We start from the raw sequence: 57,671 nt of genomic DNA on the forward strand, positions 1-57,671 counted from the left end.
GAACTGCGGCGTCGGGTCGGCTGATCAGCCGGTCCGTCGACGGCACCAGGGCTGGAGAACGACACCGAAGGCGCTGCAGGACGGGAAGACCTCGCTGGCGGCCATTGCGACGCCGCGATCTGGGCCCCGGTGACCGGCAGGGTGGGCGAGACCTGGTCGAGCAAGCGCTGCGCCAGGGTGGCGTCGATCTCGACGTCTGCGCTGATGCGAACATCGGCCGCGGTCGCCAGGTCCACGACGTCGTCGCTGGTGAACCCATCAGCTCCGAGAGTACTCAGCCGTCGCGCGAACTCCTGGACATTGATCATTTGCAGCCTCATCGTCGGATTGTTAATCATCCACCGTAACCCCCGCTTCGGTCGGCGGATCCGGCGCCCACCGTGCGGGCTACCGGGGCCGACAGTCGGCGCCGACAAACTGCGACCGCTGCGCGGAAGGTCCGCAACTCTTCAGTGAGCTGATCGCGCCTGCAGGGCCGTCACGCTCTGTGTTACCCATGCTGTCCCGCGACGCCCGGAAATGCCGCTTACCGCGTGCTGGGCAGCTTCATTCGAGCGGTTGGGCAGTGGTCAGGTGGTCGGCTTGTTGTGTTTGCGGATGAGGTCGGGTAGTTCGGTGAGTGAGTCGAGGTGGAACAGGCAGCGGTTGCTGATCGCTGTGTCGTTGAGGATGTGTCCCCAGGGTCCTCGGCGGATGAGTGCGGTGGGGATTCCTGCTTCCTGTGCTGGTCGGATGTCGTTGTCGAGGCGGTCTCCGACGTAGAGCACCTGGTCGGCTGGGCAGCCGGCTTCGGTGACTACGCGGTCGAAGAAGGCGGGGGAGGGTTTCTCGACGCCCCAGCCGTCCGAGGTGCCGATCACGTCCACCGGGAGGTTCAGGGCGCGCAGGATGGTTTCTGCGCGTGCTGTCTGGTTGCCGGCGAGGCCGACGTGGAGCCCTGCCGCGCGTAGCGCGGCCAGGCAGGGTCGGGCGTCGGGGTAGAGGTCGTCTTCGGTGAATGATTCGGGTTGTCCTGCTGCGGTGCGGCGTTGCCGTTCCTGGGTCAGGTCGAATCCTGGTCGGAAGATTTGGAAGGTTTCCCGGTAGTCGAGGCCGCGGGCGATGACTGCGCCGAAGGCGGCGGAGAAGGTGTGGCGTGGTACGCCGAGCCAGTCTGCCCAGGTGCCGTACTCGCGGGACTCGTCGACGATGGTCTCGCCCACATCGAAGAACACGCTGGTGATCACCTGGCGATTGTGCCGTGTGCCCTTCGGCGGATCAACGTGCGCCCCGAGCCGAGCCGAGCTGCTTGGCGCGGTGGGGGTGAAGTGTTACCCGTGGCGCTGGGTGAGCGTCTTCGACCTTGCTGGCCGGTGGGCATGAGGTGGCGGGATCGGCTCAATCGTGACCGCTCGATGTGGGACTGGGGCGGCGGCAGGCCGTGCGTGTGGTATGAGGCGGCCCTGAGATTGGTGGGGGTGGGGTGGGGGCGTAGGTCGGCCTGGTCTCTGAGGATCACACCGGCAAGTTGGGCACCAGGATCCGCGTCGGGCGGTGTGAGAGGCGGAGGTCGTCTGCGTCTCGGTCATGCGAACGGGCCCTCTCCGGGCTCGATTCCTGGCCCGTAAGTGTGCTTCGGGTCAGAAGATCGTCTCATGAAGTGAGACGTTTACGAGCGTTGGTCAAGATTTTTCTGCCTGTTTCGGGCGCGGATTTGTGCCGCTGGGGTCCAGTGCGGGTTGGTGGGTGTCGGTGCGTCCGGCTGGGTCCGAAGGCATCGTGATCGGCTGCTGGTGGCGCTGGTTGACAGGGCTCTGCCGGGGAGGCGTACTGGTACGGACGTGACCGCGTGGCGGTCTGTCTGCCGGGTCCAATCGTCCAGGCTGGCGACGTTCCATGGAGGAGCGTCGCGGGTCGTTCGAGGCTCGGGGTGGGCGGATCGTCGTTGGTTTTGAGTGGTAGGGGGTTCGCGATGAAGGGTCTTTCTCCGGCGGGTTGAGTCGACGCCCTACCGAGCCGTGACGTCGACGGCGTTCGGGGCATTTGTCTCCCGCTGCGATGCGCTGCCTGCCGGCGCGGCGGTATGCCGTCCTGCTTCCGTAGCTGCTGCCGCCGTTCTTGCTGCCGCGACCGCCCTTCTGGCGGTCGTGTCGGTCGGTGCTGTCCTCATCCGCCTTCGGGTCGGCCGGATGCCCGGTCGGGCTTTCGTTGTCAGCTCCACAGAGCGCTTCTCCATAGTCCACCGCCGCTCGCCATGGCTGCATATCCCTGCGGCGTCGTGAATGCCGTCCCCATCTTCGTTGTGCTCAATCAAGGAGTTGTTGTGTTCTTCGTCCATCTCGTCTCTGTGCGCTCCGGCTTGGTGTCGGTGGCGGTGACAGATCCCGTTTCGGTGCCCGTTGCGGGGTCCGGATTGGCGTCGGTGTTGAGGTCAGTCTTCAACCAGACGCCGGAACGGACCCCCTGTCGTGTCTCACACCGCTGGTCAGGTCGGCTGTCAGCCCTGCTGGCTTGTCCTACGACAGACCCTGCATGGTCCCGGGTCTCTCCCCCTGGGGCTGGCATTCCCTACAAGAGGGGAGGTGGTGGCTGGTGGATGATCCGGTCCTTCGGGTCCAGTCCCAGCTGACCGCCCGTGATCGTGTGTTGCTGGGCTGGCTCTACGACCACGGTGTGTTGACCTCGTTCCAGATCGCGCATGCCCTGTTCCCGTCTCTGGATTTCTGTCAGCGGCGGTTGCGGACGTTGTACCGGTTGCGGTTGGTGGCGCGGTTCCGTCCGCTGCGCGCTGACGGCGGCTCGTACCCGTACCACTACGTCATCGACCAGCTCGGTGCGGAGGTCGTCGCCGCTGGCCGTGACGAGCGTCCGCCCCGTCGTGATCACGCCCGGGTGGAGCGGCGCCGTTGGACGTCCAGCCGCACCCTGGAGCACCGCCTCGGGGTGAACGGCTTCTTCACCGACCTCGCCGGCTACGCCCGCACCCATGCTGATGTCCGGTTGGGGGAGTGGTTGTCGGAGGCGGCGTGCCGGCGGTCGGGGGTGTTCACCCGGCCGGAGGATCCGGCTCTGGTGCGCGCCTACCAGCCCCGGGTCCGTCCGGACGGCTACGGCCTGTGGGTTTCGGGTCGAACGTTGGTGCCGTTCTTCGTGGAGTACGACACCGGTGGTGAGCCGCTGTCGGTGTTGACCGGGAAGCTGGTCGGTTACCGGGAGTGGTTCGCGGCGATGGGGCGGGTGTGGCCGGTGTTGTTCTGGCTGCATTCCGCCGCCCGGGAGCGCAACCTGCGCCGGATGTGGGCCGAGACGCCGCCGTTGGTGCCGGTGGCTACCGGTGCCCGCGACCACGCCATCACGGCGGGCCTGTGTCCCGCTGAGGCGGTGTGGGCGGTGGCCGGCGGCGGCGGGCAACGGTCGACGCTGGCTGACCTGTCGGCCTGGGTCCTCGACGACCGTGACCCGACCGGGGAGGCGGCATGACCGACGACACCTCCCCGGAGTCCTTCATCGTGCGGCCGGCGGGTGCGACGGTGACGACCCCGGAGCCGTTCTGTCACCGGTCTTTCAGCGTCTCACCGGAGGCTGCTGACAGACCAGTGACAGCACCGGCCAGCCCTGACAGCGAGCGGACGGAGGTATCGTCCCGGCCTCCGCGTGGCCGGTCCGCGGACCGGCCCGAGACCGAGCCATTTACGGTCCTGGTCCGGCACGCCGGGACCGTTTACCCCCTGGTCCGGTCCGCAGACGCGGGCGGACCGGGCGTGCTGGTGGTCCGGTCCGGGGAGGTGGGCGGCTACGACCGCACTCGGTGACTCGGACGTCGGTCCGGGACGGAGCCCGGCAGAGGGAGCTGTCCAGGTCGTGATCATGTTGGCGATTGGTGGGGCGGCGGGTGCGGCCAGCTTCACCCACGTCCACAACGTCGCCGCTGCTCACGGTCAGCCGGGGTGGTTGGCGTGGGCGGACGCGATCGTGCTGGAGCTGATGTCCATCGCGTCCGGCCTGGAACTGCGCCGCCGGAAGCGGGCGCAGGTGTCGGTGGTGTTCCCGGCAGCGGTGTTGGCCTGCGCGGTGACGTTGTCGCTCGCGGCGCAGGTCGTGGAGGCCGAGCCGTCACCGATCGGCTGGACCGCCGCGGCCGTGCCCGCGCTCGGGTTCCTGGTCATGGTCAAGATCGCCCTCGGCTACACCAACACCCCACCCGAACCCACACCAGCCGGAACGCACCCGTCCACCGCCCGACCAGCGGACCAGCCCATCGCCAGCGCAAGCCAGCTTCCGGCGGACCGCACCGACGCCCAGCCCACCCTGCCGACGACGGATCGGCGTCTGCCCGCGCGGACCGTCCACGACACCAGCAACGACCACCCACACACCGGACCGGACCACCCCCGGACCGGCGGACCGGTCCGCCGGCACCGGCCGTCGCGGCGCGGACCGTCCACCCACCCCACCGACACCGAAGCCCTGCTCCTGGTCGCCAGACGCGCACAGGAGGACCTCGCCGCCGAAGGCCGGCCGCTGACCCGCGCTGCCCTGGCCACCGCACTCCGCGCCACCGGCCACACCGTGTCCAACACCCGCGCGTCACAACTACTGAAGATCCTCAAAGCCGACCAGGCCCCACCAGCCCCCACCGCCGCCCAGCAGACTCCCGAGCCTGCCGACCGCGGCACCCTGCCGACAGCGCCAGAACCCGCCGCGCGTACCTCTGCACCGCTTCCACCGCAGTCAGGAGACCCCAACCTGTGAACGCCCACACCACTCCCACCCGCGACACCCAACCGACCAGCCCACCCCCGTCTACCAACGTGCCGTGGACCGTCGAGCGGATCCGCGCTCTCGGTGCCGCCACCACCCTGCCCACCGCCGCGGCCGTCCTCGGGATCAGCCGGTCCCAGGCATACCGGCTCGCCGCCACCGACACCTTCCCCACACCACTGATCCGCGCAGGCACCCGCATCATCGTCCCCGTCACCGGGCTCCTCCGACTCCTCCACATCGATGACCCCACCCCGAACCCCCACGACGGCCGGCGACTTGATCCCGCCGTGGTGTCGAGCGTGGATGCAACGACCCCGCCACCAGCGGACTACACCCACCACCGCTGGCGGCACCACGTCGAGCACCCCGGAGACGACCAGTGAAAGGCTCCATCTTCAAACGCTGCGGCTGCCGCGACACCACCACCGGCCGTCGCCTGGGACGCTCCTGCCCTGACCTGCGCCGGCCCGGCGGCGGCTGGTCCCGCAACCACGGCCAATGGCACTGGCAGATCGACCTACCCGCCCGCGCCAACGGCACCCGCCGCACACTGCGCCACGGCCCCTACCCCACCCAAACCGACGCCGACACCATCCTCGACCGCATCCGCGCTGCCCTCGCCGTCCCCGACCCCACCGACCCCCACGCCATGGTCAAAACCGGCGACCTCATCGAGACCGCCGTCAAGACCGGCGCACCCGTCCCCACCCCCGACCAGGTCCGCCGCACCCTGCACCTGGACATCACCCCCACCGAACTCCCCACCATGGCCGATTACCTCACCGACTGGCTCGCCGGACGCAAGAACATCAAGAAGGGCACCCTGCGCTCCTACGAGGGACACATCCGCCTGTACCTGATCCCGCACCTCGGGCACCTACGCATCGATCGGCTTCGCCCCGGTCACATCGACGCGATGTACGAGGCCATCGCCGAACGCAACACCACCATCGCCACCCTGCGCGCCAGCCGCGACCCCGCCAAGCGCGACCAGGTCAAGAACCAGCGGGTCGTCGGCCCTCGCACGATGCACGTCATCCACGCCACCCTGCGCAAGGCCCTCAACGACGCGATGCGCCGACACCGCTACCTCGACATCAACCCCGCCCTCCTGATCGAGCTACCCCGCGCCCGCCCACCCAAGCCCACCGTGTGGACCGACCAACGCGTCAAGACGTGGCGCGACACCGGCAAGACCCCGAGCCCGGTCATGATCTGGACCCCCGAACACACCGGACGATTCCTCGACCACACCCACGACGCCGGCGACCGGCTCTACGCCCTCTACCATCTCATCACCTTCACCGGCCTCCGCCGAGGCGAAGCCTGCGGCCTGCACTGGGACGACCTCGACCTCGACGCCAAAACTCTCACCGTCCGCTGGCAACTCGTCCAACAAGGCTGGGCCACCGCCATCGACACCCCCAAGACCACCGACAGCGAAGCCACCGTCGCCCTCGACACCGAAACCGTCACCGTCCTCCGCACCCACCGGGCCCGCCACAACCGCGAACGCCTCGCCGCCGGCACCACCTGGACCCGGACTGGCCTCGTGTTCACCACCCCCACCGGCGGCAGACTCCACCCCGCCGACGTCACCGACCACTTCCACCACCTCGCCACCCAAGCCGGACTCCCACCCATCCGACTCCACGACCTCCGACACGGCGCCGCCACCATGGGCCTCGCCGCCGGCATCCAGATGAAAGTCATCTCCAACCGACTCCGCCACTCCAGCCCACACTTCACCGCCACCTTCTACGGCGCCGTCCTCCCCGAACTCTCACACGCCGCCGCCGAAGCAACCGCCGCCATCGTCCCCCGACGTGGTGGAACCGCAAGACCGGCGTAAGACACAGGGTCGCCCCCGTTGTCGCGTAGGTCAGCCAACGATGCTATCGGCGGCCCAGGACAACTCGCTGATCGAGCGAGCTGCCGTCGGAAGGATGAGCGCGTCGAGTGGCAGCGACAGGCACAGCAACTCCGCAGGGTCAGAGCGTGGAGATCCAGGCCGGTGCGTTAGTAGCGGCGGCCCGGATCCTCGCGTCGAGGGGAAACTCGTGCAGGAGCAACCGGGCCCGTGCCTCGTCTATCTCAGAGATGCGGAAAAGCTCGGTGAACCACGGCAGGCACACTGCGAACTCGACGCTGTCTTCTAGCCTTCCGAGTTCGAGCAAGCGGCGAAAGCCGTAGGAGGTGTGTCCGGGCTGAGCTAGGAGATGCCGGGTTGCCCCCACGGCATCGCCGTACCGCTCGACCATCTCGAGGAACTGAAACGGGTTGTAGCCCAACTTCCTGAGACGTGGGATGCCTTCGGCAACGTGCTCGTTGAATTTCACGCGAAGGGCTGCCAGCCATTCTGCGTCTCGCTCCGTGTCCATCGCCCATCCTTCAGTCGGTGTAAGCGGCCGGTTGTATTGCTTGGCCCGGTGGCGAAAGCCCCTGCACCCCTGTATGCCAGGGGAGCCCGCCTTCCTCGAAACTCTTGCCAGCGCACCGGTTGCTAAGTAAACAACGAGGACCCTAAGTGACATTCGCAGGTCGCAAGGGGTCCAGAGGTCGTCCAGGATGCGGCCCAAGTGCGAGCTGAGGGCCATGCCGGTAGACGGGCCTATTGATTGACCGTTATCGGTGTTATCCGGACGTGGTGCCCTACACTGACAGGTGGAAAGGCGGGATCAGGGATCCCAGGCCAGCGTCTGGCTGTGTCGCGATGAGGCGGCGGGCGGCAGCCTGGCGAGGAGCTACCCCGAGGCTGTTCATCCAGATGGTGCAACCAGTCAGTGATCGCGGCGATCGGTAGCGCCCCGCCCGTGGTAAGTCGCCCGCGCACCTGTCAGGTCACTTGCTCGTAGAGGACCCCGTGCTTGCTCCGCATGAGGGCTTCGATCGATGCGGCGAGGTTGGTGTCGTGCACCAGCAGCCCCAGTTCGATGTTGGTGTTCTCGGCGCTGTACGAGAAGTTCGCACTGGTCAGCAGTGTGATCGCGCGGTCGACGATGATGAACTTGGCGTGGCTGACCAGCGGACGGTGGCCTCTGCGCGGGGTCAGCGTCCGGAGTACGGTCGCCTTCGGCAGGTGGGTCGCGACGGCTGTCGGGGAGCCGGCGTGGGCGTCGAGGTACACCGTGACGCTCAGGCCGGGGCGCACTGCGGCGTTCTTGAGGGCGGTCCACATGCCCGAGTGCGGCGTGAAGTTGAAGCTGGAGCAGACGATCGACATGCGCGCGTCGTCGATGATGCGCTGAGCTTCACTGGTGAGACGGCCGGTCGTGGCTTGGACGCCGGGCATCGTCCAGACGGGGGAGATGGCGGTCCGGGCGGATCGTGCGCCGGCGATGGCCCGGAGTACGGCGACCGAGTCGTCCCGGTGCTCCGGGCCGAGTTCGGCGGCGAGGAGTAGGCATTTCGCCTCGCTGCGGCGGGCGGCGTGTACTTCTTTCAGGGCTTGGCTGGTGGTGCCGCCGGCTTGTAGGACGGTGGCGAGTCGTTGTGCCTCGTATGCGGTCAGGAAGGCGCCGAGCGCCGTGTAGGGATCAGTAGACATCGATGGTGCCGAAGAAGCCGGGGACCCGTTCGTCGTCGATGGTGGGCAGGGTGAGTAAGAACCTGCGGTCGAGGAATCGGTTGGCTCGTTCGCAGGAGGTTTCCGAGGCGAAGCTGCAGCAGTGGCAGGCCGCGCCGTGCAGGAAGTCCTCGCCGTGCCGTGGTGTGCGTTGCCCGCAGACGGGGTCGGAGGAGCAGCGGGCTGCTCGGCGCAGTGCGTCGAGCAGGAGCCCGTGCAGTCGTTCCGGCTGGCTGAGCGCGACGAGGCCGCCGAGGGTTCCCTCGCTGTCGGAGGCCGTGGTGCAGATGAGTAGTCCCGCGGCGGCGGGTCGGTCAGGGGTGGCTGGCCAGGCGTAGAGGCGTTCGCTGAGGCTGGCGGCTCCGTACCCGCAGGACATCGCCATCTCGCGGATGAGGATGTGGGCCAGGCTGTGGATCAACCAGTAGCGCGGGGCGGGGAAGCGGGTGTCGGGGTCGATCTGGGCGGCGGTGGCGGAGAAGCGTCGGGAGAAGTTGTGCCGATGGGCTTCGCGGTGTGCTCGCCACAGCGCGGTGGGCAGGATCTGCGCTTCCCAGGCGGCGATGGCGGGCTCATCGAGTTGCAGGAAGATGCCTTCGCCGCGGTCCTCGGTGGCCGGTACCCAGGTGGGTCTGCCGTCCCGGGTGAGCTTGACGAGCCGGCTGGCGAGGTCGTTGACCCGGTCCATCTCGTCGATGCGGGTGAAGCCGATCACCGCGTTGACCTTTTTCATTCGGTTCACGGCGATGACCCGGTGCACTTGCTTCGGGAGGTCGGCGGCCGTGGGCATCTCGGTGACCATCAGTCCGCTGGAGTCCTGCTGCTGCGCGAATAGGCTCGGCTTCTGCAGGTAGTCCCACTCCGGCACAAGCAGCTCGACCGGGTCCCAATCGCGTAGCCTCTCCCGGCGCTCCTCCTCCGATGGGGGTGGGGCGAGTGCCTCGGCCGCCGCCGCGGTCAGCTGTTCGTCGGTGACTCCGGTGATGTCGCACTTGTGTGCGATGAGAAGCGAACGGAGCACCTTCGGCAGGGCTGCGTAGTCGGCCAGTTCCTCCGGGGTCAGGTACGTGCGGAGCTTCGTAGCGAGCGCGGTTTGCTTCTGCTCCTCGCTGCGGGGCATCACGATGATCGACTGGGTCGAGGCGAACCACAGGTTGGACGCGCCCATCATCATCAGCGAGGTATCCAGCCCGCATCTGGGATCGAACGCGTTCAGGTGCGGATGCCGCCCCCGGCAGGTCGGCAGCTTCCGTTTGCCGGCCTCGCCCTGAGCCTCGCCCATGCCCCGCCGCTGTTGGCAGCGTTCGCAGGCGATGACCGCGCCGGCTCCCTGACCGATGTTGCTGTCGCGCAGTTTCAGGTCCGGGTGCGGGGCGGCGGGGCAGGTTCTGCCGTGGTGCACCCATAGCGCGTACGGGAACTCGTCGAGGTGGCCGTTGGCGCAGGCGAGCAGGTAACGGGCGGGCACCGCCGGACTGCGCCTGGCCTTTCCCTTCGCGGGAGCCTTGGCCCGTCCCTTCGCCGCCCCCGCGAACGTACGGCCAGGACAACTTGCGTGTTCGAAGGTCGCCAGGTCGGGCCGGAACGGGTGGGTGTTGGTGTAGCTGAACCGCGACAGCGGCCCGAGGTAGTCGCAGCCGGTGCACCGCAGCCACTGCGGAAACACCCGGGCCGGGATGCCGAGGTCGGAGCCCTCCTGTGACATCGCGCGGGCCTTGGGCTGCCACGGGAAGGGCCGCAGTTGCTGCACGCGGGACCCGAGGTGAAGCTGAACCACCTTGAGTAGCCGTGGCTCTTCGATCGTCGGCACGGTGGGCCGCCGCCGCCAGATCGGCTCCCAGTCGTCGAGGCCAGCCGGCATGATCGAGAACTGCGGCAGGTCCATGATCGAGCCGACACCATAGGTATAGAGCAGTGACGATGGGCGGGCCGAGCCCACCTTGGCCCGGTTCTTGACGTTTAACTGCTCGCTGTCAGCGAGCGGGTCCAACGGCTGCGCCGACTCGAAGATCATCTGCCCGTCGTTGTCCGTCACTCATCTTCTCCTTCGGGCAGCTCCCACGACGGCGCGTCGTCGGGTTCGACGACGAACAGCCGCTCGGCTATGGGGCTGACCAGCAGGTTGATCTCCGGCTGGACCTCGCGCATCGAGTGCGCGACGATGAACGGCGCGCGGTCCGGCTGACCCTGGTGTGCTCTTGCGTTCTCCGGGCTGATTAGCAACGGCAGGTAGCTGTCGTTGGCGCCGGTGCGCTCATACACCAGGGTCTTGCTGAGTTTCCCGGCGTACTTTCCCCGAGCGTTCCACTGGTCCAGCCGGTTGATCAGCCGCTGGTGCGCCTGCGCCATCAGGTCGTCCAGCTGGGCCGCCGGCCGGATTCGGGCGTAGAGCCGATCGACCAGGGCAGCGAGAGCGTCGTGTTCGGCACGGACCCGCCACGCAGCCCGCTCCGGGGACAGCCCGTCGTCGCGGTGCGCCTGAAGCACCCGAGCCGCGCTGACCAGCACCCCGTCGATGCCCCGGTCCAGAGCCGTCGGTGAGAACGGGGTGACCGACAGCGCCTCCACCTGTGCGTAGAACGTCTCGTGGTAGTGACGGAACTGTTCGTAGTGGGCCAGGTCGCGGGGCCGCGCCCAGTTCCCGAGCGCCACGACAAGCCCGGGGCGGCCGCAGTCCTCACCCGGGCGGCCGCCGTCGCGGCCCACCCGCGAGGACGCCTGGATGTACTCGGCGGTGTTCTTCGGCTGCCCCACCACCAGCATCAGACCGAGCCGCTGCACGTCGACCCCGACCTGCAGCATCGAGGTGGCCAGCACCACGTCGAACGGGTCAGCCTTCGGCCGCTCCACCCGCCCGCCGGCCTCCTGCCGTTCGAGCCGCTGCCGCATCGCCGCGGTCGTGGCGTAGTCGGGGTCGAACTCCAAGGCCAGGTTGTCCAGGGTGCGTCCGATGTCGACTGAAGCGATGCGGGAGGTCAGCTCGCCGGTGACCAGCCGCCCGTACGAGCCGAGCCGCCGTGGAAAGCCCGATCCGGGACGGGGCTGCCGGACCCGGTTCTGCACGTCGTCGGCCATGTAGCGGGCCATACCGGCCAGCTCACGGGTCGCGTTGAAGTAGCCCACCAACGTCATGTACGGATCGGCGGCAGACCCACTGCGGTCGAACAGCAACTGCCCGGCGAGCAGCAACACCTCGGCGACCCGGATCTCCGCGCTCGACAGCCGCACCCCCTGCGCGCTCACCCCGATGTAGCGCCGGCCCGGGGTAGTCGGCCCGATCGGCAGCTCCTGTGAGAAGTACGTGTCCGCCACATCCAGGACCTGCGGCGGGAAGATCTGGACGCCGCGCCCGTACAACCCTCGTACCTGCTCGTCGGCGCGGCGCACGGTGGCCGTCGACGCCACGATCATCGGCCGGACCGGCTTGCCGTCGGCGGTCTCCCACGACGCGAGGGTCTCGACGGCCACCTCGAACAGCCCCACGGCGGTGCCCAGCGCCCCGGTGATCAGGTGCAGCTCATCCTGAATGATCAGATCCGGCGGCCGGAGCCGTCCCACCGCGCGTACGGTCGCGGCGGGCAGGCCGGGCTCAGCCTGGTGACCGGTGGTCACATTGCAACTGGCGTAGTCCGGGTGCACGTAACCGTGCCTACCGCAGTAACGCCCGACGTAGCCGAACAGCGACGCCGCCTCACCCTCGCGCGCCAACCGAGCGAACTTGTCGACCGTCGCGATCACGAACGCCGGCGGCATCCGGTAGATCTCCTCGTCCACCGTCAGCATCGGCAGGCCCTCATCCACCTGACCACCCTTGGCGAACGGGCACTGCCCCATATCGTCGCCGCAGAAGACCAGCACCCGCCGAGTCGCCTTGACCGGCTTCACGTTCCCGGCGCCGATCGGACTGCCGCACCACGGGCATCGCTGCACCTGCAAAACCGTCAGCCGGTGCCCGCCATAGGCGTTGGCCTTGCGCAGCTGCTCGTCCGCCTCGTCCCACCGCTTTGGGCTCACGTCGGTGCCGACCCACAACCCGATTCGGAACGGCTTGCTACCCCAGGTTGCCTCGTCCCGGCGGCGGACCAGCTCCGCCGCACACACGAGCGTGGTGGCCCGCTGGAACTGCTGCGCGGTGAGCAGCCGCAACGTGTACCGCATCAACACGGCCACCCCGTCACGCCCGTCCAACGGCCCATCGGAGGACGCCACCATCTGCTGCCGGCGCCGGATCGCGAACGTGTACGCCGCCAGACCCAGGTACGCCTCGGTCTTGCCACCACCGGTCGGGAAGAACAGCAACTCCACCCGCGACAGCTCGCCGCTGCGCGCCGCAGCGGTTGGGTCGGTCAGCGCTGGCAGCTGCATGAGGATGAACGCCAGCTGGAATGGACGCCACGACGACGGCTTCTCCCGCTCGTCGGCCTCGACCTGATCGCGGGCGTCGTCGAACGACAGGCTCGGGTCGGAGCTACGCGACGCCCCGATCCGGGAGTGGACCCGCTGGTCCCGCATGACCTCATTCATGAACCGGAAGCACGCGAACGCCTCCGGATCAGCCACCACGTGCGCCAGACCGTCCGTCAGCCGCTGCTCTGCCGCGCGCGCCTCGTCCACGACCTCCTCGGCCAGGTCCCGCAGATGCTCGGGGAGCTGTGCCGCCTTCGCGGCCTCACCGTCTAGCCAGGTTCGGTACCCGTCCACCAGCGGGGCGAGCCCATCACGAACCTGTTCAGGGCTGGCCTTGGCCAGTGCGTCCATGGACAGCATTGCGCCCGTGACCGACCGTGCCTGCGTCTGCGGTGTCTCCGCGACCGGCAGCCACGTCGTCCACACCGCCGTCGCCCGCCGTGCTCCCGGCTCTGCCCGCCAGTCCACCGAGCAGGTCCGCCCGACCGCGAACTCCAGCCGATTGCGGTACTGCAAGTGCAGCCGGCGCATTTCGTCGTCGTGCTCCGGCCACTCCTGCTCCATGACGTCGCGCACCGGCAGGAACACCGCCGTACCGCCCGCGTCGACGTGCAGCTTCGTCTGGAACAGCCACTCGTGCACCGGGATCGTCGGCGGTGTCTCCCGGTCATTGACCAGCGCGATCTCGATCAACCGCCGGCCGAAACGCGCGTCGTCGTAGGCATCGATCCGCAAACAGATCTGCCCGGACAGCACCCGCGTGTACGTCCGCCCCGGCGTCAGCTCGGCCACCGCGATCTTCTCGACGATCCCGACCGGCGTGCGCCGATACCGTCGCACCGCCCGGCCCCGCTTGTCGACCTCACCGGTCTTCACACTCTCGTAGGTGCCCCACGACGCGGTGACCGTGAAATCCGCCAGATCGTTTGGCACCTGGAACCGCAACCCCATCGACGACGGAATCATCAGCCCCTGCCGCGGAGCCTTGTCGTCGGCGTCATCCTCCTCACCCTCGACGTCGGTGCCGTCGGCAGACTCGGCCGGAATCCCACGCTGGGCATGAGAACCCGCCGCATCAGATCGAATGCCCACCAGGCCATACCCGTCCTCAGAGCCGGCCGGATCAGCATCGGGCTCGGTCAGCTTCACCGGCGCGATATGCCCCACCAGGTACAGCTGACGCGGGCTTACCGCCAACAGCTCCTCCGGCCCACCCGATGGCCCGAGCAGCTCACGCTCCAGGATGTCGACCAGATTCTCTCGAACCGTGTACGAAGTGCCGTCCGGCTGTTGCGCGAGCTGGATTCCCGGCGCGGGGTCCGTCACAGCAGCGCCTCCTGGCCGTCGAGGACGGCTGACTTTCGTTTGCGGGCAGTCGCCTTCTTCGCAGCCTTCGGCTGTTGCGCCGCCGCGCGGCGCAGGTTCTCCGCGAGCAACCGGTCCAGGATCTCCACCCGCGCCGCCGGACTCACCGTCCACCGCGTCATCTGACGGTAAGTGTGGAAGCCATGCTCCAGCGGCACCTCCGACCACCCGTAAGCCGCCGTCACCGCCTCATCCACGTCGACGTGGATCCGCCGTAACCGGGCCACATCCGCGTCGTCATCGTCAAGGATTTGCGGATTGTTGATCAGGTTATACAGCTTCGTCAAACCCAGCTCTCGGCGTCGCATTATCTCTCGCCGTTCGACGTCCAGGGTTTTGCCTATTTTCAACAAGCGTGGATCGCTTTCGGGTCGAGGAAAAGTCTCGAAAACGTCAGAAGGGCTATAGCTTAGATCTGTCCGCAAGGTAGAGCTGTACCTTATTGCCCACATGCTATGCATTGAGGATGAAAGGATGGCTTGATCGCCGTACGAGTCGGACGCGAAGACGATCAGCTTGTTATTGAGAACTTGATCGGTGTTTACGCGAACAGGCATGATGGTCCTGCTGACGACGGCAATAACTAGCGCCTCTTGCAGGTGCGCTGTTGCGCTTCGCATGCCGGGCGCATTCTCGCCGTATTGCCACCATCGCTCTCTTCTGATCGTGCGGTTATTCTTCGCACGCTCGGGCATGACGAGAGTCTTTACCCGCTCGAAAGGTACAGTGTAAGTTGCGGCAGCTTCCATGCTGCGGTCATTAAAATCTATGACCCAGCGTGAAGCGGAGCAGTCGAACCGAGAATTAAGATCTTCACCGTTGAGATAAGGGAATAATACTTCCCGATTTTGGGGGTCCTTCGCGATCCACGACAACGCCTGAGCGGGATCCACAACGAACCCCTGTCCCTCCACCTTGCATCCGTTGAATGAGAGTCGAGCGTTCTCGGCGAGTCGGGTGGGCGTGCCATCCACCTTCCCGGCGGGTTCGAGGAGTGTCAGTATTCGCGGAGCTGGAATACCATCTACCGTCCTCACTGCAGTTGCCGAGACCGTATTTCGTGTAGCCCATACCGCCGCGTACTCTAGGTTGGCGCTGGCTGATGGCCATCGGGCACTTTGCACTGCACGGGTTATGGTAAGCCCGTTTGCGACGACCTGGTCGAGACCAACCTGGCGGGTGTCGCCTTGGGCGATGGTGTTAGTGGCGATTAATCCGAGCGTCCCGGAGGGCCGGAGCAACTCGACCGCTCGCAGCAGGAAGTAAGCGACCAAATCGGCGCTGCCCCGGGTGCCGCCGGCGATCTGGTGGACGAACCAGTCCCGGACGTTGGTTCCCATCGCTCCGGTAATCTTTGAGCCACCCAGGAAGGGCGGGTTGCCGATTACGGCATCGAACCCGCTGTGATCGATCAACACGTCCGGTAGTTCAAGCATCCAGTGCAGTGGCTGCCAGCGGTCGTAATCCGTCGCTACGGTTGGGGTCAGCCCCTCTTTTAGGATCCGATTAAGGGACTCAGGACTGGCGGCCGTGCCGTCGGCCGGCATCGCAGCGGCCACCGTCTCGGCCAGGCTCTCGTACGCTTCGTCCAGAGCCCTGCCGGGTTTGCCGCCGAGGCGGAGCCCGGCGGCGATCACCCCGTCGGCTGCGGCGCGTAGGTCGGCGGTGATCTTGCGAACCTGATTGAGCTGTCGGCGCTTGGCGGTGGCGCTGCGCATGGGGTCGTGTTCGCGTACCTCGCTGGCGAGGCCGCGGCGGATGTCGACGGCCCGCCGGATGGTGGCGTCCACGTCCTGGGCCGTCAGTCTGGCCTGTTGGTGGGTGGGTGCCTCGATGTGAAGGGTGCGTAGCTGGCGTAGGTCGGTGAGGCCGAGCAGGGAGTTGCCGTGCAGGATCTTGTCGTCGACGAAGGAGAACGGCAGGTCGCGGTCGAGGGAGACCAGCCAGAGCGAGAGCTTGCACATCTCGACGGCCATCGCGTTGATGTCGGCGCCGTACAGGCAGCGGGCGACGACTTCACGGATCGCGTGTTGGCCGAGGTCATGCTGCCCGGCGTTGGCGGGGTCCTCATCGATCCATGCCTCGACGAGGCGGGCGGCGAGGTAGCGGGCGGCGGCGACCAGGAATGCGCCGGAGCCGGCGGCGATGTCGGCCACCTTGAGGTTGAGGATTTCGTCCGAGCCGCGCAGTTTCCACGCGCCGCTGCTCTCGGGGACCTGGTGCGGGCCGGGGGAGTAGCAGAGCGGTTCGAGGGCGTGCTTGACGACTTCCTCGGCAAGGTCTTTCGGGGTGTAGTGGGCGCCGGCGTTGCGCCGTGATGGCGTCTCGGTGACCACCAGGCCGCCGTCCAGGATGACTGTGGGGCGGTCGCGCAGGTCGGGCCGGGTGATGGTGGCCCAGGGGAGCAGGCGTGCGCGCAGGTCGTCGTCATCGGTCACCGCGCGCAGCATGCGGTCGGCGTCGTCGCCGGGCGTGGTTGCGAGCCGCTTCGCCAAGGCGTTTGCGCTCGGCGGGGTGGCAGCGGGCTGGTTCTCCTTGAGCCAGGCGATGATCGCGGTGGCCAGTTTCGCCGGAGTCGTATTGGCGTCGGCGAGCTGCTCCAGCACGGTCAGCGGGATCTCCGGCTCGGCTCCGGTGGCACCGACGATGCCGACGTGGGTGTCGCCGGTGACCCGGGTGCAGGAGTAGCCGAGCAGCCCTTCGTAGATGTAGCCGATCTGTTCCACGTCGACGTCTCGGAACGAGATCCGGCGGGCGTCGCCGCCCTTGAGCTGGGCGACCTGCACCGAGCGCAGGACGTGCAGCATGACCCGGTCGGAGACGGGCAGGGCGAGGGTGCCGTTGTCGTTCGCGGCGGTCAGGAACGGGTACCGCTCCGGGTCGAACAGCGATCCGCCGTACGCGGGCATTCGCATGTTCTCGAACGACGCGCCCCGGTGGAGGGCCTGGCTGGTGGCGAGCAGCCGGTGCCAGGTCAGGTAGGTGCTGTCCAGCGATTCCTCGCCGTCGCGCAGCCGGCGCTGTTCCAGGTCGTCGAGTTCACCGCTGATGCCGTACCCCTGCAGGAAGAGCTCGCTCTGCGGCAGCAGGCCGCGCTCCTCGGCGAAGAGCAGGAAGACGACGCGCATCATGACCGTGACGGCCGCGGAGTAGGTGTCGTGCGGGTCGACCGGGAGCGGATCGCGCAGGCCGCGCCTGTGGTGGTCGGCGGCGGTCTCGGCGAACGCCTGGATCAGCAGCTCGACGGCGCGGCGGACCTGGGCGCCGAGAGCCTCGGTGATCTCCTCGGCGGCGGCGACGGACTCCTCGAAAAGCTTGGGTAGCCGCTCGTTGGGGTCACCGCCGATGATGTGCTGCCGGGCGACGACGGTGAGGAAGGCGTTGCGGGTCAGCGGTTCCTCGACCCAGGTCTGGGCGTCGACGATGCCGGACGCGACCATCGCGTCCGGCCGGGCGCAGACCAACGCCCACCAGCGGCCGTCGGTGACGATGCCGATCGCGACGCCGGCGCCGCGCAGCATCGCTTCCATCCGGTCGATGGCGGGGGCGGCCCAGCCATCGGTGCCGGTGGCGTGCAGGCTGTCGCACTTGTCGACCACGCCGACCAGCGCGCCGATACCGTCCGGCCCGTGCAGCGCCGCCTGCGGGGTGACGGTGATCCGCCGGTCGGGCGAGTGCGCAGTCACCCCGGGCGCGCAGTCGGGACCCGAGGCCAGCGAGGTACGCCAACCGACGACGTCCCGCAGGACGGTCTGCACCCAGACGTCGCGGACCTCGGCGTACTTGGCCTGAACGGTCTCGTCGTCCGGGTCGATGTCGAGAGCTTCCCAGGCGTGGTCGAACGCCGGCCTGGCCTCGCGGAGGACATCGAGGCGTTCAGGGTCCAGGGCGGGCATGCCCTGCGGCCACACCCGCTTCAGCGGCGGGATCGCCAGGAAGGGGCCGTCTGTCTCGACCAGTTCCAGCCACGCCCGGTGCAGCTCGGTGGCCGTCTTCGGACGGAAGGTACGGGCGGTCCGCATCAGCGTGAACCTCCTCGCTGGGCGTCGGCCGGGGTGAGCGCGAACACCACCGCCGCGGCGGTGGTGTGTGGCTTGACGTCGCGGTACCGCTCGGTGATCGCCGCGATCTCCCGCTGCTCCTCGTCGCCGAGCTCGTCCAGCCGGCGGCGCATCGTGTCGATGTCGCGGCGGCGCTGCCGCTGCTGATCATCGGGGAAGAGAGCCAGTTGGTCCTGCATCTCGGCGCTGGTGAGCTGGTCCAGCGACTCGTTCAGGTTGCGGCGGAACGCGGCGAAGATCTCCCGCGCCCGGGTGACGTCGGCCTCCTCGCGTTTGGCGAGCTGGTCGCTGACCCGTTGATGGCGGGACTCGGCGCGTCGCGTCATCGAGTCGAGCAGCCGGACCCGCAGCGGGGACTCCGGCTCGTTCCACTCCCTGGCCAGGTCGGCGCGGACGTCCGCAGCGGCCAGCGTCAGCCTGCCGGCGTCGAGGGTCTGGTCGAGGAGCTGCTCGGCGCGTTCCTCGGCGATGGCACGGCGGCCCCGTAGGCGTACGCCGGCGAGGAATATCTCCTCGTGCAGGCGTAGCCCGCCCCGGCCGACCAGCACCATCCGGGTGACGGCCGCGACGAAGGACTCCTCCAAGCCATCCACAACGACCGCCGTGACTCGGTGCAACGGCGCGTCCGCGCTCCACAGCGACCGCCGCAGCAACCGCTGAGCCTTCTTCACCAGCGGATGGCCTAGGTGGACGTAGACCAAGTCCTTGCGACCGGCCGCGGCCTTGTCGTCGAACGTGATCGGCCGCAACACGCCCGGCTCGGAGCGGGTGTCCAGGCCCTTCAACGTCGACTGCCAGGCCGGACCGAGCGGCGGCAGGGTGAACACGGCTGCGTCGGTCCGGTCGTCGCCGGCCACCACCAGGGGCGGCTGGTGGCTGATCCGCAGCGCGGTGTCGACCACCCGCCGCAAATTCTCCGGCTCCAGGTGCAGCTCCACCCGACTGTCGGCGTAGCCCTTCTCCAACTGGGTCAACCGGCTGTTCAGGTCCAACCCGCCGGCCAGCGCCTTGTTGATCACAGCGTTGCCGTCGAGCGCGGCCTTCTTACGCCGTCCGGCGGAGGAGCGGGTGAAGTGGTCCTGGATCTCGTCGGCGATGACCTGGTTGACCGATCCGAGGTCACGCGCGACCGTCACCACCTTGCGGGCGATCCGGCCCATGAACTCCATGTCGGCGACGTACAGGGTCGCCGAGCGGTCCGGGGAGAACTGGAACACCAGCGGGGTCTGCTGCTGTCCGTACCGGTCGATCCGGCCGATGCGCTGCTCCAACCGTGACGGGTTGAACGGGATGTCCAGGTTGATCAGCCGGTGGCAGTGGTCCTGCAGGTCGATGCCTTCACCGGCGGCGTCGGTGGCCAGCAGCACCCGCACAGGGTTCTTCGGCGACGGCTCGGTGGTGAAGTGCTCGCGGATCAGCTCGCGCTCGTCGGTCGGCGTCTGCCCCTGAATTATCTCCAGTACGTCTCCGTAGCCCTGCTGCACCAGCACCCGGTGTACCCACTCCAGCGTGTGGGCGTACTCGGTGAACACCACGATGCGCTCGTTGGACCAGAACCCGCCCGGTCGGCAGATTGCATCCAGGGCCGTGATCAGCTCATCGAGGCGAGAGTCGGGTCGACTTTCGAAGCTCAGCCCCCACTCGGCCAGTCGCTGCAACTCGCCTGGCGCGGCGGCGACCAGCGGGTCGGTGGACTTGCTGTGCCGCAGGGCCGTCGCCTCGTCCTGCTCCCACAGGCCTTCCTCCTCGTCGGCCTGCCCCTCGCCGAGGATGTCGTCGTAGTCCCAGTCCGTCGGCGCTTGGCCCACCGACCGCGCGGCCAGGTACGACTGCAAGGTCATGCCGAACGCCCACGGGCTCGACAAGAACCGCTTCTTGAACAGCATCGCCGTGATGTCACCGGACTCGCCGGTCCCGTTCGCCTTCGCACTCTCGGTGAGAATCCGATCCAGCAGGGTGAACATCTCCTGCTCGTCTGCGCGCGGCGTGAACGGGATGATCCGCAGCTCCCGAGGGCGGAAGCCCTTTTCCGGCAGGTCCGACTTCAACCGCCGAACCGTCACTTCGCGTAACGCCCGCTCGTCCAGCAGCGCACCACGGCTGAACCGGCGCGAATCGATCATCTCCAACAGCGCCGTGAACGACTCCGGATGCCCGTTGTGTGGGGTGGCGCTGAGGAACAGGCGATGCTCACACTTGTCCGCCAGGTCCCGGACCGCGATCGTGCGCTGCGTGTCAACGGCGTAGCCGCGCCCACCACCGATCGCCGACGGGCTGGCCGGCGCCACATGGTGCGCCTCGTCCACGATCAAGATGTCGAACGCGTACCGCCGAGCGTTCTTCGTACTCGCCGCCTGCGCATAGACGTCACGCAGCATCCGCTGGGCGCGCACCTGCGGCAGCCACGCCATGCTGACGATCACCCGGGGATAGAGCTGGAACGGGTTCGCGTGCAGGCCGTAGCGGCGCCGTACCTCCCGCATCATCTCGCTGTTGATGATCGTGAAATCCAGACCGAACTTGTCCCGCATCTCGTCCTGCCACTTCAGGGACAAGCTCGGCGGGCACACCACGACCGCGGTACGCGCCCGATGCCGCAGCAGCAACTCCTGCACCACCAAGCCGGCCTCAATGGTCTTGCCTAAACCGACATCGTCGGCCAGCAGCAGATTCGTCCGGGGCGAGGACAGTGCCCGGCGCAGCGGCTCCAGTTGGTAAGCCTCCACCGCCACACCACTGTGGAACGGCGCCTGCACGCTACGGTCGTCCGCCGAGGTCACCGCACCCCAGCGCATCGCGTCGACGAACCCGGCGAGGGTGCTCGGGTCATCGAAGGCATCCGGGTTGACCTGCGTCGGTAGTCCCTGAGCGGGCGTGACGGTATGGCCGACCTCCAGCTCCCAGACGACCGTCAGCTCCTCACCCAGCCGGTCTTCGTCGAGCGCCTGGAGGGTCACCGCGTGGTTCAGCGAGGCCACGGCTTCGTCCGCCGGGCTGCGCGGCAGTCCTTGTGGCTTGACCTGCGCCACTGCCCAGGTCGACCCGCGAACCTCGACCACTTGTCCCGGCCCAGGAACCAGAAGGATGCCACCTGCTGGCGAGAGAGCCGCATTGGCGATCGAGGGAGCCATGCGGAGACCTTAGTGGACACGAGGCTGGCACACGTTTCCGTGGCTGTCCGATAGTGGACTGAGTCAAGGTGTGAGAAGCGTCAGATGCGGGTGGGCGGCGTCAACACCAGTCGCCGCGTTCACTCCTCGCTTGCCGTCGATGGGGTCGAAGTCAGAGCGTTGGGTGATGAGTCAAGGGTGGACTCCACGCTCTCGGTGAACTCCGTGCTCTCAGTAATCTCGCGGTCTCCCTGCCCCCGGCTTGCGCCGATGCGCCAGTCCGTACCATCCAGAGGCCTCTCAGGCGACGCGTATATCCCTGCGCGTGTTGACGCGCAGAGTCATACGCGTCTACTGTAGAATCATCTACCGACGAGGGGGTGCACTCTTGGATGTAATGAGGTCCCCGGCTGGGGGGCACGTGGCTGTCGGCGTTCCGAACTGCCGAAACCTCCGACTGTCTGGCGGGCTCCGATGATTGCCAAGCTGGCACCTGGGGCGTTGGCCGGCGTAGTGGCACCGGTCGGTGTGGCGTTGGCCGACGCGCCGTGGTGGGTCTTCGTCGGCGCGTTCCTCCTCGCGCTGGCGCATCGGATACTGCCGCGGGATTCGAAGGACCTGCTTAACCTCTGGCTGCGGATCATTTCGCACCGGAGAGGCTCGAAGGACAAGCGGAACGAGGAGCGGGACGCATGAGCTACGGACCGGGCGAGCTCACCCCTTCACCAGTGACGGTAGACGCGGCAGTGGGGCGGATTAACGAGGCGATCTGGCACGGCTTCGATCGATGTCGTGGGCTGCTGAGTGTCAGCGAGTTGGGCGATGTCGTGCTCGTCCTGCTATACCTGCGAGGCCGCCCCGCATGGCAGGCGTTGGTTAGCGGTGCCTCGGACGCCGAGCAGGCGCTTCGCTCCGACCTGTCGGCAGACAGGGAGAGTCCTGCGCTTCTTCGTCCTTTGCTGGACTCGGTGCGCAAAGCTGATGACATGCGCCAGTTGGCACCGCTCGTGGAGGTGGTCAACCGGCTTGACCCGGATGGTCAAGCGCCCCCTGCCCAAGTTTTCAGTGCGGTACTCGAGCGGGTGGGCGGGTTGACGACCCGCAAGGGCACCGGGGAGTTCCACACTCCTAGGGCCATCACGGAACTATCCGCTGGGCTCCTCGACCCGACAGGTGACGACCAGATCCTCGACCCCTGCTGTAAAGCAGGTGGATTTCTCACCGCGATTGTCGATCGACTGATGCGGCAGGGTAAGGCCCTCGACCGGCTGGCGGTGACAATTTCCGACTACTCGTTGCGGTCGTGCGCGTTGGCGTACCTGCAGTTGCGTCTGAGAGGGCTAACGCCACAGGTGCTGCCAAGCGTTGTCGACAGCCTGCCAACCGGGGCAGCGGACAATGAGTACGACGTGGTAACGGCGAATCCGCCGTTCAACTTGCCGAACTGGATCGGCGATGATCGGTTCCGTGGGCGGTGGTGGTACGGTTCGCCACCGGCACACAACAGCAACTTCGCTTGGCTGCAGTACGTCATCGCCTCGCTCAAACCCGGTGGCCGAGCGGCAGTGGTAATGCCCTATGGTGCTGGGCTTTCGGAGAACACACAGGAGCGGAATATCAGGGCGGCGATGCTCGACGACGGCGTGGTCTCGGCCGTCATCGCGTTACCAGGTCAGATGTTCGCCGGCACCGATATCCCAGTCACGCTATGGCTTCTGCAGCGCTCGCCCACCCCCCGCCCCGCTGAGGTGCTGTTCATCGATGCAAACGAACTCGGCAGCATTCAGCAGCGCCGCCGAACCCTCGGCCCCACGGACATTGACAGGATCGTTGATGCGTACCGCGATTGGCGGGAACACTCGCTTGACCCGGTTGCAGGTTTCGTCGCTGCGGTGCCAATTGAGAAACTTCGCAGCGACGGGTATCGGCTGAACCCCCGCGCCTACATCCCGTCGATCAACGAGGCGCCAGACTTGCGGACGCGAGCCCGAGAGGTGGGCGAATTGACGCGGCGACTCGACCAGCTGGCCGAGCAAGCTGCCCATATCGATCGGACCATCGAGGAACACCTAAAGGAGCTTTCCCTGTGAGCTTTCTGGTCGGTCCTGCCCCGGCCGGCTGGCGGGAGATACCGCTAGCCGAGGCATGTGACGTGGTAGCGGGCCCGTCGAACAGCATGATCCGGCCGGTCGACACCGATGGTGTACCAGTCGAAGTCGTCGCACCCAAGCACTTGATGTATGGGCGCATCGCGGATAGCGGCACCGTACTGGTGACGGCTGAGGCATCCGCTCGACTGGATCGGTATCGACTGATTCCTGGTGACCTGATCTGCGTGCGGACCGGGGATCTCGGCAAGCAGGCTCTCGCGGGCCCGGAGCATGAAGGATGGGTAACCGGGACGGCCTGCTTTCGGCTACGTCCCGAACCATCTGTCGAATCCCGGTATCTGCTGCACTACATGCGGCATCCGGCGGTCCGTGACTGGATCGCCAGGAACGCATCTACAGCCACCGTGCCAACGCTAACGCTAAGCACCCTCCGGACCCTGCCGGTCCTGGTTCCGCCGCCCGCAGTGCAAGAAACCATCGGCGATACCATGAGCGCTCTTGATGACAAGGTCGCGCTACACCGGGAGATTGTCGAGGTCACGGAGCGGCTACGCGACTCGCTGTTCCCATTGCTGTTGAAGAAGCCAAGCCATTGAGCACACACGATGGATAACCCCAGCGAGGCAGGGATGCTCCCCGCGGGTGCTCGCCTGCCCATAGACAGGCGGCCCCTTCGGCATCATCCACTGCATGCGGGCCAGATAAGTCCGGCAAACGTGGACTGGTGGGACGTGCTGGGACTGCGAACCATGGATCAACGCCAGCTCAGGGTTCGCTGCTGGCTTATCGAGCGAGAAAAGCATGTCCACGAATTCCGGCCCTGATTCGACGTGCCGGCGGCGTCGGGCCGTGCCTCGGCGTCCGGGCCAGGGCGGACGCCGAGGCACGGGCGGGCTACGTGCTGAGCAGGTTGTTGATCCGGGCGAACAGCTGTGCAAACCGGTCGATGGTGGCGTCGTCCACCTCGTCGCGTAGCTTGGTGGCCGTGCGCATGAGGTAGCTGGCGGGCTGGTAGTGATCGAAGCGGGAGCCGAGGACGGCCTCGACCTGCTTGACGATGCGGCCGCCGGTCAGCTTGTTTTTGGCGACGACCCCTACCTTGCTCTCCTTGAGCAGCTTCAGGTACCAACCTTGATCGAACAGATCCTCGATGTCCGCCTCCGCCGCGCCCGTGATGTCGGTCAGCGGGATGAGGTGCTCTTGGGCCAGCAGCCCGCGCTGCACCATGTTGGTGATCTTCTGGTTGCCGCCGGCGGCAACGTCCATGACGACCGCGATGTTCAGGTCGCTGGCGCGCAGCAGCGCGACGAACGTCGGGATCTTGTCGAGCCCGCCGACAGGAGTAATGGTCCACCGAGGATCGAGCGATGTCTTGCCCTTCTCCCGCGCGAGGTCGCTCATGACGGAGAGGTAGGCGACGTCGGCCGGGCCTTCGACGGCCAGTTGATCCGGGCCGACGATCAGCGCCTGGGACATGTCCACGCCCAGGGCGCCGAGCAGCGGGAACACAGTTTCGGGCCGCGCGGCCCACACGTCCTCGCTAACCTTGGTTCCCTGCTTCGGGAGGTCCTCGACCGTGCGGCACCGCACCAGGTGCCGCGGCTGGATCATGAACAGCGAGTGGGTGGAGTAGATGACCTGGTGCTCCGGGGCCAGTCGCTCGTCGATGTAGCGCAACAGGTCGCCCTGAGCCTTGGCGTGCAGGTTCAAGCCCGGCTCGTCGAGCAGGATTACCCGGCGGTCCTCCTCGGCGTACTCCGAGAACGCGGCCAGGAACGAGAAGAACCAGATGAAGCCCTTGGACCGCTCGGCCATGTTGAGGGTGACCCGGTGGGTCGCGTTGCGCACCCGGATCTGCAGCCACGGCTCCGGTTGCCCCGGCCGGTTAGGCACCGGCCGCGATTCGATGTCGAGCTCGACGGACAGGCCGTCGTTCTGCGTCCAGTACTCGAACAGCTCGTCAGTGAGCTGGTTGGCTGCGGCCTCCAGCGACGCCTTCCGGGCCTCGTAGTCCGCCTCGGCGAACTCCTCACTGTCAACGCCGGCCAGCCGCAGCAGCGCCAGCGCGGTGCGCTCGCCCGGGCTGAGATCGTCCTCAGCGGCCTTCTGCAGGCGCTCGATCGAGACGCTGCCCGGTAGCACGCTGTACTCGTCGAAATACTGGATCTTCGGAAGTCGACGGACCAGGATAGTCCGGGCCTCTCTCACAAGGTCGCGGTCTTCCAGGTCGCCGGCCAGTTCCGCCGCCGCTGCCGGTGGTTCTTCTTCGGCACGGAGTGCGGCGATCGTCGCCCCACGCGTCTGCTTGGCGTACTTGCCCCGGTCGAGCCCGGCCTTCTCCACCAGGTGCCCGATCGCCTTGGCCTCGCTAATAACCGGCGAACTCCAGTAGGTGGTCGTGCTGTTGTACCGGCGGGCGACCCTCACGTGGTTAGCAATCACCGAGCCTTTGCCGAACGTGGCCTCGACGGCGGCGATGTCGTCCGGGTCGAGCGCGAACGTCAGTTGGATCGGCTCAACGGCGCTGATCTGAGCCTTTTCGCGGTTGTAGCTGCTGCGGGGGTAATCCCGCAGCGGATCGAACGTCGTCGGGTGACCGCTCGCCAGGGGGTTGAAGCGGTAGATGGCCTCTAGGACGGCGGTCTTACCAGCCTCGTTCTTGCCCACGAGCGCCGTGAGGCGGTCGTTGACCGCGAACTCGCCGGAGTCGGTGACGCTCTTGTACTTCGAGATCTGCGCCTTGGTGACGCGCATTTAGTCTCTCTCCTAGGTTGATCTTCGTTGATCGAATGCCCACGTAGCGTAGTCGCGGCCGCTGACAACTTTCGCTGCGTTTCCGACCCCGTGGCAGCCGGATGCCTGATGGGACGCCCCGCTGCGACGAAGCCCTGCGCAGCTGGTCGATGCCCGGAATCGGCAGGCCCGGCCCAGCCAACTCAGCCCCGAGGTCATGAGCGCCTCCCGCCGGCTTCGGTGCCGTCTACAAGGTCGTTGAGCGGTCTCGTGGGCAGGGCGATCCAGCCCTCGACTCCTGCGGTCTGCCGTTGCTCGTCGTCGGGTCGGGTCGCTCTGCCTATGGCGGCGGCACGTGCGTTGAGGGCCGCGACGACCGCGTCGAAGGCGTCGTGGCTGCGTCGACACAGTGCCTCGGAAGCGCCCAGTTCCAGTCAGGGTGCGGCCGCGCAGAGCGTGGTCACGAGGTCGGCATGCTGCGTCTTCTGGCCCCGTCCCTTGTAACCGCGGTACGTCAGACCCCAGCGGCACAGGGCCGCGGCCGGGTAGACCTCGACGAGTTTGCCGTCGCCGCAACGGTCGACGTCCTGGCCGGCGGCGGCCAGCATCGCCAACAGCCCGGCGCACCGGAAAGCGGCATGAGCGATGCGGTCCGCGGCCACGCTGAGCGGGATGATGCCGGTCGTCTCGCGTACCACCTCGTCGGTCAACCGGTAGGCCAGACGACGCCGCCACCGCGCAGCATCGCCGTCATCGACGGCGACGTGGCCGGACCGGTGGGCCGTGACGAGCGCGACGAAGGGTTCCGGCCAGCCGAGTGGGCAGTCCAGCCCGACCTTGTCCGCGTCCTGGCTGGCCTCGACAATCTGGGCGTCGCCGACGTCGAGGGCCACGTCTCGCACCACTGCGCGGTCCGACAGCCATTCGATGGTCGCCATCGCCGTACGTTTGTCCGCCGCCGCGAGGTCGACGCCGAGGGTCAGCACCGCAACACTCTAGGTGCCGCCCATGCGTCGAGACATGGATCGACCGACTGTCGTTGTAGGACGTTCAGGCACGCGTGACCCCGCCGATTGACGAGTGAGAGTGGGCCCGGTCCGTGTGAGTGCTTCTGCGCCAGGATGGTCCAGGGCCTACCGTGATCCTTGGCCAGCTGGTTGGTGATGATCCATGCGGTGTCTCCGTGGGTGCTCGCGCGCGATGGGACGGGGCCAACGCGCGACGGACTGAGCTGGACACCGTCTCGTGAAGCTGGGGCCTGACCGCGAACAGATGGACTCACGCGACCTCGTTGGACCAGACGACTCGACCAAGATCAACCTCTTAATCCGCGGGTTCGGGGTTCGAGTCCCTGGCGGCGCACCACCAAAAAGGCTCTGACGTGGGGTTTCACCCTGGGTTGGAGTCTTTTGGCGTTTCTGTTCGTGGCGCGGTGTCTCGGTGGGTGCTCGGGAGCCGTTGGACCGGTCGCCGTTTGTCGGGACGCGGTGCGGTCGTGGTGTACGGCCTCGGTCAGGTTCCCGGTTGTATTGCCCGTCGTGTGTGGTCGATGAACCGGTTGGCGTGGTGTCGGCTGGTGAGGGTGATCAGCCGGACGTGTGGCCCGTGATCATGGAGCAGTGCGCGGATGCGGGCTCGCATGGTGCGCCGGTTGCCGAGGATGTAGCGGAGGAAGTTCCAGGTGATCCGGTCGTAGACGCCGTCGGCTGGGTGTTGGCCGCCCCGGTAGCGCCGCCGGCGTTGGAGGATGCCCCGCAGGCATGCGGTGGCGGGTAGGTCGAGGAAGATCACGGTGTCGGCGGCGGCGAGGCGGATGGGCAGGGTGCCGGCGTAGTTGCCCTCGATGATCCAGCGGTCGCGGGTGACGAGTTTCTCCTGTTGGGCGGCGAACTCGGCTGTGGGCAGCGGCGTCCAGTTCTCGTCGTAGTAGAGCGCGTCCAGGTGGGTGAGCGGGGCGTCGAGGATCCGGGCGAGTTCTCGGGCGACGGTGGATTTGCCGCTGCCGCCGCAGCCGATGATGGCGATCCGGTCCACGGCTCCACCGTACGGGTGGGCGAGGGCACTCCGGTGAAGGAATGAGGTCGTGGTGCTCAGGCCCTGTGGGGTGGTCTCTCGCGGAACACCGTGGGGCCCATCGTGGGGGTTCCGGATGCCGCAGTGTGCCCCGAATCTGTGGTGGGTCCGTCGAGCCGACCCGTCTTTGACTTGTCGTGACGGTGTCGATGCGCTGTGCTGGCAAGCTGGGTCGTCGTGCGATCGGGGTGGTCGTGGGTTCGCAGGTGGATCCTGATTGGTGGAGTTCGGGGGTCTGGAACGGTCGCCCGATCGGTGAGTTCCTGCGGCGGCGGGACGTTACGGGGCTCGGTGTCTCGGTGGGTGCTCGGGAGCCGTTGGACCGTTCCGTGCCACACGGACTGAGGCCTACAGCGGTGCACCTGGCGCGCCGTCCGGCGGGCATCTTCGACTGCTGGCTTAGCACCAGGCGGAGCGGCTACCGGGATGCTCGGCCAGCCGGTCGCGGAGCCGGGGGTGCCGGAACTGGTACGTGGCACCGACCCGCCGCAGCACGCCCCGGTCTACCGCGTCGTCGAGGAAGGCCATGGTCCGCCACGGCAGGTGCCCCCGGGCCGCGAGGACGGCCCGGGCGACCGTGCACCTGGCCCAGGCGCTAGCGCCGATCCAGCCGATGACGAACGCGGTCGCGGCCAGCATCGGGCGAACGGTGCCGAACAGGATCGCCGGCGTTGCGCCGAGCAGGATCGTCGGCGGCACGACCATCAGTGCCGCCGCCCGGTCGCCGCGCAACGTCGAGGTCGGACTGACGGCGCGGGAGGGATCGGCAGGCACCACGAGTTCCCGGGTCAGGTCGCGTTCTCTGCGCGGCCAGGTCTGCCGGACGAGTAGAACGGCTGTCGTCACCAGCAGGAGCACGCCCGCCGTGATGACCAGCGGACCAGGTTCCGGCACGGACAGCAGGACCAGCCCCGCCAGCAGCGGCACGGCCAGCTTCGTGGTGGAGACGAGGACGTACCAGAGGGTGGCCCGGAGCCGGCGGAAGCTCATCTTCGTGCGGTACGGGGTCTCGCTGGCGACCCAGCCCAGCTTGGTGCGGGCCCGCCGGCTCGCCCCGATCAGGCCCAGGACCGTCCCCATCGCCAGGCCGGCGGTCAGGCTGTGCCCGAGCCCGAAGAACAGTCCGTAGAGCGCGATGAGCAGCGGGGTCCACAGGGTTCGTTGGTGCCGGACCGCGCGGTCGAGTCGCCACCAGGCGATCTCGTGGGTGTCGTTCCGGCACAGGTGCCGGGCCAGGAAGATCAGCGCCCGTTCCACATCCTGACGGTGCCACCGTTCGTCGGAGTCCCGGCGGTTGGTCGGGGTCGGCTCGGCCGGATAGACCGCCGGCAGCAGACCGTCGATGAGATGGTCGGCGATGGCGTTCCGGTCCGGAAAACGGGCCCGGTCGCCCAGTTCCTGCGGATCGGCGACGGTGGTGGCCGGGTCGGCGGTGACGGTCGTGGGTGCCGCTGTCGTGTAGATGGTGCGGGCCAGCCAGGCCATCAGTGGCGTCCGCAGGGCTTGGGCGAGCGGGGCGTCCGGGTCGTTCGTCAACTCGGCGAAGGCCCGGTTCCACCGCCCGGTTTCGCCTGCGGGGGCGAGGTAGTTCCGGGCCTCGGTCAGCCTGAGGGGCAGCACCTCCACCACCGCAGCCCCGGACAGCCCGCAGCCGGCGATCCGGACCGCGCCCTCGTACGGCTCGATGCGGCTCGTCACCACAAGCGGCTCTCCGGTGCCGAGGCTGTTCAGCTCGCTGAGCGCTGTGCCGAGCAGCCCGTCGCCGATCATGTCCAACCCGTCAAGGACCGGCAGCACCAGCCGGCTCTCGATCAGGTGGGTGGCCATCGTCCGACGGGTGCGCGAGCGGCCCGGGGCCGGTGTCCCCAGGTGGGGATGGTCCTGGGTCAGCCGCTGCGCCATCCACTCCCGCAGGTGCTGCTCACCCGGGTGCCAGGTGTCGGCGGGCAGCAGCACCGGGACCGGCTGGCCGGCCAGGCGCTCCCGGAGCAGACCGCGCACGAGTCGGGTGGCCAGCACGGTCTTACCCGCACCGGCCGTACCCAGGATCACCAGCCGTCGGTGCGGTAGCCGCCGGGCGAGCAGACCGGCGAGGTCGTCCAACCCGCCAGCCGGGAGCCGGTCGTCGGCGACCCCGATCGACGACCGGTCGACGTCGGCCATCGCCGAGCCGGCGGCGGTCACCGCCCAGCGGACGGGCAGCGGGCGTCGCAGCACCTGGCTGCGCTCCTCGTCCCGCCGTCGCTCTGTCTCCACCTGTCCCGCCAGAGCCTCCAGGGCCTTCGACACCAGCACGTCGTCGGCGTGCGTGGGCGGGGCGCTCCGGTAGCTGACCTGGTTGACGATGTTGTGGTTACCGAAGGCGGCCGGCCCGTGGGTGGTGATCCCGGAGTAGCTGGCCTGGTGGATGCCGGTGCCCGGTTCGGGTGACGGTGCCACCTGGTCGGTGCGGGGATGGTCCTGCGCCATCGTCAGGGCCGGTGCGGGGTCGCGCCGCCGGCGGAACCGTACGTGGTGATCACGTTGCCGTTGCCGAACGCCGCCGGCCCGTGCGCCGTGATGTGTCGGAAGGTCTGACCACCGGCGGATGGCTGGACCGGGGCGGTGGCGGGGAGAGGCTGTTCTGCGCTCTTCTCCGGCAGGCCGGCGGTCACTCGCAGGAAGTGCGCCGGCCGTGGGTCACCGTAGTGCCGGCTGACATCCTGGTAGAGCCGGTCCGACACGATCAGTGCGACCTGCGCGTCGGGGAACCGTCGCAGGGCGGCCTTGAGCTGCGGAGAGTCGACCAGCCGGCAGGCCGTGACGACGGCCTCGCCGGGAAAGCCGTTGTCGCCGTCGAGGTGGACCAGGCCCTCGTGGACGCCGATCGGGCCCAGCTTCTCCCGGGCCCGCTGCATGATCCTCGGCAGGGCCTGCTGGACACGCCACTGGAGCACGTTGTCCCGCCCGCTGTACCGCTCCACGTCCATGGTGAGGACGAGATGCCGGCTCGGGTCCGCGATGTCAGACACCCATTCACCCTCCGCTGGGCACACCGGTCGGTCGGTTCGTTTCTACCATCCCGGCGCGAAAGCGAATCCCCTAACAATGAGGCTTTCATCGTGCGGGGCCCGGTCACGATGGGCACGGAGGAGAACTGTCGACACAGGACGAGGGCGGCACCGACAAGGACAGTGGTCGACCAAGAGCCGGGCCCCGTCCGGGAGCCCCGTCCGGGAGCCCCGTCGGGTGCCCGTCGGCGTTCTGCGAACGATACGATCCTCCGCCCGGGCACGATCTGATCGACGATCGGAGTGGTGTTGCGACGGAGCGCGCAGGCCGCACAGGCAGAGGTTGTCAGGTTCTGGCGAACCGTGGAGATGTTCAGTCCGCAGAGCGTCGAGCGGGTCAGCCGGGACCGGTTGGTCTTCGCGGTTCAGCCGGGACAGCCGTTGCCGTGGGAGGCGGGTCACGAGCTCTCGCGGTGGAAGCTGCGCCCGAACCAGACCTGGCGACACGTCGTGTATCTGGGCATCCACCGTCTCGACGAACTGTTCGAGGTGCTGTCCCGGGTGTTCGAACCGGACCCGGACAGCTACGACGAAAGGCCGGCGGGGGAGAGCGCCGTCGTCGCGCTGACGGTCGACGAGCACGGGCACGTGTTGCTCGACTCGCTGGTGCTGTCGAGTTGCGCCTGGGCGACCGGCCGGTTGGTGCGGGACAGGCGAGCCAGAGGCGACTGGCTTGCGCGGTTCGAGTCCGCCACCGAGGATCTCCACGAGTCGCTCCAGGAAGTGGTGACCGTGACCACCAACGGTACGGAGGACCATGCGCCGCAGATGGTTCCGCGGGTGGTGGACCACGACTTGCTCGCCGGCTGCCTGGATCTGGCCCTGGGGGTGGCCGGGGTCGGTGCAGCCCTGCCCTGTACCGATATCCGGATCAAGAGCCAGCTCGTGGCCCGTCGCAACCCGGACAGCGCCGCAGGCCACGCGTTTCTCAACAGCTTCATCATGTACGACCTGGAGCGGGTCGCGGAGAAGATCGCCAAGGGCGACGTCGGCGTCGCGCTGCGCGACTATCTGCGGCCCGAGGCCGACCTCGCCACCGCTGGCCGGGTGGACGTGCGCGACCGGATCGACGCCGTGTTGGCGGCGACGGCACCACGGGCGGTGCCGGCGGGGCGGTGGCCCAGCCATCCCGAGCACGCGCTCGCGCTCAACCAGCAGGTGGCCGTCTGTACCGCCCTGGGCATGACCGCCGGGATTCTCGGCGTCAACGGCCCGCCGGGCACCGGCAAGACCACGATGCTGCGCGACCTCGTCGCGGCGCTCGTCGTCGAGCGGGCTCGGCGGCTGGCCGCGCTGACCGACCCGGCCCGGGCGTTCACCGGACGGCAGCTGCGCTGGAGCACCGGACAACGTACGCGGGTCGTCGACGTGTGGCAGCCCGACCTCACGGGCTTCGAGATGGTTGTCGCCTCGGCCAACAACGGTGCCGTGCAGAACGTCACCGACGAGATTCCCGCCGCCGACGCGATCGACGACTCGTGGCGGGAACGGGCGGCAGCGGCCGACTACTTTCCCGACATCGCCACGGCACTGTTGGCCGGTCAGCCGGACGCCGAGCAACCGCAGGTCGCCGAGCGGGCGTGGGCCCTGGTCGCGGCGCGGCTGGGGAACAAGGCCAACCGGAGCCGGTTCGTCAGCACGTTCTGGTACCACACCCCGGACGAGCCCCGGAAGGGATCCCACGAGGGCCACACCTGGTACGGCCTGCTGTCGGTGCTGAAGGGGTACGAGCAGACGAGCCCGGAGGTCCCGTGGTCGACTGCGGTGTCGCGGTTCCGTGCCGCGGAGGCACGGGTCGAGGCGGTGCGTACGGAGCGGGCCGAGGTGTACCGCGACGTCGAGCGCCGGGAGCATCCCGAGATCTACCTTGCCGACCTGCGCCACGCCGTGAAGGTGGCGGCGGGTTCGGTCGAGTCGGCACGGCGTCGCCACGGGGCGGCGTTGGACACCGAGCGCGAGCGGGTGGCCGAGGCCGACCGGATCGCGTCGGCCCTCCAGGCCGAAGCCGAACGGGACGCCCGCCATCGCGCGGCGGCTGCCGACCAGACCCTCGCGACGGCCGAGCGCCAGGTCGAGCACCTGAGCACCGGCCGCAGGGCCACCGCCGAGCGGGCCCTGTGGTCGAGTGAGGCGGAGCTGAGCCGGTGGTTGACCGCGCAGGCGGCGCACCAACGGGCGCAGCCCGGCCCATGGGAGTGGTTGCGTACCCTCGGCGAGGCACAACGGCGCTGGTCGTACTACGACGGTCAGCTCCTGGCCGGGGTCCGTCAGGCCCAGGTCGCGCTGGACGCGGCCCGTGCGGAGCGGGCCGCCGTGCAGGTGGAGATCGACGTGGTACAGCGGGCGGTGGACACCGCCCGGCGGCAGGGGGACGAGATCCGACGCATGCTGGCGGCGGGCATACCCAAGCCGCGGGTCGACCACGCGCCACTGACCGCGGCCCGGCGGACGGTGGCGTTGGCGGAACAGGAACTCTCCACGGCCGTCCTGGCCCACCGTGCGGCCGAGGACGCGATCCGGGCGGCCGAGGCCGATCTCTCCGCCCTGGAGGCGCGGCTGGGGCGGGCGGCGAGCGCGCTCGGCCGGCACTTTCCCGACCCCGAATGGCACGCCGACCGCCAGCGCCGGGAGTCGGCGGCGCTCTGGACCGACAGGGAGTGGAACGAGGCGCGTAGCGACCTGTTCCTGGCGGCCCTGGCGCTGCACAAGGCGTTCCTGCGACACAACGCCACCCGGCTGCGACGCAACCTGCAGGCCGCGATGGATCTCGTAGGCGGCGACGCCCCCACCGGTCTGGCCCCCGATGCGGCGGTGGCGGCCTGGCAGAGCCTCTTCTTCGTGGTACCTGTGGTGTCCACCACCTTCGCCTCGTACGACCGGGTGTTCGGTCACCTCGGCAGGGAGGCGCTCGGTTGGCTGCTCATCGACGAGGCTGGACAGGCGACGCCACAGAACGCGGTCGGGGCGCTCTGGCGCACCAGGCGTGCGGTGGTCGTCGGCGACCCGTTGCAACTGGAGCCGATCACCACCCTGCCGTTCCGCACCGAACAGGCGATCCGGACCGAGCAGGCGGTGGACGAGCAGTGGCTGACCAGCCGTACCTCCGTCCAGCGCCTCGCCGACCGGCTCACGCCGTTGGGCACCTGGCTGGCCGGTGACGGTGACAGTGACCCGACCTGGGTGGGTGTGCCGCTGACCGTGCACCGGCGTTGCGACCAGCCGATGTTCGACATCGTCAACCAGGTCGCCTACGGCGGTCTGATGATCGATGGCACCGGCACCGGGGCAGCGGACCGCTTCCAGCTCGTCTACCCGACGCTGCCCCCGTCGAAGTGGATCGACGTCGCGGGCACCGGCGCGCAGGGCCACTGGATTCCCGACCAGGGCCGGCAGCTCGACCGTATCCTCGCTACCCTCGCCGAGCTGGACTTCGACATGTCCGAGGTCATGGTGATCGGTCCGTTCCGGGACGTCGCCCGCGAGGTCGGCAGGCGGGCCCGGCGGTATCCCGGTCTGGTCGCCGGCACCGTCCACACGGCACAGGGCAAGCAGGCCGACATCGTCGTGCTGGTGCTCGGCGGTGCGCCGGACCGGGTGGGTGCCCGCCGTTGGGCGTCGAGCAGGCCCAACCTGCTCAACGTCGCGGTGAGTCGGGCCAAGCGCCGGCTCTATGTCATCGGCGACCGGCAGGCATGGTCGCCGTTGCGCTACTTCAAGGTCCTTTCGGACGAGCTGCCGCACCAGGACCCGGTTCGACCCTAGCTGCCCACAGCCGGCACACGGACGGCCGGATGCCGTTGCCTGTCGACCGGGGACGACCCCGGGCGCGGGGGCATACGCCGTGGGGCGGAATTGCCGTCGGCATGGCGATGGCGGTATCAATAAAGATCGTCACGGGTACCGGACCCTGGTGAGCGCCTTCGTCCGTGGCGGCTGCGCCGCACTCGAACAGCACGGCCCGTGGACGTCGGATGTCGCCGAGTTCGAGCGGGCGCGTCGTCGGCGCGACGACCGGTAGGTCCCGGGGACGTCCACCCCCGCGTCGGTCGGGCCGCGACGCCGGGCCCGGCCGGCGGACCTGACGCGGACGCGACCCGGCTGCCAGGTGGGCCACCGCTGGCGTGCCGACCCACCGCCCGGCCTCGCGACTGATCATTGCGGTCACGATTACGCATAGGTGGTTGACAATTGGTGGTTGCGTCCCATGGGTCTGACGCATACGCTTCGGGGCAGAATTCCGTGACCACAGGCAAGAGCGGGTGAGCGGGCGGCGGGAGTTCCCGGTGGCAGGGAACTGTCTCCGGTTGATGCTTGTCGCTCGAACGTGGACCTTGCCGCCGCCGGTCACGGCATCTCCCCAGGAACCCGCCAACGGCCGACCCGCCCGGAGCACCCCTGCCTCCCGGCGCGGGCGGCCCGTGTTCGCATGGCGGGTTCACTGTCGCACCCCCAGGACGACTGTCCAGCGGACATGTCTGTCGGTGGCATGCGAAAGGAACGGTACGTGAAATCAGCCCTCTCCACCGCCCGAAGGTCGTTGCTGGCCGGCGCGTTGCTCGTCGCCGCCGCACTCCCGGCAGTGCTCGCGAATCAACTGCCGGCGTCGGCCGCGGTGCAGGCGACCTACTATGTCGCGCCAGACGGCAGCGATACCAATCCCGGCACCCTCCAGTCACCGTTCAAGACGCTGCAACGCGCGCGCGACGCCGTGCGTACTGTTAACGTGAACATGACCGGTGACATCCAGGTCTATCTCCGTGGTGGCAGATATCCGGTGACCAGCACGGTCGAGTTCGGCGCGGGCGACTCCGGCAGTAACGGATACCGGGTCTTGTATTCCGCCTATCCCAGCGAGACGCCGGTGCTCGACGGTGGTGTGCCGGTGACCGGGTGGACCCAGCACAGCGGAAACATCTGGAAGGCGCCGCTGGATCGCGCCAACAAACTGCGGGCGCTCTATGTCAACGACAAGCGGGCGTTCATGGCGTCGAAGACCATCGGGTCGGCGGGCTGCTACGGGACGTACAACATCACGGCCGGGCAGGCGGCGTGGGCCTGGGAGTCGGGGTCGCAGTGCGACGGCGCCAAGTACAACCTGAACGACTTTCCCGCCGTCGCCCGCAACGCCGACGACATCGAGATCGAGACGGCGACCACCTGGACCACCGCCATCGTGGGGGTACGCCAGGTGACCACCAGTTCCGACGGTGCGAACCGGGTGGCGCTGTTCCAGCAGCCGGGTGCCGCCATCGCCCAGGGCTCGTTCAACGGCAACGCGCAGGTGGGCGGCAGTCACAAGGTGATGAACGCCTACGAGTTCCTGGACGCGCCGGGTGAGTTCTATTTCGACAAGGGCAGCAAGACGCTCTACTACTACAAGAGCAGCGCCGAGAACATGTCCACCGCGTCGGTCTTCGCGCCGAACAACGTGACCACCCTGCTGCGGGTCGCGGGTACGTCTACCAGCAGCCACGCGCGCAACATCACGTTCTCCGGTCTCACCGTCCAGCACTCCGACTGGAACCTGGTCAACGTCGCCGGCTCCTCCTTCAAGCAGGCGCAGCAGGGGAACGTCAGTGCGACCGCGTACGCGAAGCGGAACTTCCACGATTACTACTACCGCAACATCGACGTCACTCCCGGCATCGTTCAGGTGGACAACGCCGACGGGATCCGCCTGGAGCGCAACCGGGTCCAGCACACCGGCATCAACGGCATCAACATGGTCAACGACGTGCAGAACAGCCAGTTGATCGGGAACTTCACCAACGACGTCGCCGGTTCCGCGCTCACCGTCGGCCACCCCCAGCACGTCTACATCGGCGACGGCACGTCGACCAACCGGGAGAAGTGGTTGCCGCAGGTCGAGGGGCTGCCCAAGAACATCGAGATCAAGAACAACTACCTCTACGACAGCGCGGTGCTGTTCAACGGGCACAGCCCCATCTCGGCGTACTTCGTGGACACCCTGACCGTGCAGCGCAACCGGATCGAGAAGTCACCCTGGTCGGGCATCACGCTCGGTTGGGGCTGGTGGAACTTCGACGGTTCGTCGGGCTCGATCGCGCCGAACCGGCCCACCACGACGGCCCGCAACAACACCATCAGCTACAACCACATCATCGACACCGTGCAGCGGCTCAGTGACACGGCACCTATCTACACGCTGGGCGCCCAGCCGGGGACGACGATCACCAACAACTATCTCCAGGGCGTGCCGTCCGGTCACAAGTACGGCCTGCACCCGGACGAGGGCTCGGCGTACATGACGTTCCGCGACAACGTGCTGAGCGTGGACAAGAACGTCACCTGGATGATCAACTCCGACGACTTCGGGCGCAAGCACGACCTGAGCATCACGCAGATCTACGGCCCGATCAACAAGGTCTCCAACAAGAACCTGCCCAACAGCACGGTCAGCGACATTCTGGTCTCCTCCGACTATGTCTGGCCGGCGCCGGCGTACGCCATCGCCGCGAACTCGGGCCTGGAGGACGCGTTCCGGGACATCATTCCGGCGGGCAACCTCTCCCAGCCGAACTACGTCCTGCCGGCCAGCACCTTCGTCACCAGCGCGACGGCGTCGATCCCGATCCGCAGCACCGGTGACGCGACCAGGACGGTCTGGCTGGCCCCCGCCGGCACGACCACCTTCACCGCCGGTCCGACGATGACCCGGGCGGCGGGCACCGCCACGTCCATCGCCGTGCCCGCCAACCAGGGTGAGTACCGGCTCTTCGTGGTGGACGCGCAGGGCAACCGGTCGGCCGAGTCGGGCTCGCTGGTCCGGCAGCAGGGCACCGGCAGCGGCCAGCAGGGCGGCCGTCTGGTGGGCGGCCAGTCCGGCCGCTGCGTCGAGGTGCCCAACGCCAGCACCACCAACGGCACCCAGGTGCAGTTGTGGGACTGCGCGGGCGGCGCCGGCCAGCAGTGGACCTACTCCGCCGGCAAGCAACTGACCGTGTACGGCAACAAGTGCCTGGACGCGAACGGCGCGGGTACGACCAACGGCACCACGGTCATCATCTGGGACTGCCACGGCGGCACCAACCAGCAGTGGAACCTCAACGCCAACGGCACCCTGACCAACGTTCAGTCCGGGCTCTGCGTCGATGCCAACGGCGCGGCCACCGCCAACGGCACCAAGATCATCCTCTGGTCCTGCAACGGCGGCACCAACCAGCAGTGGAGCCTGCGCAACTGACCGGCGTCCCCGGGGCCGGCGTTGTCCGGTCCCGGGGCGGCTTCATCGGGAGGGTCGTGCTGCCCGCCCCGGCGCAGCCACCACGCGTCGATCGTCCCCGGCCGGCTCGGCCGCCCCGGCCGGTCGCGCGATATGGGGTGTCGCCCTGGTACGTGCGCCACGGGGAGGCTGTCACTGCCCGTCGGCGACGTGCCGTGGCCTGCGGTCCCGTGTCGTCGGGCCGGTGTATCCCGGTCGCAACCCGCAGGACACAGCATTGACATATTTCACTTTCCGACCTAGGGTCTTGCCGAATCGATTCGACGTCGAGCCCGGCGCTCCGGCACCGGCGGTCGACCGGGTGGCGTTCGGGCGAGCGCGATGTGGACCACCGATCGATTCGACGACCAGTCGGTCCTGCCTGGGCAGCGGAACCAGTGGCTGGCAGCCGCGGCGATGAGCCAGCCGGCGTGGTGAGCGCATCGAGTGTCTCCCGGTGTTCCGTCCTTGGCGGGTGCGGTCAGCGGGAGCGGTCGGGCGTGACCCGTCGGGATCGCCGTCGACTACGTACCTGAAGCAGTCCATGCCGAGTGGCAGGAGCCCCATCATGACTAGGCGCAGACCCATCCTTGGTTCCCTCGCGGCGGCGGCGGCCCTCGTCGTGACCGTGGGCGCGACGGCCCTCGCCGGTGGCCTGACCACCGCGGCGGCGGCCGACGTCGCCGCGGCCGCGGCCACCGCCGGGTGCGGCAAGGCACCCACGTTGACCAGCGGCCAGCGGTCCATCCAGAGCAGCGGCCAGAACCGCAGCTTCATCCTCCGGATCCCCGACAACTACGACCGGAACCACCAGTACCGGTTGATCTTCGGCTTCCACTGGAACGGCGGCACCGCCAACGACGTCGACGGGGGTGGGTCGGACGGGGCCGCCTGGTCCTACTACGGCCTGCGCCAGCAGGCGAACAACAGCACCATCTTCGTGGCCCCACAGGGCAACGGCAACGGCTGGGCCAACCCCAGCGGCCGGGACGTCACCTTCGTCGACGACATGGTCCGGCTGATCGAGAACGACCTGTGCGTCGACACGACCCAGCTGTTCGCCCTGGGCTTCAGCTACGGCGGGGGGATGAGCTACTCGCTGGCCTGCTCCCGGGCGAACGTCTTCCGCGCCGTCGCGGTCTACTCCGGCGGGCAGCTCAGCGGCTGCAGCGGCGGTGGCCAGCCGATCGCGTACATGGGGATCCACGGCATCGGGGACCCGGTGCTCAACGTCTCCGCCGGACGCTCGCTGCGCGACACCTTCGTGCGCAACAACGGGTGTACGGCGCAGAGCCCGCCCGAGCCCCGGGCCGGCAGCCTGACCCACATCACCACCACCTACTCCGGCTGCCGCTCCGGCTACCCGGTGGTGTGGGCCGCGTTCGACGGCGGTCACACCCCCGGCCCGGTCGACGGTGGCGGCGACAGCGGCGTGCGGACCTGGACCAAGGGCGAGGTGTGGCGGTTCTTCACCCAGTTCGGCAGCACCAACCCGACGCCGACCCCGACGGTCTCGCCGACGGTTACGCCGACCGGCAACCCGACGACCCCGCCGCCGTCCGGCACGGGCGCGGTCCGGAACACGTCCTCCGGCCGGTGTCTGGACGTCAACGGCGGCACGCAGACCAACGGCGCGGCGGCGATCATCTGGGACTGCCACGGGCAGAGCAACCAGAGCTGGACCTCGACGGCCGCTCAGGAGCTGCGGGTCTTCGGCGGCAAGTGCCTGGACGTCAACGGCGGCGCCACCGCCAACGGCAGCTCGGTGATCATCTGGGACTGCAACGGTCAGGCCAACCAGCGGTGGCGGCTCAACGCCGACGGCACGATCACCGCGGTCGGCTCGGGCCGGTGCCTGGACGTGGTCAGCAACGGTACGGCCAACGGCACGCGTACCCAGATCTGGGACTGCAACGGCGCCGCCGGACAGCGGTGGAGCCGAAGCTGAGCCCGACGGACGTCAGCGGAGGGTAGCGGTAGGTCCGGCATCGCCCGGCAGGATCTCGCATTGATTGCATTCAATGCATAGGGTCACTGCTGTACGCGGTGGGTCGATGGAGACCCGCCGGGGCGATGCCGCCTCCACCGTGCAGAAAACGACGTTTGTCTGGGGAGAACAGAACATGAACGAACAGCAGAACAGTCGCCTGTGGGCCCGATGGCGGCGGGCGGCCCGCAGTGCCGTCACCGCGACGGCGGTGTCCCTCGGGGTCGCCGCCCTCGCCGTGGGCTTCTCGGCGGGTGCGGCCGTCGCGGGGGTCGGCGTCGCGGAGCGGGGCACGTCGAACGCGGCGTTCGCCGCCGCGCCGGTCGCCCAGGTCGCCGCGGGTGACCTGCACACCTGTGCGATCCGTACCGACGGGACGCTCTGGTGCTGGGGTGACAACTACGGTGGCAAGCTCGGTGACGGGACCACCACCAACCGGACCAGCCCGGTGCAGGTCGGCACCGGCACCACCTGGTCGCGGGTCGACGCGGGCACCAGCCACAACTGCGCGATCCGCGCGGACGGCACGCTGTGGTGCTGGGGCGGCAACTACAGCGGGCAGCTCGGTGACGGGACCACCACGAGCCGGAGCACCCCGGTGCAGGTCGGCACCGCCACCACCTGGGCCGGCGTCAGCGCCGGCGCCAACCACACCTGCGCCGTCCAGACCGCCGGCACGCTGTGGTGCTGGGGCCTGAACCGCAACGCGCAGCTGGGCGTCGGCACCTCCCCCTCCCGGGCGACCAGCCCGGTGCAGGTGGGTACGGCGACCACCTGGGCGAGCGTCACCACCGGTTACGCGCACAGCTGCGCCGTCCAGACCAACGGCACGCTGTGGTGCTGGGGCGACAGCACGGACGGGCAGCTGGGCGTCGGCATCCTGGGTTACCGGGCGACCCCGGCGCAGGTGGGTACCGCGACCACGTGGGCCGGCGTGACGGCCGGGCACGCGCACACCTGTGCGGTCCGTACCGACGGCACCCTGTGGTGCTGGGGTGAGAACGGGTACGGCCAGGTGGGCGGCGGCACCGGCGTCCAGACCAGCCCGATCCAGGTCGGCACCGCCACCACCTGGACCAGGGTCGAGGCGAGCGTCGACTCGTCGTGCGCGCTGCGCACCGACGGTGGCCTGTGGTGCTGGGGCAACAACGGCTTCGGGCAGTTGGGTGACGGCACCACCACCCACCGGTCCGCCCCGGTCCGGGTCGGCACCGCGACCACCTGGACGCAGAACCTGGCCGTCAGCTACCACAGCTGTGGCGTACGCACCGACGGTGGCCTGTGGTGCTGGGGCAACAACATGTCCGGGCAGTTGGGTGACGGCACCACCACCCACCGCTCGACCCCGGCGCAACTGGTCCTGTAGGGCTGACCGGTCCGCAGGCGCTGATGCCGCGCCGCCGACCCGCGCCGCCGCCGACCCGGTGGCGGCCGGGTCGGCGGCGTGCGTCGTTGCCCGTCCGTCGCCCCGCGTCCCGCCACCCAGCGGGCCGGGCCCGCACGGATCGCCCGCTGGCGTCGAGGGCGTCGACCGGTCGCTTCCGTGACGGTCCTGATGCCGTGCTCCGGCAACCATTCATCTGATCTCTTTGGGATTCCCGCGGCGATTGATCAGAGAAAGGGCGGGATAAATCCCTCCGAACAGGGGCGTTGACCGGCGACCGCTGCGGTGCCTAACATACGACGTCCTATCATTGATAGTCGCCGATTTCCATCCTGCGCGGGTGCGACAGTCCGACGTGTGCCGTACCGCTTCGAGGTCGGAGACCGGCTGGGGAGGCGAGTCAGATGTTCAGTGCACAGAGTCATCGGCGCGGCGGCGGCCCACGTCGCCGACCGTGGCGCAGCGCGTGGCGTCCGCGTCGGTTGACCGCATCGGTGCTGGGAGTGGTGGTGACGGCGGCGGCGGTGCTGACCGGGTTCGCCGCACCGGCCCAGGCGGCGACCGCCATCACGATCAACGGCGGGTCCGGTGGCCGGGCGCTGGACGGGATCGGTGCGGTCAGCGGCGGCGGTGGCAACAGCAGGCTGCTGATCGACTATCCGGAGCCGCAGCGCAGCGACATCCTGGACTACCTGTTCAAGCCGGGCTACGGCGCGGCCATGCAGCTGATGAAGGTGGAGATCGGCGGCGACACCAACTCCACCTCCGGCGCGGAGCCCAGCCACGAACACACCCGGGGCAGCATCAACTGCAACCGGGGCTACGAGTGGTGGCTGATGGAGCAGGCCCGTACCCGCAACCCCAACATCGCCCTGGCGGGTCTGGCCTGGGGAGCACCCGGCTGGATCGGCAACGGCAACTTCTGGTCCACCGACTCGATCGACTACCTGGTGGCCTGGCTGGACTGCGCGGGCACCCACGGGTTGACCATCAACTACCTCGGCGGGTGGAACGAGAAGGGCTACAACACCACCTGGTACAAGAACCTCCGCTCGACCCTCAACTCCCGCGGCTACAGCAGCGTGAAGATCGTCGCCTCGGACGACTTCGGTTGGGGCGCGGCCGACGACTCGCTGCGGGACCCGGCCTTCGCCAGCGCCGTCCAGGTCTTCGGCAGCCACTACGTCTGCGGCTACCGCAGCGCCCAGACCAACTGCCCCAGCTCCACCAACGCGGTGTCCACCGGCAAGTCCCTGTGGGCCAGCGAGAACGGCTCCGACGACTACAACGCCGGCGCGCAGGCGCTCGCCCGGGGCATCAACCGGGGCTACCTCGACGGCAAGATGACCGGCTACATCAACTGGCCCGCCATCGCCGCCATCACCCCCAACATCCCCTGGGCGACCACGGGTGTGGCGGTGGCCCAGCAGCCGTGGTCCGGCGCCTACTCGATCGGCAAGAACGCCTGGGTGATGGCGCAGACCACCCAGTTCACCGCCCCGGGGTGGCGCTACCTCGACGCGTCGAGCGGCTATCTCGGCGGCAACCGCAACAACGGCAGCTACGTCTCGCTGAAGTCCACCAACAACAGCGACTACAGCACCGTCATCGAGACGATGGACGCCGGCGCCGCGCAGACCCTCGACTTCACCGTCACCGGCGGCCTGTCCACCGGCACGGTACGGGTCTGGTCGACGAACGTGCGGTCGAACAACACCGCCGACCACTTCGTCCGGGGCGGTGACATCACCCCGAACGGGGGGCGCTTCTCGCTCACCGTCCAGCCCGGTTACGTCTACAGCATCACCACCACCAGCGGGCAGGGCAAGGGCACGGCGGCCAGCCCGGCGCAGGGCAACCTGAAGCTGCCGTACAGCGACAACTTCGACTCGTACGCCACCGGCCGCGAGGCGCGCTACCTGATGGACCAGCAGGGCTCGTTCGAGATCGCCGGGTGCGCGGCGGGTCGCACCGGGCAGTGCGTACGCCAGATGTCGGAGCAGGCGCCGATCTACTGGACCTCCGGCCAGGCCGAGCCGTACACCCTGCTGGGCGACCTGACCTGGCGCAACTACACGGTCTCCTCGGACGTGCTGCTGGAGAAGTCCGGCTACGCGCAGCTCATCGGGCGCGGCAACACCTACAACCACCAGGGCCCGCAGAACATGAACGGGTACTACTTCCGGGTCACCGACGGTGGCGCCTGGTCCATCCGGAGCAACAACACCAGCGGCAACTGGCGCACCCTGGCCAGCGGCAACACCTCCGCCCTGGGCACCGGGCGGTGGCACACCCTGGCGTTGACGCTCAACGGGAGCACCCTCACCGCCGCGATCGACGGCACCACCGTCGGCACGGCCAACGACTCCACCTGGGTCGCCGGCCAGATCGGGTACGGCACCGGGCAGGGCGTCACCGCCCAGTTCGACAACCTCTCGGTGACCGCCGTCGGCAGCCCCGGCACCCCGACGGGTGAGATCCGGGGAGCGGGCGCCAACCGGTGCCTGGACGTCAACGGGGCCAGCCAGACCGACGGCGCGGCGGTGCAGATCTGGGACTGCACCGGCGGCGTCAACCAGCGGTGGTCGCTGACCTCGACCAACCAGCTCACCGTCTACGGCAACAAGTGCCTCGACGTGCCGAGCGCCGCGTCGGGCGCCCGGGCCCGGATCTGGAGCTGCACCGGCGGCACCAACCAGCAGTGGCGGCTCAACGCCGACGGCACGATCGTCGGGGTGGGCTCGGGGCTCTGCCTGGACATCAACGGCGGGGGCACCGCCAACGGCTCCGCCGTCCAGCTCTGGACCTGCAACGGTGGCAGCAACCAGCAGTGGGTACGCGGCTGACCACGGGCGACAACGGTACGGCGGGCGGTCCCGGTGTCATCGGGACCGCCCGCCGCTGCGGTGCTGTTCAGGAACCGGTCGGGGTCAGGCCGTTCGGCAGGTGACCGTCGGCCAGGTCCAGTTGTTGTTGGCCATGATCGTGATGCCGAAGTTGTTGCCGTTGCCGTTCGGCCTGGCGGTGACGGTGCCTGTGGTGCCGCTGACCGAGGCGTTCCAGCTGTTCTGGATGCTCTGGCCGCCGTTGAGCCCGAGGCTGACCACCCAGTTGCTGGTGCCGCTGACCGCGACGTTCAGGTTGAACCGGTCGCCCCACTTCTCGCCGGCCGACAGCACCGCGGTGCAGTTGCCGCCGGCGGGCGGGGTGGTCGGGTTGCCGGTCGGTCCGCTGGTGGGGTTGCCGCCACCCTCGCGGACGGTGATGTCGGAGCTGCCCTGGCTCTGGTAACCCTCGGTGGCCATGATCTGGTAGGCGTGGTTGGTGCCGAGGTTCAGGCCGGCGCGGGCCCAGGCGTCGAAGTGGTTGGCGGTGGTGATGGTGCCGCTGCTGCGCTTCTGCTGGCGGACGCTCCAGTACTGGTAGAACGTCTGGATGCCGTCGATCGACGGGGCGTTGGTCCGCAGGCTGCGCAGGATGTCGTAGGTGCCGCCGTCGGTGGTGACCGTGCCCAGCCGGGTGGCGCCGCTGCTCGGGTTGTAGCTGCCGAAGTTCTCCACCACGTAGTACTCGATGAGCGGGTTGCGCGTCCAGCCGTACAGGGCGAGGTAGGTGTTGTTGTTGCCGGGGTTGTAGGTGCCCGAGTAGCTGACCGTCCGGCGGGTGCCGGTGGCCCAGCCCTTGCCGCCGACCCAGTTGTTGGTGCTCCGGTCCCAGCTGCTGCTGTACCGGCCGTCGGCCCGCAGCGTGATGCTGGCGTTGCCACTGTCCTTCCAGAACGAGAAGTAGTAGCCGTTGTGCGTGCCGGTGAGGTTCGAGGTGAGGGTCCGGTCGTTCTCGGCGTACGCGTTGGGCGAGGCGATGAACGTGCCGGTGACGGCGAGCGCCGCGGCGCACGCGGCGCTGAGCAGCAGCCGCAGGCGACCGCTCCTTCGCGGTCGGGTCGAGGTGTCGCTCATGTACGTGTTCCTCCTCGTGACAGCTGGCGGACGCCAGCGACGCGGTACGACCCGGTGGACTGTCCGTAGCCAGGTACGGCAGCCGGCCATGCGGTGGGTGTCACCACGCGGTGGTGGGCCGGTCGTCCAGCAGAACCGGGGGGACGGGTCGCGGTGGGTGGTGTCGACGGCATCGAATGCCGTCGATGGCGACGGTAGGGTGTCGATGCTCCACCTGTCAACAAGTTTCGGAAATCTTCCCGAAACATCGTCCCGGCCAGTGGTGGACTTCGGGAGGATTTCGACTGGCTGACGTTCGCTGTCTAAAGAGCTGGCCTGCGCTAGGGGCTGGTTGACCCGACAGGAAGGGTGCTTCTTCTCTGTATACCCGAAACTTTCGAGCACCGCCAGTCACCCCCTGCCGGCGGGTGGGGCAGGGGCATGCGAACCGCCCGCCCACCCGGCCTGGATCTCCAGGCGGGGCGGGCGGGCGGTCGCGGAGCGTGGACCGGGGCGGCGGACCGGCCGGGCGGCGGACGATCCGGGGCGCTCAGATCACCATCGACGGCAGGGGCCAGCGGCGGAGCCGGTGTGGCAGCCACACCAGCAGGTCGCCGATCTTCGTGACCAGGCCCTCCGCACCGAAGTCACGGGCGATGTCGAGGTCGACGTCGGTGATGGCGGCGCCGTCCAACAGCTGGTCGAGCACCGCGAGGTAGGCCGGGTCGTCGATGGTCAACAGATTCAGCCGGCCGGACCGGCGGTCGCGCACCTGCACGAATCCGGGACCCCGGCGATACGTGCACTTGTCGAAGTAGAACGCCTTGCCCCAGGCGGCGAGTTGCGGGACGGGGTCGCCCGCACCACCCGGCGGTGGGAGCAGCTCGACCGGCGCCCGCAGGTGGCTGTAGGGGAGCCACTCGTCGGCCTCGGCACCCGGCAGCCGCAGCCGCCAGTCGACGGCGATGCCGTGGCTGGTCAACTCGCGGACGAGCACCAGGCGGCGGACCGTGTCGACGGCCGTCTCGTCGGCCCCGGTGACCGTGAGGTCGACGGCTCCGGGGAGGTCGACCCGGCGGACCCCCTCGGCACGCCAGCGGGCGACCGCGTCGGCGGCCGGCTCGCGCAGCTCGGCCGGGCCGATGGTCATCCCGGGGATCGACAGGACGGCCGGGTCGTGGTCGCGGGCGAGACCGACCAGGATGGGCCGGGAGTCGAAGTCGGTGGTGAGCACGTGCGGTCCCCTCAGACTGCGGTGAGCACGGCCGGCTCACCGGCTTCGGCGGCGGCCCTGGTGGCGGCGGCTTCGCGTTCCAGGTGCAGGTGGTCGATGCGCAGCAGATCCTGGTTCATGGCCTGCGGCGCGATCTGGATGAACTGCCCCGCGTCCTCGTAGACGAGCCCGAGTTCGCGCCAGCGCTGCAACAGCGACACCAGGGTCGACTCGTCGACGGACAGTCGCCGGGCCAGGGCGGCGACGCTGTGCGGCTGGTCGAGCTGCCGGAAGACGGCCAGCTCGGTGGGGTCGGTCAGCCGCAGGATGTGCCAGTCGAAGTGCTTGCGCCGGCTGACCAGCACGATTTCGTCGCCGAGGTCGTGGTGGGTGAGCCGGCTGCGGGCGTACTCGTGCTGCCACTCGGTGACCGCCCGGCCCAGCCGGTCGGCCGTCTCGCCGCCGATGCCCTGGGGCGGGACGTCGAACAGGTACGCCAGATCCATCAGTTCCGACTCGGGCAGGTCGTAGATCAGCCGGTACTGGGCTGCCGGCCGCAGGTCGGTGAAGCCGAGCGCGGGGTTGACGAAGAAGGGGCTGAACCGTTCGATGGCGATGCGGGTGTTGCCGTCGGCCGGGCACAGGTGGTGCAGTGCCGGCATCTGCGCGATGACCGGGAGGTAGTCGGCCTCGGTCTCACCCGGGAACCCGTACAGGTAGTTCCAGGCGATGGTGATCCCGCTGGTCTCGGCGTCGCGCAGCATCCGGACGTTGAGGCAGCCGCTGACCCCCTTGTCCATCAGCTTGAGCACCCGGCTGTTGAGGCTCTCGATGCCGGGCTGCACGCTGACCAGGCCGGCGTCGGCCAGGGCCTGCACCTGCGGGCCCTTCATGTTCGACTTGATCTCGTACTGCAACCGCAGGTCGTAGTCCGATTCGGTGAGCCGGGGCAGCAGCGAGGTCACGTAGCTCATGTCGAGGATGTTGTCCACGACGAACATGTCCAGGACCTGGTGCCGCTCGACCAACTCGATGATCTCGTCGTAGAACTTGCCCGGATGCTTGCTGCGGAACTGCATGAACGACCCGTTGAGGCCGCAGAACGTGCAGTGGTGCTTCTCGCCCCACCAGCAGCCCCGGGCGCCCTCGACGACCAGCCGGGGCTCGACCCAGTTCCGGGCCCGGGACGCGGCCAGCCGTTCGAAGTAGCCCGCGTAGTCCGGGGAGACGATCTCGGCCGGCGGCAGGGGCGTGGTGCTCATCGGGTTCGCCACGGAACGGCCGTCCGGGCCGGCCCAGCACAGCCCCTCGATGTCGGCGAGCCCGCCCGCCGGCTCCGCGACGCCGACCGCCGACCGGGCCGGGTCGATCGCGGCGAGCAGTCGGGGAAACGCGGTCTCGCCCTCGCCCCGGACCACGTAGTCGACGAACGAGAAGTTGCGGTGGATCGCCGCGCCCTGCTCACCGTCGCAGTTGGCCCCGCCCATCACCGTACGGATGCCGGGTGCCCGCTTCTTGATCGCCCTGGCGGTGGCGAGGGCGGCGGCGTTCTGCTGGAACGTGGAGGTGAAGCCGACCACGTCCGGGGCCTGGGCGACGATCCGGTCGGCCAGTTCGGCGACGAACTCCGGGGCCAACCGGTGCAGCTCGATGTTGAGCGCGAGTTCCCGTTCGGTCATCTGGGTCCGGACCCGGTCGGTGAACTCCTTCACCCGCCATTCGGGATCGTCGTACAGGGCCGAGGAGAAGACCCAGTCACCGCAGCCCGCGAAATAGGTGAAGAGCGAATAGTAGTAGTAGTCGCTCAATCCGAACTCGGTCCGGTCGACCACCCAGTCGACAAAGTCGAGATTCGCGTGGACGGCCTCCACCTCGGCATCCGGCAGCTTCTGCCGGACACTGTTGGTGAGGATTCCAATCGCCAACGAAGGGACGTCGATGGAAGTCCATGGCGTATTGACCAGCATGACCCGCACGTAACCTCTCCTCTCTCGTGAGCTGTTCGGACCGGACGACGGATACGGGGTGGGGCCACCTGCCCGGGCGGGTGGCCACACCCCGTACGGCCGCTAGAAGCTGACCTTGACCGTGACCGTGACCGTGACGTTCGAGGCCCGAAGCTGGTCGCGGTTGCCGTTGATCGGGTCGTTCTCGACAACGTTCTTGCGCATGTCGTTCACCTCCTTTCCGTTATCGGGGGACCGGGTCACGTGCCGGGGTCAGCCCACCGGACGCGCCATCGCGAGCGCGACCGGCGTGCCTTCGTCCCGCACGCCGTCGAAGTGCCGCTGCATGAACAGCAGCACGGTCTGCATCAGAGCCAGGTGGCTCTGCGCGTCGAAGTCCTCGTGCCCGGCCCGCCGGCGGACCACCTGGTGCGGAACCCGGCGACCGGCCAGCAGCCGCGCGTAGTGCTCCACCGGTGCCGGCGGGCAGCGCACGTCACCGGTGGAGACGGCCAGCAGCACCGGGGCCCGGACCTGGTCGACGTAGGTGATCGGCGAGGACCGGGCGTAGCGCTGCGGCACCTCGCCGGGGGTGCCGCCGAACAGCAGCACGTCCAGCGCCCGTACCGCCGGGGTGGCCGCCTCGAAGGCGGCGACGTAGTCGGCGACGGGACTGATCGCGATCCCGAGCCGCCACAGCTCCGGTTGCCGGCCGAGCGCGAGCAGGGTCAGGTAGCCGCCCCACGACGTGCCCCACAGGGCGGTGCGCCGGTCCTCGACGACGCCCTCGGCGACGAGGTGGGCCCGGACCGCGGCGAGGTCCTCCAACTGGGTGAGGCCGACCCCGGCGGAGAAGTCGTTGCGCCAGGCCGCGCCGTACCCGCTGGAGCCCCGGTAGTTGACCCGGACCACCACGCAGCCGGTGCTGACCAGGACCTCGACCAGCGGGTCGTAGGCGTCGCGGGCGTGCTGGAAGGGTCCGCCGTGGACCAGGAAGACGGCCGGCCTCGGCCCGTCCCGGTCGGTCGGCACGGCGACCAGGGCGGGGATCGGACCACCGGGCCCCGGCACCCGGATCTCCTCGCGGCGGTAGTCCGTGGGTGCCGTGACGGCGTCCGGCCCGCCCGCGTCGGGCTGACCGCCGGGGTGCTCCGGCAGCTCCAGCCCGCGCACGGAACGCAGTTGGGGCGGGGTCACCGAGTCGGTCCACACGTACGCGATGTCACCGTCCGGCCAGACCGCGGCGTCCAGGATGCTGCCCGTCGGGGTGTCGACGACCGTCCGGGTCCGCCCGGCGAGGTCCACCTCGTGCAGCAGGCTGCGGGCGTGCCGGTCCTGCCGGACGAGGAGGCGCTGCCCGTCCGGGAACCAGCCGGCGGTGATCTCGGTGTCGAAGCGGCACCAGTCGTGCCGGACCAGGCCGTCGTCCGCGGTCCAGGTCGCCGGGAGGTAGCCGCCCCGGTCCTCGATCACCAGCAGCAGCCGCGCCGGGCCGGACCCGGGGGCGAAACCGAGGGCCCACACCCGCCCGTCGGCCCGGCCGGCGATGTCGGCCACCCGGCCGCCGTCGGTGGTGAACACCGTGACTGCCGCGTCGGTGGCGGCGTCGGCGCCGATCGCCGCCAGCTGCCCGGCCGGATCGAGGTCGACCAGGTACGCGTAGCCGGTGACGTGGGCCCGTTCGCTCACCCGGCCGTCGCCGGAGCGCAGGAACAGGGTCATCCCGCCGTCGTCGGACAGCCCGATCGCGGTGGTGCCGTCGGTGGCCATGGCGATGCCGGCGTGCCGGGCCGGCGGCACCGACGGCAGCGCCGCGACGGAGCGGTCGGGCCGGTCGAAGCCGCACGTCCGCCAGGTGCCGACGCCGCCGAGATCGTCGTCGAACCACCAGATGGTGGTCCCCGTCGGGTCGATCGCCGCCCGGATCGTGCCGGCCGGGCGGTCGGTCACCTGCCGGGCGGTGCCGGCGGAGCGGTCCCAGGCCAGGATCTCGCAGCGCCCCTCGGCGTCGCCGACGTAGACGGCCCGGTGCGGCGCGTGTTCGGCGACGACCGGCAGCGCCGGATAGAAGAGCCGGTGACCGCCACTCATCTGCGGGCCTCCTCGGGATCGGCGGTGGCCTCGGCGGTGGCGGCCGGGTCGGGGTCGGTCCCGGCCGTCGCGCCCGCACCGGCGCGGAGTTGGCGCAGGCTGGCGGTGGTGTACGTCGCCAGCAGCGCCAGCACGGCGGCGAAGACCAGAGCGACGGTGCCGGGGCTGTACCAGGCCACCAGGACCCCGGCCAGCAGCGGCGCCGGTGTCTGCAGCACCTCGCCGACGGTGCCCATCACGGTCGCCACCCGACCCTGGAGCTCGTCGGGCGTCAGCGCGATCACGCGGGACTGGAAGATGACCCCGAGCAGCGGGCTGAGCAGGAAGACCAGCCCGAACAGCAGCCCGTAGCTCCAGGTCTGCCGGGCCTGTGACATCGCGACGACGAGGCCCACCATGGCCCACGAGGCGAACACGATGACGGTTGTCGGCCGTACCCGGCTGAAGATCATCGGAGCGGCCAGTGCGCCGCTCAGGCCGCCCACGCTGGCGATGGTGAGGATCAGGCCGATCGACGCCGCGGGGACACCCTGCCGGCCGGCGGTCAGGATGGCGTAGTAGACGAGGGCGCCGAAGGTGAAGTTGATGCCGGCCGCCCAGATCGTGACGAACCGCAGGAACGGCTGCCGCCACACGAAGCGCAGCCCGACCTTCAGGTCGGTGCGGAACGAGGTGCGCTCTGCGCGTTCGGGCGTCAGATCGGTCCGGATGGTGGCGACGAGAGCCGCCGCGAGCAGGTAGGACAGCACGTCCGCCAGGAACGGCAGCCAGCGGGCGAGCTGGTAGAGCACGCCGCCGAGCAGCGGGCCGGTGAGTCGGGCGGCGTGGTTGCGGGCCTCCAGCCGGGACAGCGCCTTCTGGTCGTCGGCCGGCAGCAGGCGGCGGATGGCGCCGGAGCCGGCCGCCTCGTAGCCGCTCTGCGCGATCCCCTCGACGAACGCGGCGGCGGCCAGCAGTCCGAGGGTCGCCACGTCGGCCAGGAGCCCGACGAAGATCGCCGTCATCGCGCCGGCGGCGACCAGCAGCGAGCTGATCATCATGCGTTTGCGCGGCAACCGGTCGGCCAGCACCCCCGCCACCGGTGCCGCGACGAGTCGCCCGGCGAGGGCCAGGGCGCCGACCAGTCCGGCTGCCGCCGGTGAACCGGTCACGGCCAGGGTGACCAGTGGAAGCACGATCCCGGACGCCTGTGACCCAAGCTGATCAATTGCGCCGGCTATCCAATAGCGGCGGAAATCGCGACCCCGATGGGTGCTCTCTTCCGGCTTTATGTCCTGGCTGGGGGCAGCCGTCATTGCGTGGGCCGCATTGTGCTCATGTTTTTCCCAAATCTAGGTGCGAGGTCTGTGGGGGACGAGTTCGCGTGATCCGGGTGTCAATTTTTCGCCCCAATGGTGAGTGGGGTGCGTATGAGGCTAACAATGTCGTGTGCGGAAAGCAAGGATTCAAATGCGTCTAGTTACTGGCAGTTATTCGGTTGTGGGGATGATGGGAGAATTGTGCGCGTCTGTCGGGTAATCCGCGCTACGCGCCGAACCTCCGAACAGCACCCGGAACCGGCCGCTTAATAGACGGCAATCTCCGCTAAATTCTGATTTTCGACGTTGTTGCGGGAGTCGCCGCCGGCCCCGCCCACCCGGGTCCCGGCTCCGCCCGTCATGCCGGGGCCCGGGTGGGCGCGTCATGCCACCTGGCACCGGCGGCGGCGGAGGCCGGCCGCTGCCAGGTGGCCGGGCGGGCCGGCGGTCAACCCGTCGTGCAGCTCGGCACCGGGATGCCGGGGTTGCCGGTGGACGAGCCGAGGAACCCGAACGAGGTGCTGGCGCCCGCGGCGAGCGCGCCGTTGTAGGCGACGTTGCGGGCGGTGACCGTCGTGCCCTGGCTGGTCACGGTCGCGTTCCAGGCCTGGGTGACCCGCTCGCCACTGGCGTACGTCCAGGTCACGGCCCAGTTGCTGATCGCCGAGGTGCCGGCGGTGACCCGTACCTCCCCCTGGAACCCGCCGGTCCACTGGCTGGTCACCGTGTACGTCGCGGTGCAGCGCGCGGTGCCCGGAGGTGGGGTCGTGGTCGGCGGCGGCGGGGTCGTCGTGGGTGGCGGAGTCGTGGTGGGCGGCGGGGTCGTGGTCGGCGGCGGTGGGGTCGTGGTGGGGGGCGGCGGAGTAGTGGTGACCGGGCCACCCCAGCCGGCGGTGGAGTCCAACCAGGCCGCCCGGCGCAGCATCCAGTCCCGCATGGCCTGGACCTGGCCCTGCCAGGTCGACGCGGTCGGGGTGTAGAAGGGGCCGACCATCGGCGCGGTCAGGTTGGGCCAGCGCTGGAAGTTGCGCTGCGCGGCGTTGGTCAGCGGTGTGGCCAGGGCGCTGATCCGGGTCTGTAGGGCGGTGTCGGCGAGCAGGCCCCGGCGCAGCGTCTGCCAGCGGGACCGGAGCTGGTTGACGAAGGCCGGATCGCGTACCAGTTGGGGGAACCAGTCGTTGGCCACCGGCTGCCGGGTCTGCTGGTACTGCCAACCGGCGATCTGGTCGTTGCCGAAGTAGCCGCCGACGCCGAAGGTGAGGTCGTAGTCCCACAGCGGGCCGGCGAAGATCTTGGTGTCGCGGTCCTTGTAGAAGTACGCGCTGCGGATGTAGGAGTCCATCTCCCGGCTGAGTTCGTTGAGGACCATCTGGTCCACGAACGAGTCGACGTCGATGTACTTCCGGTAGCCGGTGACCGGGTCGGCGGAGTTCGCCGCCCGCAGCACGTTGTGGAATTCCTGCACGTAGCCCCGCAGCCAGTCCCGCTGGGGCGCCTGCAACGGTGACGGGTCCCGCACCTCGAGATAGTTCCAGCAGGTCGCCGCCGGCCCGGTGCAGGTCAGCATCGGCTCCTCGGCGGCCAGCCACTCGAAGCTCCAGATGTACCCGCCCTGGATCTTGGGCAGGGTCAGGTCGTCCTCGTCGAGCTGCTTGAGGTCGAGCCGGTTCTTGGAGTTCTTGATCGTCTCCACGATCATGTAGACGCCCATGTAGTCACCGGCGGCCACCGGGGCGGCGTCGGTGTTGAGGTAGAACTCCACGAACCGGTACCTCGGCGCCGGCATGCCCATCTCGCGCCCGAGATCGTAGACGAGCGCCTCCCGGATCAACGCCTTGTCGCTGAACGGCCCGCGCAGCACCCAGTCGGAGTCGGCCGGCATGCCCAGCACCGGATAGTCGGCGTCGGCGTTGTCGTTGCCCCGCAGCTCGACGCGGTACGGCGTCTTCTCGAACGACGCCGACGACTGTCCGCGCAGGTGGAAACCGGCGCGGGTGGCGACCGTCGGGGTCGCGGCCAGCGAGGTGGTGCCACCGCCACCCGGCTCGAAGATCATGGCGGTGGCGTCGAGATACTCACGGGCGGGTTTGCCGGCACCGTACGAGTCGAGCAGGACCACCGGCAGGTCGTGGGCGGTGGCGACGTTCTGGGCGACGTACATGGCGGTCCCGGGCGCACCGGACGCGGTCTGGCCGACGAAGGCCTGCACGCGTAGCTGGGTGGTACGGGTGAACCGCAGCGGTGTGCCCGCGTACAGCGGCGACTGGGCGGTGGGCAGCCGGCCGTCGGTGGTGTAGCGCAACTGCGCGCCGCTGATCGCGGTGCTCAGCGACACCGTCACCTCCCCCTGGAAGGTGCCACTCGGCCGGGAGAAGACGATGTCGCCGACCAGGTCGTCCGCTGCCGCCTCGGCGGCGACGGCGTCGGCGGCGGAGGTGTCCAGGCCGGTGGTGACTCCGGCGCGGGCGGGGGCCGGGGCGGCGGTCGCGGTGGACGGTCCGGCACTCGCCGGTGCCGTGAGCGGCACGAGGAGCCCGGTGAGGAGCACGGCCACGGCCGCGATCCCGCTGGTGCGACGGGTGGGCGTGCGAGCGGTCAGACGCACGATGTCTCCTGGGTGACTCGTGGGGTGGTGGTGGGTGCCGGTGCCGGCGCTGCCGACACGGTGGCGTCGCGGAAGTGGCGGCGCAGCGTCCGTCGCCACGGCACGTCCGGCAGGTCCGGTCGCAGGGCGGCCAGGCCGGTGGCGTACTTCGAGATGCGGGCGGGTCGAGTGCCGCGCTGCCACAGCAGCCGGTCGACCGGGCAGGCCGCCGACCGGGTCTTGGTCTCGATCACCGCGACCCCGGGCAGACCCAGGGCGTGGCGGTCGTCCCGCCAGTGCAGATCGGTGTCGATGGTGACCCGGCTCGCGGTCGCCGGCAGCAGCAGCGTGGTACGCCGGTAGCCGGTCACCAGCACCGGTTCGAGGTGGCCACCGGCGGGGGCGGGTCGGATCGACCCGCGGCCGAGCGCCTCGTCGACGAAGTCCTGCCCCGACCGGACGGTACGACGGTCCTCCGTCCGGTAGGGCAGCCGGTGCTTGGTGACCAGCCCCCGGGCTCCGCTGAGCTTGACTTCCAGCCAGCACTGCGCCGAGTCGAGATAGGTGCGGGTACGCACCTTGAAGCGTCGCCGTCGCCGGTGCGCCGCGCAGTGGTAGCTGGCCAGGCACGGGGTGTCGAAGTACACCGACTCGTAGCGGAAGGTGCGCGTGCCGTCGATGTCCAGCACCCGGGCGTACGGGGCGACCCGGTCGAGCAGGCCCGGCAGGTCGTCCAGCGCGACGAGGTACTTGCGGTCCACCCGGCTCTGCAGCGCGGCCCGGTCGATCAGCTCGGCGAGCTCGACGGGGGGCAGGTCGGCCAACGCCGACGCGAACGGCGGCGGGGTCATCGACGTGCTCCCGCCGGCACCGGCGAACCGGGGGTGGACGCCGGGGTACGGCGGGCCACCGAGTAGCGCACGTCGACCACGGTGGTCTCGTTGACCAGGTCGACCCGCTGGGAGGTGGCGACGTGCACCCGGGCGTGGAGCAGTTGTTCCAGGTGGGCGACGAGTACGGCGTGGTCGGTGACGGCCGAGTCGAGCACCAGGATCTGATGCCGGTAGTGCCGGAACACGCGGCGGTGGTCCCCGAGGAACATCACCGCGACGATGAGCGCCATCAGGCCGCCGTTGAGCCAGACCGAGTTGGTGCTCAGCGCGCCGAGGAGGCCCAGGGCGAGCGCCGAGAAGTAGTACGCCACCTCGTGCTGGTCCAGTTCGGTCGAGCGGAGCCGGATGATGGACAGCACCCCGAACAGGGCCATCCCCAGCCCGACTCCGGCACCGACGTTGCTGGCGCTCAGTGCGCTGGCGACCGCGAGGACCCCGACGTTGACCCCGAGGTAGGCGACGACGAGGTCGCGGCGTCGATGTCGGGGGAAGTAGAGCCCGAACACGAGCAGCGCCACCGCGCAGATGTCGATCGCGAACAGGACGACCTGCGTCATGTCTCTGGTTCCTCCTGGCTCGTCGGCGTGCGGGTCCGGCACCGCCTGCGTCAGCTCGGGGAGAAGCCACGGCGGATAGCCGGAGCCGATCATCTTTTCGGTAAACTTTCGGTTACTCTTTCGGTACTGTAGGCATAACATCGAGCAACGTCAATCAAATGTCCTACGGGGAAGACGTGGCGAGACGGCAGTGGGACTCCTGGTTGGGGCCTGAGGGGGAGGGGTCGGTGGGTGCCGCCCTCGGCAGGTCGTTCGGGTGCGGCGCTCGAAACTTTCGATCCTGGCTGCCGCGGGCGGCCTGCACCGACGGCCGGCGCGGTGCGGGACGGCCTGACGTCGCCGACGGCCGACGCGGTGCGGGGTGTCAGAACAGGGTGAGCGGCCCGACCGGGATCGGCTCGGGCAGCGCGGCCAGCGCGGGCACCCGGGCCCGTACCTCGTCGTGGAACCGGCGGGCGAGCGGCGGTGCGTCGGCATTGTCCGGGGTGTGCACGAACATGGTCGGTGACCGGCCCTCCCGCAGCCAGCCGACGGTGATCTCGACCCAACGCTGCCAGCCCTCGACGGTCTCCGCCTCGGCGTCGCGGCCGAGGTACCGGATGATCGGCCGGTCGGTCAGCGCCGCCGTCCGCAACGGCAGGCGGGGTTTCTTGGTCCACGCCTCCCGCTCCGCGTCACTGGTCGGCGGGGTACGGAAGAACGCGGTGGTGTCGAACGGCACCCACTCGGCCGAGGCGTCGGCGAGCACCCCTTCCAGCAGTCGCGTCGCGCCGGCTTCCCGGAAGAAGGCGGGATGCCGGACCTCCACCGCGTACCGGTGTTCGGCGGGCAGCCGGCGCAGGAAGTCGGCGAGCACGGGGACGTCCGTCGGCGCGAACGACCCCGGCAACTGGATCCACAGGGCGTGCGCCCGGCTGCCGAGTGGCGCGATCGCGTCGAAGTAGGTTCGCAGCGGCGCGTCGGCGTCGACGAGCCGGCGTTCGTGGGTGACGGTCTTCGGCAGTTTGAGGACGAACCGGAAGTCCGGGTCGGTCTGCCGGGCCCAGCCCGCCACGGTCTCCGGGGTCGGGGTCGCGTAGAAGGTGGTGTTCCCCTCGACCGCGTCGCACCAGCCGGCGTAGTGTCGCAGTCGCTCCTGCGCCGGGAGCGGGTGGACGATCAGCCGCCCCTGCCACGACCGGTGGGTCCACATCGCGCAGCCGACGTGTAACCGCATGATCCCGTTCCTCCCGCAGCGCCACCCGACCCGGTCCGTCGCCGCACGGTATCGGAGCGCCGTCGGCCCGGGGCGAGCGGTCCGGCGAGGGGCGGGCGTGGCCGGTCGCCCCTCGCCCACCACC

General features: G+C 69.0%; 34 protein-coding genes and 1 pseudogene. 13 read left to right on the plus strand and 22 right to left on the minus strand.

Annotated features, from left to right (window positions below; all coding sequences use genetic code 11):
* Together GA0070216_RS14020 and GA0070216_RS14025 are read right to left on the minus strand one after the other, a co-directional pair.
* On the minus strand, positions 1–320 hold a 320-nt coding region (locus tag GA0070216_RS14020; RefSeq protein ID WP_141723093.1), incomplete at its 3' end, for a hypothetical protein.
* Positions 321–569: 249 nt separating this feature from the next.
* Positions 570–1,226, minus strand: coding sequence for an HAD family hydrolase (locus GA0070216_RS14025; RefSeq protein ID WP_091245351.1), 657 nt, complete (start codon positions 1,224–1,226; stop codon positions 570–572).
* Positions 1,227–2,571: 1,345 nt separating this feature from the next.
* On the opposite strand from GA0070216_RS14025, the gene GA0070216_RS14030 reads away from it, so the two are divergent.
* The 4 genes from GA0070216_RS14030 to GA0070216_RS14050 all read left to right on the plus strand — a co-directional run bounded on the left by GA0070216_RS14030 (position 2,572) and on the right by GA0070216_RS14050 (position 6,595).
* On the plus strand, positions 2,572–3,459 hold the full coding sequence (locus tag GA0070216_RS14030) for a replication-relaxation family protein (protein ID WP_091245357.1): 888 nt from the start codon (positions 2,572–2,574) through the stop codon (positions 3,457–3,459).
* Between the two features lie 387 nt (positions 3,460–3,846).
* Positions 3,847–4,731 (plus strand): DUF2637 domain-containing protein, encoded by an 885-nt coding sequence (locus GA0070216_RS14040; protein WP_091246177.1) that lies wholly within the window; start codon positions 3,847–3,849, stop codon positions 4,729–4,731.
* Positions 4,728–5,126, plus strand: coding sequence for a hypothetical protein (locus GA0070216_RS14045; RefSeq protein ID WP_091245364.1), 399 nt, complete (start codon positions 4,728–4,730; stop codon positions 5,124–5,126). Before GA0070216_RS14040 ends, GA0070216_RS14045 begins: the two co-directional genes overlap by 4 nt.
* Positions 5,123–6,595 (plus strand): tyrosine-type recombinase/integrase, encoded by a 1,473-nt coding sequence (locus tag GA0070216_RS14050; RefSeq protein WP_091245367.1) that lies wholly within the window; start codon positions 5,123–5,125, stop codon positions 6,593–6,595. The genes GA0070216_RS14045 and GA0070216_RS14050 overlap by 4 nt, the downstream gene beginning before the upstream one ends.
* 139 nt (positions 6,596–6,734) lie before the next feature.
* Here GA0070216_RS14050 and GA0070216_RS14055 read toward each other — a convergent pair whose 3' ends face one another.
* From GA0070216_RS14055 to drmD, 6 genes are all read right to left on the minus strand, one after another.
* Positions 6,735–7,124: a hypothetical protein gene (locus GA0070216_RS14055; protein WP_091245369.1), complete on the minus strand. Its 390-nt coding sequence runs from the start codon at positions 7,122–7,124 to the stop codon at positions 6,735–6,737.
* Between the two features lie 455 nt (positions 7,125–7,579).
* Positions 7,580–8,290, minus strand: coding sequence for a DISARM system phospholipase D-like protein DrmC (gene drmC, locus GA0070216_RS14060; protein WP_091245371.1), 711 nt, complete (start codon positions 8,288–8,290; stop codon positions 7,580–7,582).
* On the minus strand, positions 8,280–10,343 hold the full coding sequence (gene drmB, locus GA0070216_RS14065) for a DUF1998 domain-containing protein (protein ID WP_245722496.1): 2,064 nt from the start codon (positions 10,341–10,343) through the stop codon (positions 8,280–8,282). Before drmB ends, drmC begins: the two co-directional genes overlap by 11 nt.
* On the minus strand, positions 10,340–14,041 hold the full coding sequence (drmA, locus tag GA0070216_RS14070) for a DISARM system helicase DrmA (RefSeq protein WP_091245376.1): 3,702 nt from the start codon (positions 14,039–14,041) through the stop codon (positions 10,340–10,342). The genes drmB and drmA overlap by 4 nt, the downstream gene beginning before the upstream one ends.
* Positions 14,038–18,102, minus strand: a complete 4,065-nt coding sequence (locus GA0070216_RS34535; RefSeq protein WP_091245379.1) for an Eco57I restriction-modification methylase domain-containing protein — start codon at positions 18,100–18,102, stop codon at positions 14,038–14,040. Before GA0070216_RS34535 ends, drmA begins: the two co-directional genes overlap by 4 nt.
* Positions 18,102–21,272, minus strand: coding sequence for a DISARM system SNF2-like helicase DrmD (gene drmD, locus GA0070216_RS14080; RefSeq protein ID WP_091245382.1), 3,171 nt, complete (start codon positions 21,270–21,272; stop codon positions 18,102–18,104). Before drmD ends, GA0070216_RS34535 begins: the two co-directional genes overlap by 1 nt.
* 453 nt (positions 21,273–21,725) lie before the next feature.
* On the opposite strand from drmD, the gene GA0070216_RS14085 reads away from it, so the two are divergent.
* Genes GA0070216_RS14085 through GA0070216_RS14095 form a run of 3 tightly spaced genes read left to right on the plus strand, consistent with a single transcriptional unit; the run spans position 21,726 to position 23,958 of the window.
* Complete coding sequence (locus GA0070216_RS14085) at positions 21,726–21,947, plus strand: hypothetical protein (protein WP_091245386.1); 222 nt, start codon at positions 21,726–21,728, stop codon at positions 21,945–21,947.
* On the plus strand, positions 21,944–23,341 hold the full coding sequence (locus tag GA0070216_RS14090) for an N-6 DNA methylase (RefSeq protein WP_091245389.1): 1,398 nt from the start codon (positions 21,944–21,946) through the stop codon (positions 23,339–23,341). Before GA0070216_RS14085 ends, GA0070216_RS14090 begins: the two co-directional genes overlap by 4 nt.
* Entirely contained in the window at positions 23,338–23,958 is a 621-nt protein-coding gene (locus GA0070216_RS14095; RefSeq protein ID WP_141723094.1) for a restriction endonuclease subunit S, read from the plus strand. The genes GA0070216_RS14090 and GA0070216_RS14095 overlap by 4 nt, the downstream gene beginning before the upstream one ends.
* A 298-nt stretch (positions 23,959–24,256) precedes the next feature.
* Here the strand turns inward: GA0070216_RS14095 and GA0070216_RS14100 are convergent, their stop codons facing one another.
* The 5 genes and pseudogenes from GA0070216_RS14100 to GA0070216_RS14120 all read right to left on the minus strand — a co-directional run bounded on the left by GA0070216_RS14100 (position 24,257) and on the right by GA0070216_RS14120 (position 31,179).
* A complete protein-coding gene (locus tag GA0070216_RS14100; RefSeq protein WP_091245395.1) occupies positions 24,257–26,116 on the minus strand; it encodes an ATP-dependent nuclease in 1,860 nt (619 codons plus the stop codon).
* A 194-nt stretch (positions 26,117–26,310) separates the two neighbouring features.
* Positions 26,311–27,081 (minus strand): annotated as a pseudogene (locus tag GA0070216_RS14105) (DUF429 domain-containing protein).
* A gap of 526 nt (positions 27,082–27,607) precedes the next feature.
* The gene (locus GA0070216_RS14110; RefSeq protein WP_091245398.1) at positions 27,608–28,129 is read right to left on the minus strand and encodes a P-loop NTPase family protein; all 522 of its coding nucleotides are present in this window, start codon (positions 28,127–28,129) and stop codon (positions 27,608–27,610) included.
* Between the two features lie 438 nt (positions 28,130–28,567).
* Positions 28,568–30,637, minus strand: coding sequence for a hypothetical protein (locus tag GA0070216_RS34540; protein WP_091245402.1), 2,070 nt, complete (start codon positions 30,635–30,637; stop codon positions 28,568–28,570).
* A 2-nt stretch (positions 30,638–30,639) separates the two neighbouring features.
* Complete coding sequence (locus tag GA0070216_RS14120; protein WP_245722497.1) at positions 30,640–31,179, minus strand: hypothetical protein; 540 nt, start codon at positions 31,177–31,179, stop codon at positions 30,640–30,642.
* 348 nt (positions 31,180–31,527) lie between these two features.
* Here GA0070216_RS14120 and GA0070216_RS14125 point away from each other — a divergent pair, with 348 nt between their 5' ends.
* The 6 genes from GA0070216_RS14125 to GA0070216_RS14145 all read left to right on the plus strand — a co-directional run bounded on the left by GA0070216_RS14125 (position 31,528) and on the right by GA0070216_RS14145 (position 44,657).
* Positions 31,528–34,980, plus strand: coding sequence for an AAA domain-containing protein (locus GA0070216_RS14125; RefSeq protein ID WP_091245405.1), 3,453 nt, complete (start codon positions 31,528–31,530; stop codon positions 34,978–34,980).
* Positions 34,889–35,236, plus strand: a complete 348-nt coding sequence (locus GA0070216_RS36090) for a DUF6357 family protein (RefSeq protein ID WP_281190421.1) — start codon at positions 34,889–34,891, stop codon at positions 35,234–35,236. The genes GA0070216_RS14125 and GA0070216_RS36090 overlap by 92 nt, the downstream gene beginning before the upstream one ends.
* Before the next feature lie 486 nt (positions 35,237–35,722).
* On the plus strand, positions 35,723–38,422 hold the full coding sequence (locus GA0070216_RS14130) for an RICIN domain-containing protein (RefSeq protein WP_091246186.1): 2,700 nt from the start codon (positions 35,723–35,725) through the stop codon (positions 38,420–38,422).
* 586 nt (positions 38,423–39,008) lie between these two features.
* Positions 39,009–40,388 carry an RICIN domain-containing protein gene (locus tag GA0070216_RS14135; protein WP_091245409.1) on the plus strand — a complete coding sequence of 460 codons (1,380 nt, stop codon included), beginning with the start codon at positions 39,009–39,011 and terminating at the stop codon, positions 40,386–40,388.
* Between the two features lie 175 nt (positions 40,389–40,563).
* Positions 40,564–41,793 carry an RCC1 domain-containing protein gene (locus GA0070216_RS14140; protein ID WP_091245414.1) on the plus strand — a complete coding sequence of 410 codons (1,230 nt, stop codon included), beginning with the start codon at positions 40,564–40,566 and terminating at the stop codon, positions 41,791–41,793.
* A 422-nt stretch (positions 41,794–42,215) separates the two neighbouring features.
* On the plus strand, positions 42,216–44,657 hold the full coding sequence (locus GA0070216_RS14145) for a ricin-type beta-trefoil lectin domain protein (protein WP_091245418.1): 2,442 nt from the start codon (positions 42,216–42,218) through the stop codon (positions 44,655–44,657).
* Positions 44,658–44,741: 84 nt separating this feature from the next.
* On the opposite strand, the gene GA0070216_RS14150 is transcribed toward GA0070216_RS14145, so the two are convergent.
* From GA0070216_RS14150 to GA0070216_RS14190, 9 genes are all read right to left on the minus strand, one after another.
* Entirely contained in the window at positions 44,742–45,770 is a 1,029-nt protein-coding gene (locus GA0070216_RS14150) for a glycoside hydrolase family 11 protein (RefSeq protein ID WP_091245421.1), read from the minus strand.
* Positions 45,771–46,299: 529 nt separating this feature from the next.
* On the minus strand, positions 46,300–46,983 hold the full coding sequence (locus GA0070216_RS14155; RefSeq protein ID WP_091245425.1) for a DUF5825 family protein: 684 nt from the start codon (positions 46,981–46,983) through the stop codon (positions 46,300–46,302).
* A gap of 11 nt (positions 46,984–46,994) precedes the next feature.
* Complete coding sequence (locus GA0070216_RS14160; RefSeq protein WP_245722499.1) at positions 46,995–48,887, minus strand: RiPP maturation radical SAM C-methyltransferase; 1,893 nt, start codon at positions 48,885–48,887, stop codon at positions 46,995–46,997.
* Between the two features lie 294 nt (positions 48,888–49,181).
* Positions 49,182–50,999 (minus strand): S9 family peptidase, encoded by a 1,818-nt coding sequence (locus GA0070216_RS14165; RefSeq protein WP_091245431.1) that lies wholly within the window; start codon positions 50,997–50,999, stop codon positions 49,182–49,184.
* On the minus strand, positions 50,996–52,294 hold the full coding sequence (locus tag GA0070216_RS14170; protein WP_091245434.1) for an MFS transporter: 1,299 nt from the start codon (positions 52,292–52,294) through the stop codon (positions 50,996–50,998). Before GA0070216_RS14170 ends, GA0070216_RS14165 begins: the two co-directional genes overlap by 4 nt.
* Before the next feature lie 451 nt (positions 52,295–52,745).
* Positions 52,746–54,902, minus strand: coding sequence for a CotH kinase family protein (locus tag GA0070216_RS36095; protein ID WP_425413154.1), 2,157 nt, complete (start codon positions 54,900–54,902; stop codon positions 52,746–52,748).
* Entirely contained in the window at positions 54,893–55,732 is an 840-nt protein-coding gene (locus tag GA0070216_RS14180; RefSeq protein WP_091245437.1) for a polyphosphate polymerase domain-containing protein, read from the minus strand. The genes GA0070216_RS36095 and GA0070216_RS14180 overlap by 10 nt, the downstream gene beginning before the upstream one ends.
* The gene (locus GA0070216_RS14185) at positions 55,729–56,331 is read right to left on the minus strand and encodes a DUF4956 domain-containing protein (RefSeq protein ID WP_091245439.1); all 603 of its coding nucleotides are present in this window, start codon (positions 56,329–56,331) and stop codon (positions 55,729–55,731) included. Before GA0070216_RS14185 ends, GA0070216_RS14180 begins: the two co-directional genes overlap by 4 nt.
* 364 nt (positions 56,332–56,695) lie before the next feature.
* Complete coding sequence (locus tag GA0070216_RS14190) at positions 56,696–57,523, minus strand: DUF72 domain-containing protein (protein ID WP_218108211.1); 828 nt, start codon at positions 57,521–57,523, stop codon at positions 56,696–56,698.
* Between the last annotated feature and the right edge of the window lie 148 nt (positions 57,524–57,671).

The organism is Micromonospora matsumotoense (genome assembly GCF_900091525.1).
In the GTDB taxonomy this organism is placed as follows: Bacteria; Actinomycetota; Actinomycetes; order Mycobacteriales; family Micromonosporaceae; genus Micromonospora; species Micromonospora matsumotoensis.

What these genes read in the sequence shown, in the direction of transcription:
- GA0070216_RS14040 (WP_091246177.1), top strand. Translation starts at nt 3,847, where the DNA reads ATGTTGGCGATTGGTGGGGCGGCGGGTGCGGCCAGCTTCACCCACGTC.
- GA0070216_RS14055 (WP_091245369.1), bottom strand. Translation starts at nt 7,124, where the DNA reads ATGGACACGGAGCGAGACGCAGAATGGCTGGCAGCCCTTCGCGTGAAA.
- drmC (WP_091245371.1), bottom strand. Translation starts at nt 8,290, where the DNA reads ATGTCTACTGATCCCTACACGGCGCTCGGCGCCTTCCTGACCGCATAC.
- GA0070216_RS34535 (WP_091245379.1), bottom strand. Translation starts at nt 18,102, where the DNA reads ATGCGGACCGCCCGTACCTTCCGTCCGAAGACGGCCACCGAGCTGCAC.
- drmD (WP_091245382.1), bottom strand. Translation starts at nt 21,272, where the DNA reads ATGGCTCCCTCGATCGCCAATGCGGCTCTCTCGCCAGCAGGTGGCATC.
- GA0070216_RS14085 (WP_091245386.1), top strand. Translation starts at nt 21,726, where the DNA reads ATGATTGCCAAGCTGGCACCTGGGGCGTTGGCCGGCGTAGTGGCACCG.
- GA0070216_RS14090 (WP_091245389.1), top strand. Translation starts at nt 21,944, where the DNA reads ATGAGCTACGGACCGGGCGAGCTCACCCCTTCACCAGTGACGGTAGAC.
- GA0070216_RS14100 (WP_091245395.1), bottom strand. Translation starts at nt 26,116, where the DNA reads ATGCGCGTCACCAAGGCGCAGATCTCGAAGTACAAGAGCGTCACCGAC.
- GA0070216_RS34540 (WP_091245402.1), bottom strand. Translation starts at nt 30,637, where the DNA reads ATGGCGCAGGACCATCCCCGCACCGACCAGGTGGCACCGTCACCCGAA.
- GA0070216_RS14125 (WP_091245405.1), top strand. Translation starts at nt 31,528, where the DNA reads ATGTTCAGTCCGCAGAGCGTCGAGCGGGTCAGCCGGGACCGGTTGGTC.
- GA0070216_RS36090 (WP_281190421.1), top strand. Translation starts at nt 34,889, where the DNA reads ATGTCATCGGCGACCGGCAGGCATGGTCGCCGTTGCGCTACTTCAAGG.
- GA0070216_RS14135 (WP_091245409.1), top strand. Translation starts at nt 39,009, where the DNA reads ATGACTAGGCGCAGACCCATCCTTGGTTCCCTCGCGGCGGCGGCGGCC.
- GA0070216_RS14140 (WP_091245414.1), top strand. Translation starts at nt 40,564, where the DNA reads ATGAACGAACAGCAGAACAGTCGCCTGTGGGCCCGATGGCGGCGGGCG.
- GA0070216_RS14145 (WP_091245418.1), top strand. Translation starts at nt 42,216, where the DNA reads ATGTTCAGTGCACAGAGTCATCGGCGCGGCGGCGGCCCACGTCGCCGA.
- GA0070216_RS14150 (WP_091245421.1), bottom strand. Translation starts at nt 45,770, where the DNA reads ATGAGCGACACCTCGACCCGACCGCGAAGGAGCGGTCGCCTGCGGCTG.
- GA0070216_RS14165 (WP_091245431.1), bottom strand. Translation starts at nt 50,999, where the DNA reads ATGAGTGGCGGTCACCGGCTCTTCTATCCGGCGCTGCCGGTCGTCGCC.
- GA0070216_RS14170 (WP_091245434.1), bottom strand. Translation starts at nt 52,294, where the DNA reads ATGACGGCTGCCCCCAGCCAGGACATAAAGCCGGAAGAGAGCACCCAT.
- GA0070216_RS14180 (WP_091245437.1), bottom strand. Translation starts at nt 55,732, where the DNA reads ATGACCCCGCCGCCGTTCGCGTCGGCGTTGGCCGACCTGCCCCCCGTC.
- GA0070216_RS14185 (WP_091245439.1), bottom strand. Translation starts at nt 56,331, where the DNA reads ATGACGCAGGTCGTCCTGTTCGCGATCGACATCTGCGCGGTGGCGCTG.
- GA0070216_RS14190 (WP_218108211.1), bottom strand. Translation starts at nt 57,523, where the DNA reads ATGTGGACCCACCGGTCGTGGCAGGGGCGGCTGATCGTCCACCCGCTC.